Source organism: Pantoea sp. EKM103V (assembly GCF_011800365.1).
Classification (GTDB): domain Bacteria; phylum Pseudomonadota; class Gammaproteobacteria; order Enterobacterales; family Enterobacteriaceae; genus Pantoea; species Pantoea anthophila.
Genome location: NZ_JAALFQ010000010.1, coordinates 56,624 through 112,923 on the forward strand (window position 1 = coordinate 56,624; position 56,300 = coordinate 112,923).

A 56,300-nucleotide genomic window follows, 5' to 3' on the forward strand; every position below is an offset into this window, starting at 1 on the left:
CAGCGTGATGAGGTGGCCACTGGTTTACTCCTGACGCCCTGGCCGCTGGCCACCATGGTGTTTGCGCCGATTGCCGGTCGGCTGATTGGCCGGGTGCACGCCGGGCTGCTGGGGGGCATCGGTCTGGCGATGTTCGCGCTGGGGCTGTTTCTGCTTGCCTGGCTGCCGGCCAATCCCGGCGATGTCGATATCATCTGGCGCATGATGCTGTGCGGTGCCGGTTTCGGGCTGTTTCAGTCGCCCAACAACCATACCATTGTCACCTCAGCGCCCCGTCATCGCAGCGGCGGTGCCAGCGGCATGCTGGGTACTGCGCGTCTGCTGGGTCAGAGTGCGGGTGCCGCGCTGGTCGCGCTGATGTTTAATCTGTTTGATGAGCAAGGCACGCACGCCTCGCTGCTGCTGGCGGGCAGTTTTGCCGCGGTGGCGGCGCTGGTCAGCGTGTCACGCATGACGCAGAATCGCGCCTGAGGGCCGAAAAAGAAAAGGCGACCCGGGGGTCGCCTTTTTTATGCCGCTCAGGGCTATTTCAGATACTGGCCGCTGCGCAGGGCTTCAATACGTTTGTCCAGCGGGGGATGCGACATAAACAGCTCGCTGAACGACTTGCCTTTGCCGTTGATGCAGAACGCCATCATGCTGCTCGGCTCCTGCGGTTCGTAGCTGGTTTTCAGACGCTGCAGCGCCGCAATCATCTTCTCACGGCCGACCAGCTTCGCTGAACCGGCATCGGCGTGGAACTCGCGGTGACGGGAGAACCACATGGTGATGATGCTGGCAAGAATACCGAATACCAGCTCCAGCACCATCGACACCGCAAAATAGACCAGCGGGTTGCCGTTGCTGCTCTCTTCGCCATCATCACGGTTGCCGGACATGAAGCCCGCCGCGATCTGCGCCAGAATACGGGACACGAAAATCACGAAGGTGTTCACCACACCCTGAATCAGGGTCATGGTGATCATGTCGCCGTTCGCGATATGCGACACTTCGTGCGCCAGGACCGCTTCAGCCTCATCGCGGCTCATGTTCTGCAGCAGACCGGTTGAAACCGCCACCAGCGAGGCGTTACGACGTGCACCCGTGGCAAAGGCGTTGATGTCAGGCGCGTGATAGATCGCGACCTGTGGCATCGCAATGCCCGCCTGTTGAGCCTGACGGCCAATCGTCTCCATCAGCCAGCGCTCCGTTTCATTGCGCGGCTGTTCAATCACTTCACCACCCACCGATCGCAGTGCCATCCACTTCGACATCAGCAGTGAAACAAACGCACCGCCGAAGCCAAACAGGCCTGCCATGATCATCAGGCCCTGGACACTGCTTGACTGGATCCCTGTCAGGCTGAGAATCAGCCCGAATACCAACATCACAGCCAGGTTGGTCATCAGGAAAAGAGCAATACGCATCATAATCGTTAATCTTCCTCAGTAGTTCACGCGCCTATACGCGGATAGATATCCTATGTGCATTGGGCCGCTTTTCAAGCGACCTTAACGTTTAAGTGCCTAAAAAGACATAACTTTACATTTTGTCACGCCTGCTGCGCCGACCGTCACGCTGGCACGATTACAGCGGCTAATGATTACGGCGGAATGTCCCTCCCGCAGGCAAAAAAAAGCACCGCCTGGCGGTGCTTTTTCTCATAGCCGCGGGTTATTTCGCCGCGGGCGCTTCCGGCTGGGATTTCTCCAGCTGCGCCAGATCGTTCGCAATCTTCACCGTCTCATCGAGGTAAGGATCGGGCTCTTTATAATCTTTCGGCAGCTCGTCCAGGTTTTTCAGCGGTTTTTTGCCTTCGGCCTGATAACGCGCGTTGATACGCTCCAGACGTAACGCATCATCTTCGTGATTCTCTTTCTCGCGCTGAGCGAGGTTGAGCGACACAATGTTGCGTTTATCTTTCAGGGCATTGAAACGCGCAATGTCCTTCATGATGTACTGGAACTCACGATCCTGAGCAATACGTTCAGCGTGCTGCTTCGTCAGCTGCGCCACCAGCGGTTTGACGTCGCCGGTTTTGACGTAGGTCGCCGCTTTGATGCTGTCCCACGGCAGTGCGTTATCTTCGAACTTCTCACCGGTTTCAGCCGCTTCCACCCCGGTTGGCATCAGCAGATCGGGCGTGACGCCTTTACGCTGGGTACTGCCACCGTTAATCCGGTAGAACTTCTGAATGGTATAGGAAACGGAGCCTAACGCCGGCCACTCCGGACGCAGCATCTGATCGTAAATGCGGTTCAGAGAGCGATACTGCTGCACAGTGCCCTTCCCGAAGGTCGGCTCGCCGACGATCACTGCACGTCCGTAATCCTGCATCGCCGCAGCGAAGATCTCAGAGGCGGAGGCACTGAAGCGGTCAACCAGCACCACCAGCGGTCCTTTGTAATAGACCACGCCGTCGTTGTCGCTGTCTTCACGCACCCGACCATTGTTGTCGCGCACCTGAACAACCGGACCACTCGGAATAAACAGACCGGAGAGCGATACCGCTTCGGTCAGCGCACCGCCGCCGTTGGTCCGCAGATCGATCACGACGCTGTCAACGTTCTGCTTCTGCAGCTTCTGCAGCTGAACCTTCACGTCATCGGTGAGACCGACGTAGAAACCGGGAATGTCGAGCACGCCCACTTTCTGTTTACCGACATTCTTGATGCTCATTTTGACGGCGCGATCTTCCAGACGGATTTTCTCACGCGTCAGCGTCACGGTGCGGGTTTTGGTGCCCTTACCGGCTGGCAGGATCTCAAGGCGCACTTTGCTGCCTTTCGGTCCTTTGATTTTCGCCACCACGTCATCCAGACGCCAGCCAATCACATCTTCCATCGGCTTGCCGGGCTGACCGACGCCGACGATGCGATCCCCCACCGTGATGGATTTACTTTTCGCGGCCGGTCCACCCGCAACCATCGAGTTGATGACGGTGTAGTCGTCATCCATCTGCAGCACGGCACCGATCCCTTCCAGAGACAGGCTCATCTCGGTGTTGAACTGTTCGGTGTTACGTGGCGACAGGTAGCTGGTGTGCGGATCGATTTCCCGGGCAAAGGCGTTCATCACCAGCTGGAAAACATCCTCACCGTTGCTCTGGGCGAGACGGCGAATCGCGAAGTTATAACGCTTGGTCAGAACGTCGCGAATCTCCTGGTCGGTTTTACCCGCCAGCTTCAGGCTCAGCTGGTCATATTTGACTTTGGCATCCCACAGAGCATTCAGCTCGGCTTCATCTTTCGGCCAGGGAGCCTTGCCGCGGTCAATGTCGATGGTGTCATTGCCGCTGAAGTTCATCGGACGCGCCAGCACCGTCAGCGCATACTGATAGCGCTCAAAACGGCGTTTCTGCGCCAGATTATAGAGATCGTAAAAGAGATCCAGCTTGCCACTGCGCAGCTCATCGCCGACGGTGGTTTTTTTGCTGGCAAACTGCGCCACATCCGACGCCAGCAGCACGTTGTGGCTGTAGTCGAGCATGTTCAGATAGCGATCGAAAATCTTCGCTGAAAAGTTCTGATCCAGGTCGAACTGGCGGTAGTGGGAACGGGTGAAGCGTGAGGTGACGCGCTCACTGACCGTCGGGTCCTGCGGGTCTTCGTGAAGCTGGGGGATCTGATCGGCGCGGGTGATATTCTCCGCGCCGAACGTTGGGCCTGCTAACAGCAGGCCCGCAATAAGTCCAACTTTGAAAAGGGTGTTCATGCCGGGGTTAGCCTCCGTTTCAGAACTGCAAGTGTTCTGCGCGCACAATCATTGCCATGCCGGAAGCGAGCTGGACCCGAACGCCGTCTTTCGATACTTCAAGAACGGTAGCGTCCATCGCACTTTTGCCTGCTTTAACTTTAATACTCTGGCCGGGTTGCAAAGTTGAGGTATCAGTGATGGGTCGGGCTTCCTGCTCCGGACGTGGGGCTGGTTTGCGATGCTGTGAGGCGGTCGCACGCGGTGCAGCAGTCTGCGGACGCGGTTTGCGTGCGGCGTCGCCCTCGGCAGGCTTACGTGCAGCAGGCTTGCGCGCGCGACGCGGTGCCGCGCCCTCTTCGCTTTCACCCGCTTCACGACGGGCGGCACGCTGCTGATCGCGCTGTGCCTGCACACGCGCTTTCGCTTCTTCAAGCTGCTTACGCGCATGCTCGACATGCTGCTCATCCAGCACGCCACAGGCGTTACCGTCGAGATCGACACGAATAGCACCGGCTTTGATGCCGTAGAGATAACGCCAGCTCGACGTATAAAGACGCAGCGCGGAACGCAGCTGTGTTTTGCTCAGGCTCATTTCGCCCTGAACACGCTCGACCAGATCCTGAAAGATACCGATTTTGAGCGGACGCGCTTCACCTTCAGCGCTAAAGCAGTGCGGAAAGCGCTCCGCCAGAAAAGTGATGACTTCTTTACTGCTATTCAACTTAGGTTGATTTTCCATGAAATTTCCTGATTACAACGGGTTTGCCGACCAGCGCAGGCATGAACAGGCGACATTATAATGACAACATCGCTAAATGCCATGTGATCCAGTCGATTAGCTGCGCGTCAGCTGCAGATATTTTTCTAAATCGCTGTTCGCAAGCACTTCACAAAGCCCATCAGTCAGTGTGACCAGCCCTGATTCGTCATCGCTGTCAAAACGATTGTAATCCACGCTGTCGATGTCCAGCACCCCAACCACAGTGCCATTCACTTTCAGAGGAATCACAATCTCAGCGTTGCTGGCAGCGTCGCAGGCGATGTGGCCCGGGAAGGCATGCACATCATCCACGCGTTGCACTTTCTCTTCTGCCAGCGCCGTGCCACACACACCTTTACCGACCGGAATGCGCACACAGGCGATTTTGCCCTGGAACGGGCCCAGCACCAGCGTATCGGCTTCCGTCAGCAGGTAGAAACCTGCCCAGTTCACGCCATCGAGACGTTCATACAGCAGCGCGCTAAAGTTTCCCATCGCGGCGAGAAACGCCGTTTCGCCCGCCAGCAGGGCTCGCATATCGCGATTTAGATCGGCGTAAAAGGCAGTTTTGTTCATTATTCAACCGTTACCAATGACATCTGAACGGGTTTATTGAGACCGTTCGTTAAAAATAAGTTTTAATTATCCAGAGCGACAAGGTGAATCATAGCGTTAGTTACTATAACCTTAGCATTCTGTGGATCGAAGCGTGATGCCCGAGACAGGCACACAGACAATGTCTTAATGACCGATATCTGTTACTTCTGACGAGCGAAAATTGCACCACCCTATGAAAATTCACGCTATCAGCCAGACATTGCCTCACGCACGTTATCAGCGTTGCCCGCAATGCGATACCCTTTTTTCCTTACCGGATGTGAAATCGCATCAGGCGGCCTACTGTCCGCGCTGCAACGCCCGGATAGTCAGCGGTCACGACTGGTCGATGACACGTCTGATGGCCATGGCCGCCACCATGATGGTGCTGATGCCGTTCGCGTTTTCCCTGCCGCTGGTGGATATCCGTCTGCTGGGGATGCGCATCAATGCCAGCGTGCTGGAGGGCGTGATTCAGATGACGCAGCAGGGGGATGTCCTGACGGCGTCTATGGTGGCCTTCTGCACCCTGGGCGCGCCGATCACCCTGGTGGCCGGCATCTGCTATCTCGGTATCGGTCACCGGCTGGGCATGAACCTGCGGCCCGTGCTGCTGATGCTGGAGAAGCTGAAAGAGTGGGTGATGCTCGATATCTACCTGATCGGCATTGCCGTGGCGTCGATTAAGGTGCAGGACTATGCTTCGCTGGAGATTGGGTATGGGCTGGCGGCTTACATCGCCCTGACGGTGCTGAGCGTGCTGACGCTGATCCATCTCAACATGGAGCAGCTGTGGGAGCATTTCTACCCGCAGCAGCCCGGCAATATGGCGCGTGACGAGATGCAGGTCTGTCTGAACTGTCACCATACCGGCCTGCCGGACGAACGGGGGCGCTGCCCGCGCTGTCACACACCGCTGGACTTCCGTCGCCGCCACAGCCTGCAAAAATCCTGGGCGGCGCTGATTGCCTCGATTGTGCTGCTGATCCCGGCGAACCTGCTGCCAATTTCCGTGGTGTACCTCAACGGATCACGGCGTGAAGACACTATCTTCTCGGGCATTCTGTCGCTGGGTGAAGGCAATGTGCCGGTCGCCGCGATTGTGTTTATCGCCAGTATTCTGGTGCCCTTTACCAAAGTGCTGGTGATGCTGACCCTGCTGCTCAGCATCCATTTCCGCTGTGAACAGGGGCTGCGCACCCGCATCCGGTTACTGCGGTTTGTCACCTGGGTTGGCCGCTGGTCAATGCTGGATCTGTTTGTCATTTCGTTAACCATGTCGCTGGTCAATCGCGATCAGCTGCTGGCTTTTACCATGGGACCGGCGGCGCTCTTTTTTGGCGCCGCCGTTATCCTGACCATTATGTCTGTTGAGTGGCTGGACAGCCGCCTGCTCTGGGATGCACATGCAACAGGAAACGCCGACTACACCGACTAACGCCACGCTGCGCAATAAGCGTAAAGTTTCGCCCTTCTGGCTGCTGCCGATTATTGCGATGCTGATCGCCTGCTGGCTGCTCTGGACCAACTACCAGGAGCGCGGCACCACCATCACCATCAATTTCCAGACGGCGGATGGGATTGTGCCGGGCCGTACCCCGATCCGTTATCAGGGTGTGGAAGTGGGCACCGTGCAGGGCATTAATCTCAGCGACGACTATCGCCGCATTCAGATCAAAGCCAGTATCAAGAGCGATATGCGCGACGCGCTGCGCGAAGACACCCAGTTCTGGCTGGTGACGCCGAAAGCCTCACTGGCTGGCGTGTCGGGACTGGATGCGCTGGTCGGCGGTAACTATATCGGGATGATGCCCGGCAAAGGGAAACCCAGCGAGGCCTTTACCGCGCTCGATACCCAGCCCAAATATCGGGTGAACACCGGCGAACTGCTGATCCATCTGCATGCCCCCGATCTCGGCTCGCTTAACACCGGTTCGCTGGTCTACTACCGCAAGATTCCGGTTGGCCGGGTCTATGACTACAACATCAACAGCAAATCCGACGGGGTGGCGATTGATGTGCTGATTGACCGTCGCTTCACCCATTTGGTGAAAACCAACAGTCGCTTCTGGAACGTCTCCGGCGTCAATGCTGATGTCAGCCTGAGCGGTGCCAAAGTGCAGCTGGAGAGCCTGGCGGCGCTGGTGAATGGCGCGATTGCCTTTGACTCCCCGGAAAATGCCGGAGAGGCCAAAGCGGAGCAGAACTACCGGCTCTACCCTGACCTGGCGCACAGTCAGCGCGGCGTGCTGATTACCCTGGATCTGCCCAACGGCAATAACCTTAAAGCGGGCAGCACGCCGCTGATCTATCAGGGACTGGAGGTCGGCACGCTGACTAAGCTCAACCTGCAGGATGGCGGCAAGGTGACCGGCGAGCTGACGATTGATCCGTCGGTGGTCGGTCTGATGCGCAGCGGCACCCGCATTGAGATGCACAGCCCGAAAATCAGCCTGACCGATACCAGCCTCAGTGCGCTGCTGACCGGTAACACGCTGGAACTGGTTCCCGGCGAAGGTGAGCCGCAGCAGCACTACACCGTGCTGGCGTCAAATGAGACGCTGCTGCAGAAACCCAACGTGCTGACGGTCAGGCTGAGTGCGCCGGAGAGCTACGGTATCGATCAGGGGCAGCCGCTGATGCTGCACGGCATGCAGATTGGTCAGGTGATGTCGCGCTCTCTGGATGAGAATGGCGTCAATTTCGTGGTCGCGGTGAATCCTGAGAATCGCAGCCTGGTGCACGGGGACAGCAAATTTATCGTCAACAGCCGGCTCGATGTGAAATTTGGTCTCGACGGAATGCAGGTGTTAGGTGCCAGCGCCCGTGAATGGGTCGATGGCGGCATACGGCTGGAACCGGGCAGGAAAGGCGAGCCGAAAACCGCCTATCCGCTGTTTGCCGATGCGGAAAAAGCGGAAGAAGGCATTACCGGTGATGGCCCCTCCACCACCCTGACGCTGACCGCAAACAGTCTGCCTGACGTGCAGGCGGGTTCGGTGGTGCTGTACCGCAAGTTTCAGGTCGGTGAGATTGTGAAAGTCACGCCGCGCGCTGACGCCTTTGATATTGCGGTGCACATCCAGCCGGAGTATCGCAAGCTGCTGACCAGCGAAAGCGTCTTCTGGGCCGAGGGCGGCGCCCGCGTCAGTCTTAACGGCAGCGGCCTGACAGTTCAGGCATCGCCGCTAAACCGGGCGCTGAAAGGTGCAATCAGCTTCGACAACATGACCGGTGCGAAGTCGGCCAAAGGGGTCAAGCGTGTGCTCTACCCGTCTGAAACCGCCGCCCGCGCGGTGGGCAGTCAGATTACCCTGCACACCTATGACGCCAGCAAGCTTTCAGCCGGGATGCCGATTCGTTACCTGGGCATCAATGTCGGCCAGGTGGAGTCGCTTTCGCTCAGTAAAGATAACAATCAGGTCGTCGCCAAAGCGGTGCTCTATCCCGAATATGTGGATGATTTTGCCCGCCTCGGCAGCCGTTTCTCGGTGGTCTCTCCAGAGATTTCCGCAACGGGGGTGAATCATCTGGAAACGCTATTGCAGCCTTACGTTAACGTGGACCCGGGCAAAGGCGGTGCCGTGCGCACCTTTGAGCTGCAGGAGAGCACCATTACCGATTCGCGCTACCTGAATGGCCTGAATATTTACGTTGATGCCACCGAAGCCGGTTCGCTGTCGCTGGGCACCCCGGTGCTGTTCCGCGGCGTGGAAGTGGGCACCGTGACCGGCACATCGCTGGGCAATATGGCGGATCGCGTGCAGATTGCTCTGCGTATCAGCAAGAAGTATCAGCATCTGGTGCGGAATAACTCGGTGTTCTGGCTGGCGTCCGGCTACAACCTCGACTTCGGTCTGATTGGCGGCGTGGTGAAAACCGGCACCTTCCAGCAGTTTATTCGCGGCGGCATCCAGTTTGCCACCCCGCCAACGGTGCCGCTGGCGCCGCAGGCGACGCCGGATAAACACTTCCTGCTGCAGGATGAAGCGCCGAAGGATTGGCGCAACTGGGGAACGGCAATTCCGTCTCCGCGCTAATTCAGGCTATGCGGGCAGTCTGTGCTGCCCGCATAGCTGCTTTGTACCGCAGGCTCAGGGAGCAAACGCCCTCCGCAAAGACGCAAAAACCGCCATCCCTGGCGGGCTCAGCGCGGACCATCCCTGGCCCGCTATGCTTTACTCCGGGCGTATGCTCCCATCGCTTCATCTTTCCGCGGGCTGTATGCCTGAGCAATCTCATCTGCGCAAAACCGCGCCAGACTTATTCCTCCTGAGACGGGCAGCCTGGCTGCCCGTTTCCTTTCTGCATGGTACACTGCCGCCTTTGCCTTAACTGGAATGTGCCCGTGTCAGATGCTGCTTCGCTTTTCCCCGCCGATTTTCTCTCTTTAATGCGCCAGAGCCTGCCCGATGAGGCCAGCTTCGCGCAGTTCCTCGCCATCAGTCAGCAGCCGCTGCGCCGCACGCTGCGGGTGAATACCCTGAAGATCAGCGTGGCTGACTTCCTGCGTCTCACCGCTGACTATGAGTGGCAGCTTACGCCGGTGCCGTGGTGCGAAGAGGGATTCTGGATCAGCCGGGAAGATGAGAGCCTGCCGCTGGGCAGCGTCGCGGAACACCTCAGCGGCCTGTTCTATATTCAGGAAGCCAGCTCCATGCTGCCGGTCACCGCCCTGTTCGACGCGCAGACCGCGGTCAGCGCCGTGATGGATATGGCGGCGGCACCAGGTTCAAAAACCACCCAGATTGCGGCCCGGATGGGCAATCAGGGGATCATTCTGGCCAATGAGTTCTCCTCCAGCCGGGTGAAAGTCCTGCACGCCAACATTACCCGCTGCGGCGTCACCAACAGTGCGCTGACACATTTCGACGCCCGGGTATTCGGTCCTGCGCTGCCGGAACAGTTTGACGCCATCCTGCTTGACGCCCCCTGCTCAGGCGAAGGGGTGATGCGGAAAGATCCCGATGCCCTGAGAAACTGGTCGCTGGCCAGTACAGAAGAGATTGCCGCCACCCAGCGCGACCTGCTCGACAGCGCCTTCCATGCCCTTAAACCGGGCGGCACGCTGGTCTACTCGACCTGCACCCTGAATCAGATTGAGAATCAGCAGGTCATCGCCTGGCTGCTGCAGCGTTACCCCGACGCCGTGGAGATCCTGCCGCTCAACGAACTGTTTGCGGGGGCGGAGCAGGCCGCGACGCCAGAGGGTTATCTGCACGTTTTCCCGCAGATGTTCGACAGCGAAGGCTTTTTTGTGGCCCGGTTGCGCAAAACCGCGTCGGTCGATCCGCTGCCTGCGCCGGGCTATAAAGTCGGCAAGCTGCCCTTCTCGCACGTCAGCCGCAAGCTGGAGAGCGACATCATTCAGGCCGCCGCCGCCGTCTCACTCCGCTGGGACGATTCGCTGGTGCTGTGGCAGCGTGATAAAGAGATCTGGCTGTTCCCGGCGGCCGTCACCCCGCTGCTGGGCAGAGTGCGTTTCTCAAGAATTGGCCTGAAGCTGGCTGAAACCTTCGCGAAAGGCTATCGCTGGCAGCATGAGGCGGTCATCGCGCTGGCGCAACCGGATGCGAAGCACGCCTTCGAACTGACGGCAGCCGAGGCAGAAGAGTGGTATCGCGGGCGGGATATCTATCCGGAAAGCGACCCCGCCGGTAATGAGATGATTGTCACGTATCAGCAGCAGCCGCTGGGACTGGCAAAGAAAGTCGGCAGCCGTATCAAGAACAGCTACCCCCGCGAGCTGGTGCGGGACGGGCGTCTGTTCCGCTGAAATTACTGTAGCTGAACCATCGTCAGATGATGGCCAAACACCGCACCGGTGTCGATATAGTGCAGGTTGGCCACCGTCAGCGGCTCCTTCAGCGGCGTATGACCAAAATAAAAGGCATCTGCCCCGCGGATGCCGCTTTCTGCGCCGGCCTGAAGCGCCTCCAGCCGCTGACGGCTCCAGACCACCTGCTCCCAGTCCAGCGGTTTCTCCAGGGCGTACTCCGCGGCGGGGTAATCCGCATGGGCAATCACCACGGTGCGCGCCCCCAACTGTAAATGCACGATCAGCGGCAGATCGCGACAGCGCAGCAACGCGTGACGCGCCGAAATGATGGCACTGCCGCGCAGCCGCCAGAACCAGCCGCCGCCGTTCATCTGCCAGCGCTGCTTTTCGTGACCCTGTAACGCCGACAGGGCCATCTCCTCATGGTTGCCCTTCACGCTGCGAAACCAGGGCTGCTTCAGCAGCGCCAGGCACCCCAGGCTGTCGGGCCCGCGATCGATGAGGTCACCCACGGCAATCAGCAGGTCCTGCTGCGGATCAAACTGATGCTGCTGTAACCGCGCATCCAGTTCAGCGCGACAGCCGTGCAGATCGCCCACGACCCAGATATGTCGCCACGCTGACCCCTCGAGAAACTGGTAAGACATCGATCCTCCGCCTGCGTCGCTTAAGCCTCTGCACAGTATAGCCAGATCCTCCTCTGCACCGACACAAGCAACGGCAGCGCAGTGGGAAAGCGGGCAGGCCCCGTGGCAGATCAGGGGCGCGTTTTCGCCGGATACGCCTCCAGCTTCTCCGCCGGACGCACCGGGCGGCGCACCATCTCTCCGCCGCAGTTGGGGCAACGGTGCTGCAGGTGTTCGGCACACTCCGCGCAGAAGGTGCATTCAAATGAGCAGATCCGTGCCGCCAGGGAAGATGGCGGCAGGTCACAGTCACAGCGTTCACAGCGGGGGCGAAGTTCAAGCATGGCGGCACTCCTGTCAGGATGATGCGTCAGCTTCGCGCGTGGCGTCACGGCTGTCGAGTCAGCGGAGAGACAAAGCGGGGTCAGATCGGGACATTCTGCCTCAAGGGTGCAGACCGTGGCCCGGCGCTAGGGCTGCGTCTTATCCGTGGCGCGGTCGTCCGGCTCTTTCCCGGCTTCTGGCTGCTCTTCAGATTCATCGCTCTCCTCTTCCGGCTCCTGACCGCCCATTGACGCCTGAATAACCTCCTCTTCCAGCGTCGGGTTCAGGGCCGCACCCAGCGGTGAGGTTGCCAGGCTATCAGGCATTACCACATGCGGCAGCGGCACTTCGGTTGTCGGCAGCGGACGTGGCGTTCGCACATAGCTCAGCCCGCCCGTCACCAGCGCGCAGACGGCGAAGAAGAGATAGAGCATATTGCTGCCCAGCGGCTGCATCAGCGCCCCTACCACCAGCGGCCCGATGCTGGCACCAATCCCAAACGCCATCAGCAGACAGGCGGTTAACGACACCCGTCGCTCGGGGGCAACCTGATCGTTCGCCAGCGCAACCTGCAGCGGATAGAGCGCGAACTGCATCATACTGGCCACAAAGGCGATGCCTATCATCCAGTGGAAGGTAAGATGCGGCAGCATAATCAGCGGCACGCAGGAGACGGCAAACAGCAGCGCGATGATAAATAACAGCCGCTGACGGTCGTAGCGGTCGGAAAGCCAGCTCAGCGGGAACTGTGAAACCAGACCGGCAAAAATCGTCAGGCTCATAAAGTAGCCGGTCTGACTGGTGGTGAAGCCTTTGCTGCTGCCGTAAACCGGCGCCAGCCCGTAAAACGCCCCGATCACCATGCCGGTTACCAGCGTGGTGCCGAGCAGTTTGGGAATGGTGCGGATAAAGTAGCCCAGCTCCATCGGCGCGGGGGTCATGGGCCTGACGTGGGTACGGGTAGTCAGCGCAATCGGCACCAGACAGAGCGCGAAGCAGAGCGCCACGATCAGCAGCGTACTCACGCCAAAGCCACTCTGCAGGCTCAGCACCACCTGACCGCCGCTCAGCCCCAGATAGGCCGCGACCATATACAAGCCAAAGATCATGCCGCGCTGAGAGGATTCCGCCTGGTCGTTGAGCCAGCTCTCCAGCACCATGTACTGGCACATCATGCAGAGCCCGATGATCAGACGCAGAAACACCCATAGCGGAATAAAGTCGGTCAGCCCGTGGCCAATCACCGAGGCGGTAATGATCCCGGCACAGGCGACATAGGCGCGGATATGGCCGACGCGGGCGATCAGGTTGTGCCCGACTTTGCCTCCAATCACCAGACCAATATAGTTTGCCGCGATGATGGCACCGATAAGCGCCCCGTTCACCTGCTCGCTCGCCAGCCGGAGTGAAACATAGGTGGTCAGCAGACCGGAGCCCAGCAGCATCAGCAGCGTGGTGGTGTAGAGCGGCAGAAACGTACTGAATATTTTTCCCATATGACTCCCTGTCTACACCTTCAGGCATCAGGCCAGTTAAGCCCTAAAGATAGTCGATATCCGCGTCCGGCGCGGCATTGCCTGCCGCTGACGGCAAAAAAAAGCCCGCCCGCAGTGTGCGGACGGGCCTGGCGTCAGGCGCTCGGGAAACTGATATTGCTGCCCGGTGCCTCACGGTTGAGATGGATAAAGTTCAGATGCCGCTCGTACTGATCCAGAATGTCGATGATCACCTGCTCTTTGCTGTAGTCCATCAGGTCGTTACCCTGGCTGCCCTCCATCAGGAAGGTTTCCAGCCGGTAGTAAGTCGATTTACCGCTGCGGGCGCGATAGGTAAAGCCCGGAATCGAGTACTGCTGCGGCCAGACCTGATAGATGAAGTCCTGCTCCTCGCCCAGATGCACGCGCAGATCCAGATAGCCGATCGGGTTGGCCGCATCCGGCGCGACGCTCTCCAGCGACACCCGGCCACCCCGCAGCTCCAGCTCTTTCGCAACCTCTTCCATCGCCGGATAGATGGTTTTTTCCATCATCTGCTGGGTATAACGCGACCCCGGATAGTTCATCAGCCGCGACAGGCGCTTTTTCCAGGTGCGGCGATCCGTAGCGTGGGCCAGATAGGGCGCGGTGTCACGCGTGGCGCTGGCGCGACGGTGATCTTCAATCTTCAGCGATTTATAGAGCCCCGCCATCACAAAGAAGATCACAAAGCTGAACGGCAGACCCATGATCACGGTGGTGTTCTGCAGGGCCGAGATGCCGTTCGCCATCAGCATACTCAGGGTCAGGACCCCGATCGCTACCGACCAGAAGATACGCAGCCAGTTGGGCGCATCGCTGTTGATGTCTTTGAGACGTGAGGTGAAGTTCCCCAGCACCAGCGAACCGGAGTCCGCAGAGGTGACGTAGAAGAGCATACCGGTGATCGTCGCGACAGAAGCGCTGAGTTTAAAGGCCGGATACTGCGCCAGCAGGCTGTAGAAGCCACGCTCCGCATGATTCATCACCTCCTGAGCGAAGCCCGCATTGCCATGAATAATCTGATAGAGCGCGGCGTTACCAAACACCGACAGCCACAGCAGCGTAAAGGTGAAGGGAATGATCAGGGTGCCGAGCACGAACTCGCGGATGGTACGACCGCGTGAAATACGCGCCAGGAAGAGGCCGACAAAAGGCGACCAGGCCACCCACCATGCCCAGAAGAAGAGCGTCCAGCTGTTCATCCATTGCGTCGGACGATCAAAGGCAAAGGTGTTGAGCGTCATGCCCATAAAGCGGTTGATGTAGTCCCCCACGTTCAGCACCAGCGCATTCAGCAGAAATTCGGTGTTGCCGAAGAAGAGCACGAAGAGGATCAGCCCCAGCGCCATCACCACGTTGAGCTCGGAGAGGATACGGATACCTTTATCCACGCCGGATGTCACCGAAATGGTGGCGATCACCACCGAGAGGATGATCAGCGCGGTCTGCGCGGTCAGTCCTTCCGGGATATCAAACAGCACCTTCAGGCCATAGTTAAGCTGCACCACCCCGATGCCGAGCGTGGTCGCAATTCCGAAGATGGTGCCCACCACGGCGGCGATATCGACGGTGTGACCAATCGGGCCATTGATGCGTTTGCCGAAGATGGGATAGAGCGCGGAACGGATGGTCAGCGGCAGATTATAGCGATAGCTGAAGTAGCCCAGCGCAATCCCCATCAGCGCATACATTGACCAGCCGGTCAGGCCATAGTGAAACAGCGTCCAGACCATCGCCTGACGGGCTGCCTCCAGCGTCTGCCCCGCCCCTTCCGGCGGCTGCATATATTGCGTCACCGGTTCAGCCACCGAGAAGAACATCAGGTCGATCCCGATCCCGGCGGCAAACAGCATGGCGGACCAGCTGAGGATGCTGAATTCGGGTTTAGCGTGCTCCGGCCCGAGCTTAATAGAGCCAAAGCGTGAGCAGGCCATATAGAGCACAAAGACGATGTAGAGCGTGGCAGCCAGCATGTAGTACCAGCCGAAGGTGGCGGAGACCCAGTTAACCGCCTTGAGGATCCAGCTCGCGGCCAGTTCACTGTAGAGAATCGTCACAAGTGAAAACGTCAGAATCAATCCGGCAGAGGTATAAAATACAACGGGATTGAGTCTGTCTTTTTCACCGGCAGGTGGATTATTCATCGATTACCTCTGGTTAATATCCTGAAAATACGCAATGGATAACATTTGCCGCTCACGGGGTTTTCAGGCCGTGCGGCCTCCTATCGTTCTGTCACTTCCTTTTTAAGCGTAACGGCTGACAGTGAGCTTAGCACTCATTGCCGTTTCGCTTACGCTACATTTAAAGAACACTACAGTAACAAAATTTCTTTTTATATTGAACGTGCAATCAAAAAAAGTTTAAATAGGGGTTCAATTTGAGGGCGGAGCCGGAGCGGAGCTATGCCAAAAGTAGGGATGCAGCCGATACGACGTCGGCAACTGATTGATGCGACCCTGAGTACGATTAACGAAGTCGGAATCAATGATGCCACTATCGCCCAGATCGCCCGGCGGGCGGGGGTTTCTACCGGCATCATCAGTCACTACTTCAAAGATAAGAACGGCCTGCTGGAAGCCACGATGCGTGATGTAACGCGGCAGCTGCGCGGAGCGGTTCTGACGCGGTTACGGCCGCTGGCCGATGCCCCGGCTGAACAGCGACTGTGTGCCATCGTTGACGGGAATTTTGATGAAACCCAGGTGCACAGCGCCGCGATGAAAGCCTGGCTCGACTTCTGGTCAAGCAGCATGCATCAGCCCCAGCTCAACCGCCTGGAGCGGGTCAGCAGCCGGCGGCTCTACTCCACCCTGGCGGTGGAGTTCCGGCGTCAGCTGCCGCTGGAAAAAGCGCGTCTTGCCGCGCATGGCCTGGCCGCCCTGATAGATGGTCTGTGGCTGCGCGCAGCGCTGAGCGGTAAGCCTTTTGACCCGGTCATCGCCCGCACACTGACTACCCAGTTCATCCGTCAGCAACTGGCTGGCGAGCACGAATAACGGAAGGAGAAAACATGTCCCGATTCAACGAGCAGAAACTCTACATCGATGGCGCTTATGTGGCCGCAGAGTCTGGCGAAACGTTCCAGACGATCAATCCGGTCAACGGCGACGTACTGGCAGAGGTTCATGCCGCCGGCCAGGAAGATGTCGATCGCGCCGTTGCTGCCGCCAGAAAAGGCCAGAAGGTCTGGGCCGCGATGACCGCGATGGAGCGTTCGCGCATTCTGCGCCGCGCCGTCGATATTCTGCGTCAGCGTAACGATGAGCTGGCAGAGCTGGAGATGCTCGACACCGGTAAACCTTACAGCGAAACCTCCGCTGTCGATATCGTCACCGGTGCAGACGTACTGGAATATTACGCCGGGCTGATTCCCGCCATCGAAGGCCAGCAGATCCCTCTGCGCGACACCTCTTTTGTCTACACCCGCCGCGAACCACTGGGCGTGGTGGCCGGGATTGGCGCCTGGAACTACCCGATTCAGATCGCCCTGTGGAAATCCGCGCCTGCACTGGCCGCGGGTAACGCGATGATTTTCAAACCGAGTGAAGTGACCCCGCTCACCGCCCTGAAACTGGCGGAAATCTACAGCGAAGCGGGCCTGCCGGATGGGGTCTTCAACGTGCTGCCAGGCCTCGGCGCGGTCACCGGTCAGCTGCTGACCGAACATCCGGGTATCGACAAAGTCTCCTTCACCGGTGGCGTCGTCAGCGGCAAAAAGGTGATGGCCAATGCCGCAGGATCAACCCTGAAAGAGGTCACCATGGAGCTGGGCGGTAAATCTCCGCTGATCGTCTTTGATGATGCCGACCTCGATCTGGCCGCCGACATCGCCATGATGGCGAATTTCTACAGCTCCGGTCAGGTCTGCACCAACGGCACCCGCGTCTTTGTTCCCGCGTCGCTGAAAGCAGCTTTCGAGGAAAAAATCAGCGAGCGTGTTGCCCGCATCAGGGCTGGCGATCTGCGCGACCCGGCCACCAATTTTGGTCCGCTGGTCAGCTTCACTCATCGCGACAACGTGATGCGTTATATCGAATCGGGCATCGCTGAAGGCGCACGTGTGCTGTGCGGCGGCAAACGCCTGACCGGCGGCGACTTCGATCAGGGGGCCTGGGTGGCACCCACTGTCTTCACCGACTGCCGTGATGAGATGAAGATTGTGCGTGAAGAGATCTTCGGACCGGTGATGTCGATCCTGAGCTATGACAGCGAAGAGGAAGTGATCCGCCGCGCCAATGACACCGAATATGGCCTGGCTGCCGGAGTGGTGACGCAGGATCTCAACCGTGCGCACCGCGTCATCCACCAGATTGAAGCCGGCATCTGCTGGATCAATACGTGGGGTGAATCGGCCGCAGAGATGCCGGTAGGAGGCTACAAGCATTCCGGTATTGGCCGTGAGAATGGCCTGATGACCTTACAGAGTTACACCCAGGTGAAGTCAGTGCAGGTTGAGCTGACGCGTTTTCAGTCAGTCTTTTAATCACCCTTAACCTGAGGAACGATGAATGGAATTTGATTACATTATTATCGGCGCCGGATCCGCAGGAAACGTTCTGGCTACCCGTCTGACCGAAGAGAGCAACGTCAGCGTCCTGCTACTGGAAGCGGGCGGCCCGGATTATCGTTTTGATTTCCGCACCCAGATGCCTGCGGCCCTCGCCTATCCGTTGCAGGGCAAACGTTACAACTGGGCCTATGAAACGGAACCTGAGCCTTACATGAACAATCGCCGCATGGAGTGTGGCCGTGGTAAAGGCCTGGGCGGCTCGTCGCTGATTAACGGGATGTGTTACATCCGTGGTAATGCCATGGACCTCGATAACTGGGCCAGCGCGCCGGGGCTGGAGGACTGGAGCTATCTGGACTGCCTGCCCTACTACCGCAAAGCGGAGACCCGCGATATCGGCCCGAACGATTTCCACGGCGGTGATGGCCCGGTCTGCGTCGCAACGCCAAAAGCGGGCAACAACGTGCTGTTTGAAGCGATGATTGAGGCGGGCGTGCAGGCGGGCTATCCGCGCACGGATGACCTCAATGGCTATCAGCAGGAAGGATTTGGCCCGATGGACCGCACCGTGACGCCGCAGGGACGCCGCTCCAGCACCGCGCGCGGCTATCTCGATCAGGCTAAAGGCCGCGCCAACCTGAAGATCATTACGCATGCCACCACCGACCGTATCCTGTTTGACGGTAAGCGTGCGGTGGGCGTGGAGTTTCTGCAGGGCGACAGCAACACCCTGAACAAAGCGACCGCACGCCGTGAAGTGCTGCTCTGTGCCGGGGCTATCGCCTCGCCGCAGATCCTGCAACGCTCTGGCGTCGGTTCGCCCGAACTGCTGAAGCAGTTTGATATTCCGCTGGTTCACGACCTGCCAGGCGTGGGTGAAAACCTGCAGGACCACCTGGAGATGTATCTGCAGTATGAGTGTAAAGAACCGGTCTCCCTCTATCCGGCGCTGAAGTGGTGGAATCAGCCTAAAATCGGCGCCGAGTGGATGTTCAATGGCACTGGTGTCGGCGCCAGTAACCAGTTTGAAGCCGGTGGCTTTATCCGCAGCCGTGAAGAGTTCAGCTGGCCGAACATTCAGTATCACTTCCTGCCGGTGGCGATTAACTACAACGGCTCCAATGCCGTTGATGCCCACGGCTTCCAGTGTCACGTCGGTTCGATGCGTTCGCCCAGCCGCGGTCATGTGCGCCTGAAATCACGCGACCCGCGCCGCCATCCTGCCATTCTGTTTAACTACATGTCGCATGAGCAGGACTGGCATGAATTCCGCGATGCGATTCGCATCACCCGCGAGATCATCAACCAGCCCGCGCTGGATAAGTATCGCGGCCGTGAAATCAGCCCGGGGATTGAATGTCAGACGGATGAGGAGCTGGACGAGTTCGTGCGTAACCACGGCGAAACCGCTTATCACCCGTGCGGCACCTGCAAAATGGGCAACGACCCGATGGCAGTCGTGGATGGCGAAGGTCGGGTGCATGGCCTGCAGGGATTACGCGTTGTGGATGCGTCCATCATGCCGCTGATCATCACCGGTAACCTGAATGCCACCACCATCATGATCGGTGAGAAGATTGCCGATAAGATCCGTGGACGCGAGCCGCTGCCGCGCAGCACCGCGGCCTACTACGTGGCCGAAGAGGCGCCTGTGCGCACCACCCCACAGCGCAGCGACTAAATCGTGACAGTGTCACTTTGAATCTCGCCGGACATCTTATTGTCCGGCTTTTTTTATCCCCCATCTCATCCCACACATTGTTTTCCGTTAGCCTGCATCTGCAAATCATCAAACCTTAATCAAAATCAAACAAAGCAGCATCTGCTGTTGATTTTACGATATGCCAGATGCTATAAATCCTGCGTGTAGATAACCGGAGGCACTTTCCGTCCACTGATGAGAAGCAACAATGTGGATGCGTTGTAAACTTTATGCGCAAACTTTTTGTGTTTTATTCCCTGATTTCCCCTGCTTTCCTTTCCGCCCGGAACGTCGCTGATAAGCACTGGCGTAACGCCCTGTAGTCCCCTTCCGCTTCGATATGGTTCTGAGTCTGCGCGCAATCACGCGTGGCAGGTCGTCATTAATTCGTTGCTGGAGATCCCCATGTACGCCTGGGTTTTATTATCACTTGCTATCGTGACTGAAATAATCGGTACGCTGTTTATGAAATGGTCCAGCCTCAGCGGCAGCCAGTATGGCTACCTGATGATGCTGGCTATGATTGCCTGTTCTTATATTCTGCTGAGTTTCGCCATCAAACATATCGCCCTGGGCGTGGCTTATGCCCTGTGGGAAGGTATCGGCATCCTGCTGATTACGCTGTTCAGCGTGCAGCTGTTTGGCGAGTCGCTGTCACCGCTGAAAATTGGCGGCCTGATGACACTAATTGCTGGAATCGTCCTGATCAAAACCGGCACCGAATCATCAGCGGAGGTTAACCATGGTCATCACTGATTTTGTCCATGCGGCCTGGCTGGCACTCGCCATCCTGCTGGAGATTGCCGCCAATATATTCCTTAAATATTCTGATGGATTTAAAAAGCGTCTATTCGGGCTGCTTTCGCTCTGCTGTGTGCTGCTTGCGTTCAGCGCGCTTGCTCAGGCGGTGAAAGGGATCGACCTGTCGATAGCCTATGCGGTCTGGGGTGGCTTTGGCATTATCGCCACCGTCGCGGCAGGCTGGGTACTGTTTGGTCAGCGGCTAAACCGCAAAGGCTGGGCTGGCCTGAGCCTGCTGCTGGCCGGTATGCTCCTGTTAAAACTGGCCTGACAGAGGTTCCGGGCTGTAATAATCGTTAAGGGTGTGCGGCTGCGCGCCCTTAACTTTCTGTGCGTTTTTACCCTTTTTAAGTTGATTTTTTCAGCATTCTCTTCTTCAGATTCCTCTTACTTTTGTAAAGGGCCGTTTACATATCTGTTGCCTTGAGGCTTAGTGAGCGCCGAAGGTCGGATAAAAACGAGGAAGAGTTATGTCTGCAACACGAGGTTGGTCAACTGAGCTTGAGGGATTACGCGGCATCGCCTCTCTCTGGGTACTGGTAGGTCATATCAGCCTGCTGATTCACTGCCATATCACACTGATTTCATCCCCTGGGATCGGTGTCGATCTGTTTATTCTGCTTTCGGGCTACCTGATGGCGAAAAACTATGTCGAGCGACAGCAGAAAGAGCCATGGCAAAGCGCCGCAACGATCAAAAAGTTCTGGATCCGTCGCTTTTTCCGCATCGCGCCGCTCTACTATCTGCTGTTAATCATCGCCCTGATTTACGGGCCGTGGTTTGGCGAGATGCGTGACACCATCGCGCATTTCTACTCCGGCACGGCAACCGAGTCGTCACGTTACACCGACCAGTCGCTGGCAAATGTGCTGACCCACTTCAGTTTCCTGTTCGGCATGCTGCCCGATTACGGCTTTAACACCGTACTGCCTGACTGGAGCATCGGACTGGAGATGCAGTTCTATCTGCTGTTCCCGTTCATCATGCTGGTGACGCTGCGGTTTGGCTATGCTGCCTCCCTGATCGGTATCATGGTGCTCTGCTGCGCAGGACGCTATCTGCTGGCCGATTATTATGAGGCGTTTGAGATGCCTTCAATGATCCTGATTAAGCTGAATATGTTCCTGTCGGGCATGCTGCTGGCAGAAGCCATCCGCCGCAAATCGCTGCTTTACGTCGCCTTTGCGCTGCTGGGACCGGTTGCCAGCGTGGCAATGGGTCTGGGGTTCATCAAGCTGCAGGTGATTATGGAAGCGCTGATGATCGTCGGTATGACAGCCATTCTCTGGCAGTATCCGCAGGGCAGCCGGATGGCGCAGCTGATTGCTCTGCCGCGTAAGCTGCTGAACAACCGTCTCAGCACCTGGCTGGGCGACGTCTCGTTCTCGGTCTACCTGCTGCACCTGCTGATTGTCATTCCATTGATCGCGCTGCTGCTGAATCACACGGATATCGAATTCAAAAGCGATCTGACGCGCTTTCTGATTGTCTGCGTCTCTGCCATCCCGGTGACCTATGCGCTGGCGTCGCTGCTCTACAAATATGTTGAGAAGCCCGGCATCCGCATGGGTAAACGCGTTCTGGCCCCGAAGCTGGCTGACCAGACCAGCTGAGTGACAGATGGATCCAGAAGCCCCGTTCGCGGGGCTTTTTTATGGCCTGCGATGTCGCGACCAGCAGGGAACCACGTCTTACGCCCTGCACACCTGCCGGAGTGAACTACACTTTCCCGGTCAGCAATCCGACGGAGAGGAAAATCTATGCGCATTCAGCATCTGCTGTTGTCCAGCGACGGTGGCGCGTTAATCATTGAAGCCGATCAACTTGAAAGTGAGCTGGTGATCCCGCCCCATCTGCAGACCGCCACCGGCGGCGAAGCGGACAGCGATACCGGCCACCGCGTCGCGGTGACCCGGCACTACTGTAAAGGACGCTACTACGCTGTCGCCCTCGATCGTCATGCGGCCAGTAACGAGATCGATGATGTGATCGACCTGCTCCATCCCGCACCGCTGGATTAAACCCTGTCATCAGCCCTGACAAGCGCGGCAGCACGCTGTTCGCCATGCCGGATGGCACGCGACCGATTGCCCGCTCTCAACGCGTTATAGCATCAGAAGGAGAAGCATCATGCAGAAGAAAAAGTGGTTTGTGTCTTACGTCATTAAGCCGGAAGGTGAACATCATGTCACCACGCACGCCTTTATCGAAGGGGATGATGTGGAAGAGGCGCTGGAACAGTTTATGTTCGAAACGAAAAAAAGTCTGTCACTGGACACGGAAGAGCTGACGCTGCTTTCGGTCAGTCTGGTGTAACCCGGTATTCCGCCTCACAGGTGTGGGCTGGGGGTTATCTGTTTATAATATTGATGATTTTCCCTGGTGCTGCATTCAGTTACTTAGTGGGGTAAGGCCAGGCGTGGTCCATACCTGTTGAGGACAAAATCCCGGTGATCGCCAGATACGCCAGTATCAGGACAAACAGCACAATGGCTGCAATTTCAATGGATTTGAGCAGATGATGTTTCGCCATAAATAACCCTCCTTCAGTTGTGTGTAATCCGACATCACCTCTTAAACTATAATGTTACCGGTAAAGTGCAAGCCAAAAAAAACATCATGAAACATAAAGCAGTGCTTATTAATGTTTTAACCCAGGCGGTAACTGCACAACCCGTGGCATTTAACACTTCAGTCACAAAAAAGCCCGCTCAGGGCGGGCTTCAGCATCAGGTCAGGCGCTTCTGATCAGGCAGAGTGACCGGTGAAGTCGATCACCATCCTGCCGCGAATTTTGCCGTGGATCATCTCATCGAAGATGTCGTTCACCTCGCCAATCTTCCTTTTGGTGACCTTAGGCACCACTTTTCCTTCCGCCGCAAACTGGAAGGCTTCCGCCAGATCGTTGCGGGTGCCGACCAGCGATCCCACCACCTGAATGCCATCGAGTACCAGACGTGGGATGTTCAGGCTCATCGCTTCCGGCGGAAGTCCGACTGCCACCACCCGTCCCCCGGCTCTGACCGCATCTACTGCCGAGTTAAAGGCCGCTTTGGCCACGGCGGTCACGACGGCCGCGTGCGCCCCGCCGGTTTTTTCCTGAATAAAGCGCGCCGCGTCTTCACTGGCGGAGTTCACCACCAGGTCGGCACCCATCTCTTTCGCCAGCGCCAGCTGACCGTCGCTCACATCAATGGCGATCACTTTGGCGTTAAAGACATTTTTAGCATACTGCAGGGCGAGATTGCCTAACCCGCCGAGACCATAAATCGCCAGCCACTGGCCCGGTTTGACCTCAGAGACTTTCACCGCTTTATAGGTGGTGACGCCGGCGCAGGTTACGCTGCTGGCTGCAAAAGGGTCCAGCCCCTCGGGAACCTTGACCGAGTAGTCTGCAACCACGATACACTCTTCAGCCATACCACCATCGGCGGTATAACCCGCATTAACCACCTCCCGGCAGAGCGTTTCATTACCGGAGTTACAGTATTCACAGTGACCGCAGCCCTTGAAGAACCAGGCCACGCTGGCGCGATCGCCCGGCTTGAGAGAGGTCACATCCGGCGCAACCTCCTCAACAATCCCGATACCTTCGTGACCCAGCGTGACACCGGTTTTATCGCCGAAGTCCCCGTTCTTCACATGCAAATCGGTATGGCATACACCACAGCATTCCATCCTGAGCCGTGCTTCGCCGGTTTTGAGAGGACGCAGTGTCTTCTCAACAACTTCAACCTGGTGTTCACTATTTGCTATTGCCGCTTTCATAAACGTTCCTCCATTTGATTGAACGTTCAGAATAAGCCAAACGGCCGTGATAACAAGCTAACCGTTGAGCTTTGGGTGCGAGCCAGTGAGGTTGTGTTGCATTCTGTGAAGGCAGTGCCACATGCGTGGCACTCATGCATGCCAGCGATGGATGCCGCTGTCAGACGACGGTGCCGGCGGCGGGCCCATATGCTTAGAGGGGTTCCGGACAGGCGGGGGGCCCATATGCCGGGATGCCGCTGGCGGCGGCCCCATGTGCTGCGACGCATCTGGCATAGCCGGTCGGCCATCATGATGCCAGTCAGAAGCGTGACCATAATGATGACGACCACCTTCCGCCATCACACAGCCGGACATAGCTGAACTTGCCAGCGCTAAAATCAGACAGGGTATAACTTTTTTCAAAAACATAACGCATCCTGGTTGAATATCACCGCCTCAGGGTACGTCTGCTTTTTTATACGCGGGATAAACGTATTTACGCGTTTGCGGAGGCTCGCAGAGTACATTGACTATGGTCAACGTGAAGCGATTACGGATGAGATTTTGCGGTGCTTCTGACCCTGTTACGTTACGACAGTGTGTCCTCTCCGGGTGGTTCCCGGGCTAAGAATCAGAGCGGATTACCCGCAGGACGTCATCACTATCCGCGGCTGTATCGGATATAGAGATAAGAAATGGTGACAACCCATGCAACACTGAGCAGCGTTGCATGCTGCGGCACAAAGCTAATGAAGAGATAGATGCCCGCCACAATAACGGCAATAGCAATCCAATCTGAAAAAGAGTGAAGCAGCCATAATAATGCACGTTTCATGGGTGTCTCTGATTGCGCTGCATAACGTTCCTTTGATAATGACTGAGCTTTTTTGCCCTGTCGCTTCATTTAACGCCCTGCCCTGCACGGAAATATCTCACCCTGGGTGACAGCCTGTCTGAAAGGGATCTGAGAACGTTGCTCAACGAGAAATGGAACTGAAAAGCCCGCGCGCGGCGGGCCAGAGGCAACGAATCAATTATCTTCCTGAAGAAGCTGTGCGGGTGAGGTCACCCCGGCCAGTTCATTGAGTGCCTCATGATTGATTTCTTCATCTGCGCCATCAACCGCGCGGGAGATAATCAGTAAATCCTGAAGTTCGCTTAAAAGAAGCGCCGCATCAGACTTGAGCATTTCATCCGAGTCTGCGGAGTCAATAACCGTGTTAATCGCCTTGTTCGCGCCCTCGATCATCTCCGTTACGCCGCCCTGCTTACTTACCGCGAGCACCAGCGCACTGATCAACAGAGACTGCGCCTCAACGCGCGCGGTGAGTTGTTTGGTGCTTGCATCTATTTGTGAAATCTTGGCAAGCATACTTAGCACAACATTCTTCATGGTATATCTCCCTGTTAAAGCAGCATTTTATGATTCTGCGAGCAGGCTGAAAATATCATTATTCTGAAAGTTGGTGATTTTAACAGCGGTAATGCCTGTGAGTTAACGGTGTTTCTGGTCTGCCGTGCGCACATTGAAAACTGAAATCCACGTGCAGCAGGACGGGGCTGGCTGGAAAAAACGCATGACAGGCAGACTGACTAGCGTAACCTTCTGATCAGCGCGATTACTTTTGCAGAGGATGATATGGAGAGAGCTGATTGCTTAAAAAGATCGACAGGACAGGATTAGCTACGCCGTAATTCAGATCGACTATCGTAAATGACCTAAAACCCGTCCGCCACATACCAACATTTTTTTGCAGCATCTGGTCCTCTTCTCAGCGGCACCCGCTTTGATGCCCTTCCGAGGCCTCTGACCACATGGATTACAAACATTGTGCAACGCTGGCAGGCGTGGCGGGGATAGCATTACGCGCGATGGGTACAAACATGTATTCGGAGGCCGTGTCAGCGGCCTACCCACGCGTGCAGTTGTTTAGTGAGGTATCAACACAGCAGGGCTTAAGAACTTCGTAAAATGGGTCTTAGAGCAGCAGATGATGTATGGCAATATGGTAAAGTTTTGACCAGTACGGTTAACCATGTAAGGGAATAATATGGATACAACTGAGCAGTTAAACGGGACTTACTTCTATGGCGGGCTTACCAACCTTTCCCCCGGAGAGCTTTATTTCTGGATTATGATTGATATGACCGCCGAGCACTTCATCGGTGCAAAAGATATCATCGCGATAGCTGCCATTTACTCGGGACAAAATACGATTGACGTATCAGGGAAGCTAAAAGGGGCGTGGAAAGGCACCTCTTATGCTTCGGTCTATTCGCGTAAACTGTTACGCGATTACCGTCTTCCTTTCAGATTACCCACATGGATACAAAATCCAAAAAAACCTCTTCAAATTAGAATGTTAATGACTCACAAATTGGGTACGTTCGTCGGTCGCACAATTCCGGTTTTGGGATGGGTTATTATGGCCGCTGATGTAGCAGAGATAGGCTGGAAAACTACGGTAAAATACAACCTTATTGCTCATAAGGACGACAGGATATGGTAGGTGAGGATATAGAGAAGGCTGTGTTTGCGCTGGTTGAAGATTATAACGGCAGAAGTTTGTTCACATTAAGACGTTATAAGCTTGAACTCGACACTGATCTGAACAATGACTTTCGCATGGATCCCATTGACGCTTATGAATTGCTTGAGCGATATGCTGACAGTTTTAGCATTGACCCCGGCACCATCACTTTTACCAACTATTTTCCGGAAGATTTCACCGCACCACATGATCCGCTTACTATCCGCCTGCTAGTTGAGTCTGCACAGGCCGGAAGATGGTTAGGTAAATAATTAACGCCTGCATATGCAGGCGTTATATCTTTAGTTTGTTGCTGCCGCTTCCAGCGAATAAGGGCGAAACGTGAACACCTCTTCTCCCGGCCAGTTATTAATTTCCTTCATTCGTTTCTGCAGTGGTTCATAAACACCTGCGCCGCCTTCACTGCATCCCTGAATCCACCTGAGTTGTCCGGAATAACTCCCATCATCTGAGGCGGCACGCGGTGCTCACTCAACAGGTCGTCGCGGCTGGTTTTCCTGATGTTAAAGAAATCGTTTCTCGTTGCGACTTCACTAAGCGGCAGAATCTTGATGCCGTTGGGTGCGTACATGAACAGGTTGCGGATGTTACCCAGCCTTTTAGTATCGCGCATCGCCTGACGCATCCGGTCGACATCGCTGCTGCTCTGCGCCGCTGAGGTCATGTAGATGATGTAACCGGCATGCGCGCAGTTCTGATAATACTTGCAGCGGAACAGCGTCGCCGCCTCATATTGCCAGGCAGAGTTAAGCGCGCTGAGATATTCTGGCATGTCGTACAGCTTCCGGTTAATATCCGGCTCCAGCAGTTGAAAAGCGGGCTGAAGATTTTTTGAGTGAATAACCTCGGAACATTTATAGGCAGGGCCGTGCCAGTTGTGGGATGGCTGATTCTGGCAAATGATGTGGCACAAATCAGTTTCCGCACCGTCCATCGCTATAACCTGATTGTGAGGCAGGAGGATAAAATCTGGTGAATAATATTACATCAACTCCTGATGCGGTGCGTGAATACATTCTGCGAGAGCTGCCGCTGGTGACAACGCTCTTCTTAAAAAATATTCAAATTGGTGACGACGACATTCTGCAGGAACTGTTTGAAGCAGACGATATAGCAGATATGGCAGAATCGTTTTTTCGCGTTTTTAATATTCAGCCAGCTGGTTTTACGCCCGCCGCTTATTTCCCCTGGAAAACCCGTCCTTTTTTCTCCCGCGCACCGGTAGAGCAGGATAAATCCCCGCTGACGATACGCATGTTTATGGAGTCGGCCGCTGCCGGGCGCTGGCTTTTTTAGTCCCTGCCAGCGGGCAGCAGATTTGCTCGTTGCGTCAGAGTCCACACAGTGACAGCGGCGTGATTTCCTTCCCAGGCACCTGACTGTAGCTGCCCCCTCAAAGGAGAACCGCTTCATGGCATAGGATTACCATTACGGCGTTCGGATTGCCTGAGGAAATACCATCGTGTTGTAACGTATTCCCGGGCATTCCGGCATCAGAGTGACGATTCGTTATACGCACTTTGCGCACGACCATCTTGAAGATGCAATTCGCTGCAATCCGCTGGCGTTAATGGCAAAAAATGGCGACACAGAGTGCAGCTGAGTAGAAGAGAATAAAACAGGATGGCGTTTAACTTTTTGGTTTTAATCCAGGTGACCTGCTCTCCGTTGATTAACACACCGCGATTTTACTATGCCCACTCCAAGAAAAAACCGCCCGTGGGCGGTCATTTGTCAGGGTGGGATTCGAACCCACGTTCATGCAGTATCGGCCACGTGCACCACTGCCTGATGTAGCTCATGTCACGCTTTGTCCCGTCAGAGCTTTCGCTCGGCCATCTCGCGCACCTGACTTACAAATCATAACCCAGCTCAGTGAGTTATCAAAGCACGGTAAGCCAACTTAATGGCCCACCAATCTGGTATCGCCATATTTACTCCAATAAAAAATCGCCCGTAGGCGGCTTGCTAAAACGTGCTGTACTCATCTATGTGGTAAAGATCGATAAATTTCTCGTCTGTACCACCAAATATTTGTGTGATTGACTCGCCAACCTTATCAGCAACGATTACATAGTTTCCATTCTTTCCTGGCATGTAAGATGCTTTCACATCATGATTCAAATGGTGTCTGAAATGTGCGTGTAACTCTCTTTCTTATTCAGTAGGGATGTTTTCACTCTTTGCAAAATATCGATTAGACATAAGAGCCTCAAGGTAGCGCAAATAACTATCATTGAACGATTCCCACAATTTGGCAATACATCATCAGGCGCACTCGCAAATGCGCCTTGTGATGACTACGCCTTGAAATCGGCCAGTCCCTGACCTTTGCGCCACTCTCTCACTGTCGTAACAACCTTCTCGGGATTCAGGTCGTCGTCAAAATTGTAGTAAATCAGGTCTGAACCCTCTGGATGCTCACTGACAGCGATAAAATTCTCCAGCAATTCGTCTTGGTACTTTTCACCACCTTGGGCACTGAAAATTTCCGCTACTAACGCTGTAAACTCGACTTCCGTGTAATCCTCAAATCTTGTCCTTAACTTCATTGCGACCTACTCCTATGTGGTGGAGTTCATCTTACTCTTTTTGCTCTGGAACGTACTCTATCTTGAGCACGTCATCCGGCGCGAGGTATACCCAAGCCCTATTTTCCTGAGCAATACCGATAAAGCTATTCACCATCTCCGGCTGAGACCGGCTCATCAGGCCTTAATGCGTTTCACCGGATTTGGTGGTGACGGTGATGCGGTAGTTGTCTGACATTGAGAGCCTCTTTATCCCCTCGGATATATTGCTATCAAATAATACAGTCCATGGTGATGGCAATACTATGTTTACCTTGGCAAAACCAAGGAGGTGGTATGTTTTCCTTTCTCAACACATTCAAGCGGCTCATAAGCAATCAGCAGACGGCGCTGACCGTCGAGCCAGAGTATTCAGATGAACAGCTTTTGCAGTGGGCCAGTGGTTGCATGTTAGAAGGTTTGCCAAATGAATTTTATGAGGCGAGAATTTCTTGCTTCCGTAACATTATAAGCTGGCGGTTCCACTTAGCCTTGAGCTGAAAGAACCGGGGCTAACGCTTGAAGCAGTAATAGAAGAGTGCCGGAAGGGTAACCCATCAGACAGCCTGATTTACTCATCAGTCCGTCGCGGTGGCAGAAAGCCAGGAGCGGTTTCACCAGATGCGCTCACCGGTGCATTTGCAGAATCGCGTGAAATAAGCGGAATTAAATTTGGCCCTGACCCGCCGACATTGCATGAAATCAGAAGCCTTGCCAGCCGACTTTATGAATTGGAAAATGGAGAGGATTTTGCGCAACGGTTTCTCGATCATAAAAACCTTTCAATGACTAAAAAGTATCTCGATTTACGCGGTCAGGAATATGTGATGGTTTAGATTGGATATGGTGATTTAGGGAATTTTTCGGGAAATTTCGTTACCACCAACAAAAATACCATACAAACCAACACACCAAAAAAAGACCGAATACGATTCCTATATTCGGTCCAGGGAAATGGCTCTCAAGGAGCCGTGCGCTAAAAGTTGGCATTTATGAAGGCGATAACGCCTTGCAACTTAAGATTAGAACAGCGCGGAGGAATTGCCAGCTGAGGCACGGCACAGGGCCATAAACAGGATCAGTTTGTGATCGCAACGGCAAAAAACAGTCGGGCGCAGCGTGATGCTGCACCCGGCAGGCTTACTTACCGCACAGCGCCTGAGTGCGCTCAACAATCGGCTGCAGGCTCATCATCTGGCCCGGATGCGCTTTATCCTCGCTCTGGATCACGCTGATCGGCTGCGCTTTCACCTGGTTGCTTTTAAACAGCGCATCCGCTTTGTCGTTCAGCGGGTATTGCATCAGCGTGCTCGGGTTGATGGCAAACATGGCACCGTCTTTCTCGCAGGTCAGCATCACCTCTTCACGATTAAACGGCCACTTATCTTTACCGATCTCAAAGCGGCTGACGGTAATGATTTGTGCCGCCAGCGCCTGGCCGCATACAGATAATAACAGGATTGCGGGGACCACTTTCTTCAGCAACATAACTGCCCTTTTCTCTCTTAAATCACATTCAGGCTGGCGACAGCGTGGCAAACACGCTGACCAGCCCAACCACGCCACACGCCAGCAGCAGTTCGAGCTGTGTCATGCGGATAAATTTTTGCTGGGTGCCGCTACCCGCGACGCGGAAACGCGGCACCAGCCAGTAACGGTTAATCAGCGCCACTCCCACCATCAGGGCCACCAGCAGTACTTTCCCCAGCAACAACAGACTATAGCGGGATGCGTGCCATGTCAGCGGCCAGCCCAGGATCATCAGGCTGTTCACCCCGCCGGTCAGCAGCGTTAACGCGACCGCCAGATGACCGTAGCGCGAAAAGCGCATCATGGTGCGGATCGCATCGGTGCGGCGATCGATCTGGCGCGCTTCACGCATCAGCAGCAGAAGCGGAACAAGTCCCCCCACCCAGAACGCTGCCGCAATCAGGTGCAGCGCATGGTTGATCTGATGCAGCAGGCCAGGCCAGCCTTCCCGCATCGCGGCATGCCCCGTCAGGGCCATACAGGCCAGTTGCAGCACGCCTGCCAGCAGTAAGGCCTGCTGGCGTAGTTGCGCGGCCAGTAATAACGCCGACACGGCGAGCACGCTGAACACGATTTCCCACTGCCACACCGCACCGAAATGGGTGCCCAGCACCGCCAGCCAGATGTCAGGCTGAAGCAGATTGGCGCTGTCGCCACTCATCAGCACATTCTGGCAGGCCAGCATCGCCAGCGCGCTGAGCAGGGCCAGCCACGCACTTCCGTTTACCAGCGGATTAAGTCGCCGCGCCAGTTGTGGACGATAACGTTCTGGTGCCAGCAGCGCGCTGTAGCAGGCGCTGGCGGTCAGCAGCATCACGGCAGCAAAATGGAGCGCACGCAGCGCTGGCCAGAGGGTCATCACGACGCTTACTTCACGCTGAAGCGGTAGCTTCCTGCGGTTTTATGTCCATCCACCGACAGGACATGCCAGTTAACCTTATAGCGCCCCGCTTTCAGTGGCTGAGGCAGGCTGACAATCAGCCGATCTTTGTGGCCGGACGCTACGCGCGCCTTCTCCGTCGCAACAGGCTTCTGATGATCGTCAAGCAGCATAACGCCGCTGAACGCAGGTTCAATCTCTTCAGTGAAAGTCAGCGTCAGCGCATCGGTAGCGGTCGTTACTTCTGCTTTGGCCGCCGGCGTGGATGCGCGGAGATGGGCATGCGCAGCAGCCAGCGAGCTGAATGCCATTGCACCGGCTGCCACCAGCGTAATAACCATGCGGGAAATGTGTTTTTTCTGCATCAGATCATCCTTTTAGCCGCCGCCAGGGCGATAAACGAGGCAAAAGGATACGCTGCTGCATTTGCACTGTCGAGGCCAGCAATGCGATCCTTAATCCTTGATTCAGACCGGCGAAAACATTACTTTTGCCCCCTGTCATCAGGAGAATATTATGAGCCATAACCTTGCCCTGCTGTCCCAGGACGAGAAAGATAAGTTAAACGTCGATTTAGCGGCTGCAGGCGTGGCGTTTAAAGAGCGCTATAACATGCCGGTGGTTGCCGAGATGGTGGCCCAGGAGCAGCCCGAAGCGCTGCGTGACTGGTTTCGTCAGCGTCTGATGCATTACCGCCAGGCGTCACTGAGCCTGTCACGCCTCCCTTATGAACCGAAGATGAAGCAATGATGTTTCGCGTAATTGATACCGAAACCTGCGGCCTGCAGGGTGGCGTGGTGGAAGTGGCCTCAGTCGATGTGGTTGATGGTCAGATTGTGAATCCGATGAGCGATCTCATCCTGCCTGACCGCCCCATCAGCCGTCAGGCGATGGCCGTGCACCGCATCACCGAAGCGATGGTCGCCGGAAAACCGACCATCGAAGAGGCGATCCCGCGCTACTACGGCAGTGCATTCTATGTGGCACATAACGCCAGCTTTGACCGCCGGATGCTGCCGGAGATGTTTGGCGAATGGATCTGCACCATGCAGCTGGCGCGTCAGCTCTGGCCGGGCATCAAATATGGCAACCAGGCCCTGCGTCATTCCCTGAAGCTGGATGTTACCCCGCCAGCCGATCTGCATGCGCACCGCGCGCTCTATGACTGCTATGTGACGGCGGCCCTGCTGATCCGCATTATGGAGACTTCGGGCTGGAACGCCTCCGAGATGATTGTGCGCTCACAACCGGCGGCCCAGCGCGACGACATTCTGCCGTTCGGCAAATACCGTGGTCAGGCGATTGCGGTGGTGGCGCGCAAGGATCCGGGCTATCTGAAGTGGATGCTGGATAACGTCAGCGATCTGCGCCCGCCACTGCGGCAGGCGCTGCGTAAATACCTGACCGAGCCTCAGTAATCCTCTGCCGGGGGCAGGGTGCCCTGCGCCAGCCCCAGCAGGAAGGCATACTCCATCGCGATCCCTTCATAGGCTTTAAAGCGCCCCGATTTGCCGCCGTGTCCGGCATCCATATCGGTGCAGAGCAGCAGCAGATTATTATCGGTTTTCATCGACCTCAGTTTCGCTACCCATTTGGCCGGTTCCCAGTACTGAACCTGCGAATCGTGCAGGCCGGTGGTGACCAGCAGATGCGGATAGGCTTTTGCCTCAATGTTGTCATAGGGGCTGTACTGGCGGATGTAGCGGTAGTACTCCGGATCGCCGGGATTGCCCCACTCATCATATTCGCCGGTCGTCAGCGGGATCGACTCATCGAGCATGGTGGTGACAACATCTACAAAAGGAACCTGCGCCACAACGCCATGGAAGCGCTGCGGTGCCATGTTGATCACCCCGCCCATCAGTAAGCCGCCTGCGCTGCCGCCCATGGCGTAGAGACGTTCCGGATGCCCTATCCCGCGCGCCACCAGCGCATTGGTCACGTCGATGAAATCCGTGAAGCTGTTCATTTTGTTCAGCAGGCGACCGCCGTCATACCACTGCTGCCCCAGCTCCCCGCCGCCGCGCACCTGAATCAGGGCAAAAACAAAGCCGCGATCCAGCAGGCTCAGACGGCTGACGCTGAAATCGGCATCCATGCTGCTGCCATAGGCGCCGTAGCCATAGACCAGCATTGGATTCTGGCCGGGCTGATAGTGTCTGCGATGATAGACCAGCGACACCGGCACTTCGGTGCCATCACTGACTTTTATCCAGTGGTGCTCGCTTTTGTAATCATCGGCGTTGAACCCTTTCACCGCACTCTGCTTCAGGATACGGCGCTCGCCCGTGTCCATATCCAGCTCAAACAGCGTGGTTGGTGTGGTCATTGAGGAGTAGCCGTAGCGCAGTTTGCTGGTGCGCGGCGTCGGATTGTAAGCCAGCCAGGTGACGTAAGTGGGATCGTCAAAGGCGATGCCACTGGTTTCGCCGCTGGCCCAGTTAATCTGGCGCAGGCTGGTCAGGCCGCGCTGCCGCTCTTCAACCACCAGCCAGTCGCGGAACAGCTGGAAATCTTCCATCACTACGTTTTCACGCGCCGGGATGAGGGTCTCCCAGCGGGATTCATCCAGATAACGGCTGCGATAGAGCCCGAAGTTTTCGCCTTCCCGGTTAGACCGGATAAAGAACTGATGCTCGTAGTGATCGATGCTGTATTCATGATCGCGGCGGCGCGGCAGAAACACATGCGGCTGCGCATCGGGGAAATCAGCATCGATCAGCTGAATCTCGCTGGTGTTAGTGCTGTAGAGCGCAATCATGATGAACTGCTTTGAGGTGGTCTTGTGGACGCTCAGATGATAGGTGTCATCCTGCTCTTCATAAACCAGCTGATCATCAGACTGCGGCGATCCCAGCTCGTGTCGCCAGACCTGATAAGAGAGCAGCGTCTGCGGGTGTTTCCGCACGTAGTAGAGCGTGCGGGAGTCGTTACCCCAGGCGAAGCTGGAGGAGGCGTTGCTCAGCACTTCAGGATACCAGCTGCCGCTCTCAAGGTTGCGGAAGCGGATGCCATACTGGCGGCGCGAGAGAAAGTCCTCGGCCAGCGCCATCACGCGGTTGTCGGGGCTGATATGCAGCGCGCCCATGGTGTAAAAGTCGCTGTGTGACGCGCGCTGGTTGGCATCCAGCAGCAGGGTCCACTCCGCCGACTCCTCGCTCGCCGCAGGCTGACGGTAATAGGCCGGATACTCATTGCCGCTCTGATAGCGACTCTGATAGCGGTAGCCGTTTTTGACATAGGGCACTGAGTGATCTTCCGGTGGCAGCCGGTCGATGATCTCTTTTAATACCCGGTCCTGCAGCGGCTGCTGCGACGACATGACTTTTTTGCCGTAATTATTTTCGGCACGCAGGTAATCAAGCACTTCGCTGTTTTCGCGCTTATCGTCGCGCAGCCAGTAATAGTTGTCGACGCGCGTCTCGCCATGCAGCGCCATTTCATGAGGAATTTTTTTTGCAATGGGAGCTTTCATCCATCCGTCTCCGTGAACGTCATGATCTGTAAGCGTAACACTTAAGTGGCGGGAAGCCAGGGGGCAGCGAGGAAGCGGCGGCAGGCGGGGCCTCTTCTGAGGCCCGCCAGGAGAAGTTAACTGGCCGGAAGACGGGCTTTTTCGGCCTGGATATCCTGCTGAATGCCGTCGCGGACATCCTGAGGGATTTTCAGCGCGTCACCCAGCGCAGAGAGGTAGCTGCGTTCCATGAAATGATCGACATCAATGGCGGCGCAGCTGAGGAAATAGAGCTCCAGCGCCTCTTCCTCGTTCTTCACGTCAGCGGCCAGCCACTGCGGGTCCAGCGGGCGATTCATCGCTTTCTGGATTAGCTTTTCCGCATCCTGACCGTAGCCGGACTGATGAATATTCTGCTCAATAGCGGCACGTTCCTGATCGTCGATGTGTCCGTCGCTTTTGGCGGCAAACACCAGCGCCGTGACCAGACGCTCAGCGCGCAGATCGACCGGTGTCTGCGATACGCCGAAGTCCGGTTCGCTCTGATGCGCGTCGCTGACCCGCTGTTTATATTTGTTCCACAGTACCGCACCCGCCGCCGCCCCGCCGCCGATAATCAGCGCCTGGCCGCCATATTTCGTCAGCAGTTTGCGGGAAGACTTACTGCTGATCAGCATTGCGGCCAGCCCCCCCAGCGCGCCCGGTGCCAGCATATCGCTCAGGCCTCCGCCCGATTTACCGTCACCGCCCTTCTTCGCCAGTACCGACTGAATCTGTTGCAACCAGTTGTTCATCATCCGCTCCTGTTCACGATGTCAGCCTGCTATCCTGGCGAAAGGGTTGTCAGGAAACGTCAGAGCGGGAAAAGTAAGGCAAATGGCGGCGTTATACGGACGAAGGGTGAGAACGCAAACGTTTTCGTTTATACTTGCGCGCGAATTTTGACTGCTTAGGTGAATGTATGACAACTCTCGGAACGGCGCTGCGTCCGGCGGCAACACGTGTGATGCTTTTGGGTTCGGGTGAACTGGGTAAAGAGGTGGCGCTGGAGTGTCAGCGTCTGGGTGTGGAAGTGATTGCGGTCGATCGCTACCCGGATGCCCCGGCCATGCACGTGGCGCATCGCAGCCATGTGATCAACATGCTGGATGGTGCGGCCCTGGCTGCGTTAATCGCGCAGGAGAAACCTGACTTTGTGGTGCCGGAAATTGAGGCTATCGCCACGGATACCCTGGTTGAGCTGGAGCAGCAGGGCCAGCGCGTGGTCCCGACAGCCCGTGCCGCACGGCTGACCATGAACCGTGAAGGGATTCGTCGCCTCGCTGCGGAAGAGTTATCCCTGCCGACCTCACGCTATCGCTTTGCCGACAGCAAAGCACGCTTTGACGAAGCCGCCGCAGAGATTGGCTTTCCGTGCATCGTAAAACCGGTCATGAGCTCCTCCGGCAAAGGCCAGAGCTTTATCCGTGACGCCAGCCAGCTCGACAGCGCCTGGGACTATGCGCAGCAGGGTGGCCGCGCCGGAGCCGGTCGCGTCATCGTAGAGGGCGTGGTTAACTTCGACTTTGAAATCACCCTGCTCACCATCAGTGCCGTTGACGGCATCCATTTCTGTGCGCCGATTGGTCATCGTCAGGAAGATGGCGACTACCGTGAATCCTGGCAGCCGCAGCAGATGAGTGATGTGGCGCTGCAGCGGGCCCAGGATGTCGCCGCGCAGGTGGTCAAGGCGCTGGGTGGCTATGGTCTGTTCGGCGTCGAGCTGTTTGTCTGTGGCGATGAGGTGGTGTTCAGTGAAGTGTCACCGCGTCCCCATGATACCGGCATGGTCACGCTGATTTCGCAGGATCTGTCAGAGTTTGCGCTGCACGTGCGGGCGTTCCTGGGTCTGCCGGTTGGCGCAATTCGTCAGTATGGTCCGTCCGCGTCGGCCGTTATCCTGCCGCAACTGACCAGCCAGAATGTGCAGTTCGTCAACGTCGAAGCGGCGCTGGGTGCCGGTCTGCAACTGCGCCTGTTCGGTAAGCCGGAGATTAGTGGTCAGCGTCGTTTAGGTGTGGCGCTGGCGAGCGGTGAGACGACGGATGAGGCCATTGCGCGTGCCGTTGCCAGCGCAGCAGCGGTGACCGTTCAGGGGTAACAGCGTGCGGTGAGCAGACGCTCACCGCTTCAGCTTACTTCGCGCCTTCAACGGCTTCACGCGCCAGGCGGGTGATGCGATCCCAGTCGCCCGCTTCCAGCGCATCATTCGGCACCAGCCAGGAACCGCCGATGCAGAGCACGCTTTTCAGCGCCAGATAGTCACGGTAGTTTGCCGGAGAGATCCCGCCAGTCGGGCAGAAACGGACCTGCGGGAAAGGCCCGCCAATGGCCTGCAGCGCTTTGACACCGCCATTCGCCTCGGCCGGGAAAAACTTAAATTCGCGCAGACCGTAGTCCATTCCGGTCATGAGTTCAGAGACGGTGCTGATACCCGGAATCAGGGGAACCGGCCCTTCCACCGCGGCCTTCAGCAGTGATTCCGTAATCCCCGGACTGATAACAAACTGCGCGCCGGCATCGGTCACCTGCTGAAGCTGCTGCGGATTGATGACGGTTCCCGCCCCCACAATCGCCTCCGGCACCTCTTTGATCATCGCACGCAACGCCTCCATCGCGACGGGCGTGCGCAGAGTCACTTCCAGCACCCGGACACCGCCCGCCACCAGCGCTTTTGCCATCGGCACGGCATGTTCCAGCTTATTCACGACGATGACCGGCACCACAGGCCCGGTGGTCAGAATCTGTTCAGCACTCATCTTCCAGTTTTTCATCAGTTCCCCTTGATTAATAACACCGGGATAGCAGCCCGGTCACGGAGCCTCGGCTCCTGCCCTGTAATGATGACACTACCATACATGATCGGCTTCCGAAGCGTCCATTACCCTGCTCTCATTTTGAAACAGCAGTTCAGTTTTATCTGCCTGCGCCAGTCGGATGACGGGCAAAAAAAAAGCCCGCGTTGCGGGCTTCTTCATCACTACCGTTACTCGAACTCGTTCCAGGAACGGCCATCGCGGGTGATCATCGCGACGGAGGCCACCGGCCCCCAGGTGCCAGCCTGATACGGTTTAGACGAGTCACCATCCGCAGCCCAGGCGTTGATGATGGAGTCGACATAGGTCCATGCCGCTTCAACTTCATCGCGACGCACAAACAGCGCCTGAATCCCGCGCATGCTCTCCAGCAGCAGACGCTCATAAGCATCGGCCAGGTGCGACTGGTTAAACGTCTCAGAGTAGCTCAGATCCAGCTTGGTGGTCTGCAGCTTATGCTTGTGGTCGAGACCTGGCACTTTGTTCAGGATTTCGATATCCACCCCTTCGTCCGGCTGCAGACGAATAGTCAGCTTGTTCTGCGGCAGCTCTGAGTAAGAGTCTTTAAACAGGTTCATCTCAGGGTTTTTGAAATAGACCACGACTTCAGAACATTTGGTTGGCAGACGCTTACCGGTTCGCAGGTAGAACGGAACACCCGCCCAGCGCCAGTTGTCGATATCGACGCGAATCGCCACGAAAGTCTCGGTCGCGCTCGATTTGTTGGCACCCTCTTCCTCCAGATAGCCGGGGACTTTTTTACCCTGTACAAAGCCGGAGGTGTACTGACCGCGCACGGTTTTCTCACGCACGTTGGTCTGGTCGATGCGGCGCAGCGAGCGCAGCACTTTAACTTTCTCATCGCGGATGCTGTCTGCGCTGAGATCGGACGGCGGCGACATAGCGATCATGGTCAGGATCTGCAACAGATGGTTCTGGATCATGTCACGCATCTGGCCCGCTTTGTCGAAGTAACCCCAGCGACCTTCAATACCCACTTCTTCGGCCACGGTGATCTGCACGTGGTCAATGGTGCGATTGTCCCAGTTGTTCACGAAGATGGAGTTCGCGAAGCGCAGCGCCAGCAGGTTAAGCACCGTCTCTTTGCCCAGATAGTGGTCAATACGGAACACCTGGCTCTCATCGAAGTATTCGCCAACGCTGTCGTTGATCTCCTGTGAGGTTTCCAGTGAGGTGCCGAGCGGCTTCTCCATCACAACACGCGCCGGTTTGGCGTTCAGTTTCGCCGTGCCCAGTCCCTGACAGATGGCACCGAAGGTGCTTGGCGGCATGGCGAAATAGTTGATGGTGGTGCGGTTTTTCTGATCGAGCATCTTGCCCAGTTTAGGGAAGTGCGTGGTGTCGTTGACATCGAGGTTGCAGAAATCGAGACGGTTGCTGAGTTTATCCCACAGCGCTTCGTCAACTTTCTCCTTCATGAAGGTTTCCAGCGCTTCACGTACCACTTTGGTGTATTCAGCTTTGTCCCACTCAGCACGTCCGACACCAATAATGCGGGTTTCCTCATGGATCTGACCCGCTTTCTCTAACTGGTACAGTGAAGGCAACAGTTTACGGCGTGCAAGATCGCCTTTGGCACCGAAAATCACCAGATCGCATGCCTGGGCTGTTTGTGTTACCGCCATTTTCCTCTCCTCGTTGCAGGATAGTCCGGTGGTGATGCATCCTCTGCCACCGGGTCCAGGTTATTATTTTCTTTCCGCACAATGTACTTTTTTCCCTGCGCCAGGTAAACCGACTCGCCGGGCTAACCGCATTAACTCTGTACCGGATAAGCAAAACCGGTGTGATGACGCGTGCGGATTGTCGGTTTTTTCTGTATCCGGGGGTGTCAGTGAAATTTGCCCGGGGTCAAAGTATCCCAAAAAAAACGCAAATCGGCTTGTCCGTCACTGCGCCCGCCCCCCGCTGACGCGATATAGTCTCTGTTAATCAGCTCTGACGACAGGGATTTCTGAAATTGCTAAAAATGATAATGGTCATCAGCTTATGAACATGCTGGAAAAAATTGAGGTGCAGCTCGCTTCGCTGAGTAAAGCGGAACAGAAAGTCGCCCGGCAGATTCTGGCGGCGCCGCAGGCGGCGATGCACGCCAGCATTGCCACTCTGGCACGCGAAGCCTGCGTCAGTGAGCCCACGGTAAACCGCTTCTGCCACCGTTTAGGCGCACGCGGTTTTCCCGACTTTAAACTGCAGCTGGCGCAAAGCCTGGTGCAGGGCAGCAACTGGGTGAGCCGGGGTGTGGAGGAGGATGACAGTGTGGAGAACTACAGCCACAAAATCTTTGACTCCGCGCTGGCAGGTCTGCAGCGGGTTCGGGATCAGTTGGAGAGTCCGCGGCTGCAGCAGGCGGTCACTCAGCTTGCGAAGGCCGATAAAGTCGCTTTCTTCGGTCTGGGCGCCTCCGCCGTGGTGGCCCATGACGCCTTTACCAAATTCATGCGCTTTAATATTCCTGTCATCTGGTCTGACGATATTGTGATCCAGCGCATGAGTTGCATAAATAGTCGAGCCGGTGACGTTTTTGTTCTCATTTCACATACTGGGCGCACAAAAAATATGGTAGAACTGGCTCGCCTGGCCCGTGTAAACGGTTCCACCGTTATTGCCATCACCTCTCCCGATTCACCCCTTGCCGATGAAGCCGCCATCGCTTTAGTGCTTGATGTCCCGGAAGATACTGATGTCTATTTGCCGATGGTGTCGCGCCTGGCGCAGTTGACCGTGATCGATGTGTTAGCGACCGGCTTTACCCTTGAACGGGGTGCGCCGTTCCGCGAAAACCTGAAGCGCGTGAAAGAGGCGCTGAAAGCGTCGCGTTACGAAAAGCAGTCTCCAGGGAAAGAGGATGCACCGCAAAAAAATTAACATCACATTTACAATGTGAGTCGTATCACACGCTGTCGATCATATAGAATAGATAACCATGCTGTGTCCACTGATCCGGACACGCTTAAATGTTTACGGAGTCCCCGATGTCAAGACGTCTCAGAAGAACCAAAATCGTTACTACCCTCGGTCCGGCCACCGATCGCGACAACAATCTTGAAAAAATCATCGCGGCGGGCGCGAACGTTGTACGACTCAATTTCTCTCACGGCACGCCAGAAGATCACCAGCTTCGTGCGGATAAAGTGCGTGAGATTGCCGCTAAACTGGGCCGCCATGTTGCGATCCTTGGCGACCTCCAGGGGCCAAAAATTCGTGTTTCGACCTTCAAAGAAGGCAAAGTTTTCCTGAATATCGGCGACCGCTTCCTGCTGGATGCCACCCTGGGTAAAGGCGAAGGCGACAAAGAGCGGGTGGGCATCGACTATAAAGGCCTGCCGGAAGATGTGGTGCCAGGCGATATCCTGCTGCTGGATGATGGCCGCGTGCAGCTCAAAGTGCTGGAAGTTCAGGGCATGAAAGTCTTCACTGAAGTCACCGTGGGTGGCCCGCTGTCGAACAATAAAGGCATCAACAAGCTGGGCGGCGGCCTGTCGGCGGAAGCCCTGACTGAAAAAGATAAGGCGGACATTATTACCGCCGCCAGAATCAAGGTCGATTATCTGGCCGTCTCCTTCCCGCGCTGTGGCGAGGATATGAACCTGGCGCGTCGTCTGGCGCGTGAAGCGGGTTGTGATGCCCGTCTGGTCGCGAAGGTGGAGCGTGCTGAGGCGGTCGCCAGCCAGGAAGCGATGGATGACATCATTCTCGCCTCTGACGTGGTGATGGTGGCCCGTGGCGACCTGGGCGTCGAAATTGGCGACCCGGAACTGGTCGGCATTCAGAAGGCGTTGATTCGCCGCGCCCGCCAGCTTAACCGCACCATCATCACCGCGACACAGATGATGGAGTCGATGATCACCAATCCGATGCCGACCCGTGCCGAAGTCATGGACGTGGCGAACGCCGTACTGGATGGCACCGACGCCGTGATGCTCTCCGCGGAGACCGCCGCAGGCCAGTATCCGGCTGAAACCGTCTCGGCGATGGCGAAAGTCTGCCTGGGCGCGGAAAAGATCCCGAGCGTTAACGTCTCCAAACACCGTCTGGACGTGCAGTTCGATAACATCGAAGAAGCGATTGCGATGTCATCCATGTACGCCGCGAACCATCTGCAGGGCGTTACCGCGATCATCACTATGACCGAGTCGGGCCGTACGCCGCTGATGACCTCGCGCATCACCTCAGGCCTGCCGATTTTTGCCATGTCGCGCCATGAGCGCACGCTGAACCTCACCGCGCTCTATCGCGGCGTCACCCCGGTCTACTTCGACAGCAACAACGACGGTGTGGCTGCGGCACACGATGCCGTCAATCTGCTGCGTGACAAAGGTTTCCTGGTATCAGGCGATCTGGTCATCGTGACGCAGGGTGATGTGATGGGTGCCACCGGCACGACCAATACCAGCCGCGTGCTGCGCGTGGATTAATTAAGCCCGGATTGACATTGTCAGTGTAGAATCAGTAACGCGACTGCCAGCCAGTCGCGTTTTCTTTTCTGACAAGGAGGCCAGATGGCCCGTTTTCACCCCATCAGCCAGCTGACCGGCCGGATTCTGCTTTTCCCTCTGGCATTAGTGCTGTTTGAGTTTGCCACCTATATTGCTCACGACATGATCCAGCCGGGCATGCTGATCGTCACCAGCGAATTTGCTGTCGGCCCGGAGTGGGTCTCCACCTCACTGACCGCCTACCTGATTGGCGGCGTGGTACTGCAATGGCTGCTTGGCCCGCTCTCTGATAAGTTTGGCCGCCGCCCGGTGATGCTCGCCGGCATCCTGTTTTTTGCCATCGCCTGTATCCTGACCAACTGGGTCAGCTCCATTGAGGAATTTGTAAGCCTGCGCTTTATTCAGGGCATCAGCCTCTGCTTTATTGGCGCAGTGGGTTATGCCGCGATTCAGGAAGCTTTTGATGAGGCGCTGGCGGTGCGCATGATGGCGCTGATGGCCAACGTGGCGCTGCTGGCTCCCCTGGCCGGCCCGCTGGCCGGTGCAGCCTGGCTGACCGTCGGCAGCTGGCGCAGCATGTTCTGGCTGTTTGCCGCCTGCAGCCTGGTGGCGTTTGCGGTGCTGTGGCGGGTCATGCCCGAAACCGCGGGCGACCGCAGTCACTCTGTCGCCCTGCCCAGTCTGGCGCGCAACTATGGCCGGCTGATGAAGGATCGGCTGGTGATGTCCGGCTCTTTTGCCATCGGCATGGTCTTTATCCCGATCCTCACCTGGGTTGCCCTCTCGCCGGTGATCCTGATGCATGACGAAGGCCTGTCGCGGATGCAGTATGCCCTGCTGCAGCTTCCGGTCTTTTTGGCGATGATCGCCGGTAACCTGACGCTGAGTAAGCTGGCGGGACGCGTGCCGATTGAGCAGCCGGTAAAGTTTGCTGCCTGGCCGATTCTGATCGGTCTGAGCCTGGCGCTGGTGGCGAGCCTGCTGAACAGCCATGGCTATCTGCTGATTACGGCCGGTCTCAGCCTCTACGCTTTTGGTGCAGGCATGGTGAACGCCGGGCTCTACCGCCTGACGCTGTACGCCAGCAATGAGGGTAAAGGCAGCGTGGCAGCGATGCTGGGGATGATTAGTATTCTGACACTGGCGGTGGGGATTGAGCTGGCGAAGAGTGGCTACTTCAGCGGTGGCACACTCTGGTTCTGCCTGATCAACTTTATCAGTGGCGTACTGTGGTTTGGTCTGGTGATCCTGTTTATGCGCGAGCGAAAGCGTCGCAGCAAACTGGAAGCGTTATAAAAAAAGGCCGCTTGCGCGGCCTTCAGACTATTTGCGTGGATAGAGCTCTTTGCGCGAGTAGGGTTCGATGTCACCCTCTTTGCGGGTCTTCAGCAGCTTGAGGATCCACGTGTACTGCTCAGGATGCGGGCGGACAAAAATTTCCACCTCTTCATTCATCCGGCGAGCCAGCTGATGATCATCCGCTTCAAGCAGATCATCCATCGGCGGACGCACATAGATTTCAAGAATATGCCGCTCACTGTTATAGACCGGGAACAGCGGCACCACGCGGGCCCGACACACTTTCATCAGCCGCCCGACTGCGGGCAGCGTTGCTTTGTAAGTCGCGAAGAAGTCAACAAACTCGCTGTGCTCTGCACCATGGTCCTGATCGGGCAGATAGTAGCCCCAGTAGCCCTGGCGCACCGAACTGATAAACGGCTTAATGCCATCATTTCGGGCATGCATCCGGCCACCGAAACGACGACGCGCGGTGTTCCAGGCATAATCGAGCAGCGGATCGCTCTGATTATGGAACATCGCCGCCATCTTCTGCCCTTCTGACGCCAGCAGCATGGCCGGAATATCCACCGCCCAGCCGTGCGGCACCAGGAAAATTACATTCTCCTGCGCGGCTTTCATCTGGTCGATGATTTCACGACCATGCCATTCGACACGCTGACGAATGCGGGCCGGATCGCGCAGCACCAGCTCGGTCATCATCGTCATTGCCTGCGGTGCTGTCGCAAACATTTCGTCCACCAGCGTGGCGCGTTGCGCTTCGCTGAGTTCCGGCAGGCAGTAATAGAGGTTAATCAGCGCACGACGACGCGCACCCTTTGCCAGCTTACCGGCGAACCGGCCTAAGCGGCTTAACAGCGGATCGCGCACCTTTGGCGGTAAATAAGCCAGGCCGGCCAGTGCGCCAATCGCCAGCCAGCTGCCCCAGTATTTCGGTTTGAGAAAAGATCGTTCAAAAACGGGAATGAATTCAGTGTTATTTTTTTTACGGGTTTCCATGCACTCGCCTCAAGCAATGACCGGCTAATGATAGTGGCGGCAAACAAATTTGCAATCATCACGGTCCGGATAACAAAAAACCGACGGGGAAACCGTCGGTTTTTGTGCAACCTGATGAAAATCGCTTACTTAAGGCCCAGCTGCGGCAGCCAGGATTTCACCTGCGCCAGGTACTCGCTGCGCTCTTTACCGGTCAGGCCTTCCATGCGCGGCAGTTTCGCCGTTAATGGATTGACCGCCTGATTATTGATCCAGATTTCAAAATGCAGGTGCGGCCCGGTTGAACGTCCGGTATTACCGGACAAGCCGATACGGTCACCGCGCTTCACTTTCTGACCCGGCTTCACCAGCACTTTCTTCATGTGCATATAGCGCGTCATATACTGACGGCCATGACGAATGGCAACATAGTTACCGGCGGCACCGCCATTTTTCGCCACGACGATCTCGCCATCTCCGACAGCCAGTACCGGCGTGCCGATCGGCAGTGCAAAGTCGACGCCCTTGTGCGGCGCAATACGTCCCGTCACAGGGTTCAGACGGCGCGGATTAAAGTTGGAGGAGACACGATACTGCTTAACCGTCGGGAAGCGCATAAAGCCGCGCGCCAGGCCGGAGCCGCTGCGATCGTAGAACTTGCCATCTTCGGCACGGAACGCGTAATAGTCTTTGCCCCCGCTGCGCAGGCGCACGCCCAGCAACTGGCTCTGTGCACTTTTACCGTCCAGCATTTCGCGCGACATGAGAACGCTGAACTGATCACCGGCACGCAGCTTGCGGAAGTCCATCTGCCACTGCATCGCTTTAATGACGGCGCTTGCTTCAGCGCCGCTCAGTCCGGCCCGCATGGCACTGGCAGCAAAACTGCCACGCACTTCGCCCTGCATGACACTGTTGCGCCATTCGCCCTTCTGCATCTCCGCTTCCATCTTAAAGCCACCCTTCGGGGTGCGCTCATAGGTGCGGGTTTCACGACGGGAGATTTCCCAGCTCAGGGTTTTCAGACCGCCATCATCATCCAGCGTCCAGCTCAGCTGCTGACCCACCTGCAGATTTCGCAGGTCGCGGTCGCTCACCACCAGCGCATTGATGTCAGCGATATCGATGCCATACTGATTCAGGGCGCTGCTCAGCGTATCGCCGGAAGAGACGGTGTAGTCATGCACGCCTGCCGTATCCGGCACGTCGGTGTCGACATCGTCTGCAGACAGCTCTTCGTCCGGTTCCGGTGTGCTCTGATCGATAGGCTCACTCGCTTCTGGCAGCAGCGTACGAAGTTCACTTTTGTCCAGCTCGATCGTTTTGACGATAGGCGTCACGTCATCGGTGGGATGGTAAACATAAGGCCGCCAGACAGCGACGGCCAGAGTGACTACAGTTAAAGAACCCAGCATTACGCGGTGGGGGCGCGGCAAATTATTAAATGCGAGGGCGACAGAGCGGGCTATCTGCTGCACTTTTACCTATTCCTCATGCTCCTTTCAGGCAGCTTTCATACTGGCCCGACAGCTGTGAGAGGAATTTCACATAGCTGTCTTTTGCCAGACTGATGTCTGTCCCCAGCGGGTCGAGCGTGCCTTTATGCACCTGCGTTCCGCGGGCAACAGCATCGATGACTGCTGGCCTGAATTGTGGCTCAGCAAAGACGCAGACCGCCTTTTGCTCAACCAACTGTGTTCGTATCTGGTGTAAACGCTGTGCGCCCGGCTGAATTTCAGGATTCACGGTAAAATGCCCGGCAGGCGAGAGACCGTAGTGCTTTTCAAAGTACGTGTAAGCGTCGTGAAAAACGAAATATCCTTTATTTCTGACCGGAGCAAGTTGTGCGCTAACGCGTTTGTCCGTGTCTGCCAACGCTACCTCAAACTGCTGGAGGTTGGCGTCAAGTTTGGCTTTATCTTGCGGCATAAGTTCCAATAATTTTCCATGGATTGCAACCGCGGTCTTGCGCGCGATCTCTGGCGACAACCAGAGGTGCATATTAAACTCACCGTGATGATGGTGATGTGCATCGGCATCCTGTTCTTCAGAATTTTCCGCTGCGTGTTCATCTTCATCTTCACCGCCGCTAATCAATAACGGTTTTACGCCGTCGATGTCGACCATAGCGAGATTTTTTTTGGCCGGAAGTTCAGATGCAGACTTCGCCATAAACGCTTCCATTTCAGGGCCAACCCAGACGACTAAGTCCGCGTTTTTTAAGCGTTTTGCATCAGAGGGGCGCAGGGCATAATCGTGTTCAGAGGCACCATCTGGCAGCAGAACATCAACCGGGGTAACACCATCGGCAATGGCTGCGGCGATAAAACCGACCGGTTTTAATGAGGCGACGACGTTTGCCTCTGCAGGAAGGGTTAACGAAGCTGAAACAGCGAGGGCCGATAAGGCGAAAATTGCGCCTTTTTTATTATGTAACATATTGCGTCATTCCATCGTGACCATGAAGTGGAGTGTGATATTATAACATTCGAAATTCTGTGCAACCTGTAAATACTATGACCTCACTTGTCACACTTGATAACGTTTCGATAAAATTTAACCAGCGCAACGTCTTATCGGGCGTCAGCCTGGCGTTGCAGCCTGGCCGTATTCTCACCCTGCTCGGGCCTAACGGCGCCGGTAAGTCTACGCTCGTCCGTGTGGTGCTGGGTTTGCTCGCCCCCACCAGCGGCACGGTTCAGCGCCATGCCGATCTGCGTATAGGCTATGTGCCACAGAAACTGCATATCGATCCAACGCTGCCGGTGACCGTCGAACGCTTTATGCGTCTGACCCGCGGCAGTAAACAGGCGGAGATCCTCCCCGCCCTGAAACGCGTGCAGGCGGGCCACTTACTCAACGCGCCGCTGCAAAAACTCTCGGGCGGCGAAACGCAGCGTGTGCTGCTGGCGCGCGCCCTGCTCAACCAGCCTCAGCTGCTGGTGCTGGACGAGCCGACGCAGGGGGTGGATGTCAACGGTCAGGTCGCCCTCTATGATCTGATCAATCAGCTGCGCGTTGAACTGAACTGCGGCGTGATGATGGTCTCTCACGACCTCCACCTGGTGATGGCCAAAACGGATGAAGTGCTCTGCCTGAATCACCACATCTGCTGTTCCGGTACCCCCGAAGCGGTGTCACAGCATCCTGAATTTATCGCCATGTTTGGTCCGCGCGGTGCGCAGGAGCTGGCGATATACCGTCACCATCATAATCACCGTCACGACCTTCAGGGACGTATCGTTTTACGCAAAGGACAGGGTTCATCATGATTGAGTTGTTATTACCGGGCTGGATAGGCGGCGTGATGTTAGCGCTGGCTGCCGGCCCACTGGGATCGTTTGTCGTCTGGCGCAAGATGTCCTACTTCGGTGACACTCTGGCACACGCCTCCCTGCTCGGCGTGGCGTTTGGCCTGCTGTTTAACGTTAATCCTTACTATGCGGTCATTCTGGTGACGGTCTGCCTGGCGCTGGGTCTGGTCTGGCTGGAACGGCGCCCCCATCTGGCAATCGACACGTTGCTGGGGATCATGGCGCACAGCGCGCTGTCACTGGGTCTGGTGGTCGTCAGCCTGATGAAGAATGTGCGCGTCGATCTGATGGCCTATCTGTTCGGCGATCTGCTGGCGGTGACGCCTGACGATCTCTGGATGATGGGCGGTGGCGTGGTGGTCGTGCTGCTGGTGATGGCATGGCAGTGGCGATCGCTGCTGTCGATGACCATCAGCCCGGAGCTGGCGCAGGTGGATGGCGTCAATATTCAGCGCACCCGGCTGATCCTGATGCTGATCACCGCACTGACCATCGGTGTCGCGATGAAGTTCGTGGGGGCGCTGATTATCACGTCGCTGCTGATCATACCGGCGGCGACCGCCCGGCGTTTTGTTCGTTCGCCGGAAGGCATGGCAGCCGTCGCGGTAGTGATCGGGGTCATCGCTGTAACCGGCGGGCTGACCTTCTCCGCGTTCTATGATACGCCAGCCGGCCCGTCAGTGGTGCTGTGCGCCGCCATCCTGTTTATCTTCAGCATGGTGCGCAAGCCCGCCGTTTAATCTTCGCGCGTAATGCCGAAGTGACGATAAGCATGCTGCGTGGCGAGACGGCCACGCGGTGTGCGCTGAATGAAGCCCTGCTGAATCAGGAAGGGTTCAATCACATCTTCGATGGTTTCGCGCTCTTCACCGATGGCCGCCGCCAGGTTGTCCAGTCCGACCGGCCCACCCATAAACTTATCGATAATGGCCAGCAGCAGCTTGCGGTCCATATAGTCGAAGCCTTCACTGTCCACATTGAGCATATCAAGCGCACTGCAGGAGACTTCACCGCTCATCTCACCGTTGGCCCGGACTTCGGCGAAGTCACGAACCCGGCGCAGCAGACGGTTGGCGATACGCGGCGTGCCGCGGGCGCGGCGGGCGATCTCTAACGCACCGTCGTCACTCAGCGCCAGACCGAGACAGGCGGCGCTGCGGCCCACGATGTGCTGCAGATCCTTAACCTGATAGAACTCCAGCCGCTGCACAATGCCAAAGCGGTCGCGCAGTGGCGAAGTCAGTGAGCCGGCACGGGTGGTGGCACCAATCAGGGTAAACGGCGGCAGGTCGAGCTTAATCGAACGGGCTGCCGGGCCTTCACCAATCATGATATCCAGCTGATAATCTTCCATCGCCGGATAGAGCACCTCTTCCACGACCGGCGAGAGGCGGTGGATTTCATCAATGAACAGCACGTCGTGCGGCTCAAGGTTGGTCAGCATCGCCGCCAGATCCCCGGCTTTTTCCAGTACCGGGCCCGAGGTGGTGCGCAGGTTAACGCCCATCTCGTTAGCGACGATGTTCGCCAGGGTGGTTTTACCCAGCCCCGGCGGACCGAAGATCAGCAGATGATCAAGCGCATCACCGCGCAGCTGCGCGGCCTTGATGAAAATCTCCATCTGCTCACGCACCTGTGGCTGTCCGACATACTCATTCAGCAGCTTTGGCCGGATGGCGCGATCGATAATCTCTTCTTCGTTAACGCTGGCAGCGGAGACCAGACGGTCGGCTTCTATCATCACTTACCTCAAATGGCGGCGCGTAGCGCTTCGCGGATCAGGGTTTCACAATCCGCATCCGGTCGACCGACTTTACTGATCATACGGCTCGCTTCCTGCGGTTTATAACCCAGTGATACCAGCGCTGCAACCGCTTCCGCTTCCGCATCGTTAGTTTCCGCTTCCGGCCCTGGCGTGGTGAGTGTAAAGGCTGAATCACCGCCAAACAGGTCGCCGTGCATCCCTTTAAAGCGGTCCTTCATCTCCACCACCAGACGCTCGGCGGTCTTTTTACCCACGCCGGGCAGTTTCACCAGCGACGCGATCTCCTCTTTTTCCACCGCGGTCACAAACTGCTGCGCCGACATGCCGGAGAGGATCGCCAGCGCCAGTTTTGGCCCGACGCCATTCACTTTGATCAGTTCGCGGAACAGCGTGCGCTCCTGCTTGCTGTTAAAACCAAACAGCAGCTGGGCATCTTCGCGCACCACAAAGTGGGTAAAAATCACCGCTTCGTGCTGAAGTTCAGGCAGCTCATAAAAACAGGTCATAGGCATGTAAATTTCATAGCCGACGCCGTGTGCCTCAAGCAGCACCAGTGGCGGCTGCTTTTCCAGAATGTTGCCCCGTAAACGACCTATCACCTGAATGCTTCCTTAACTTACGAATGTGGCGGATTTTATAACATAAAAAAGGCTGGATGAATATCCAGCCTGAGAGTGAGACGGTGCCGCGACCCTTAACCGGATCGCAATCGTCCGCGCGTGAGTACCAGCTTGCTGTCACTCATCCGCGTCGCATTCTGTGCCACGTGACAGTGCGTAATCGCAATGGCCAGGGCATCCGCGGCATCCGCCTGCGGGTTTGCCGGTAACTTCAGCAGGGTCCGCACCATGTGCTGCACCTGGCTTTTCTCGGCGCTGCCGATGCCTACCACCGTCTGCTTAACCTGACGGGCAGCATATTCAAACACCGGCAGGTCGTGGTTGACCGCAGCAACAATCGCCGCACCGCGAGCCTGACCCAGCTTCAGCGCCGAGTCAGCATTCTTTGCCATAAACACCTGTTCAATGGCGAAGTAATCGGGTGCGAACTGCGTGATGATTTCGCAGACGCCCGCATAAATCAGCTTCAGGCGGGCGGGAAGCTCGGCGGTGTTGGTGCGGATACAGCCGCTGCCCAGGTAGGTGAGCTGGCGGCCAGTCTGACGAATAACCCCATAACCGGTGATGCGTGAGCCGGGATCGATACCCAGGATAATCGACATTACGCCTCTCCGGTTGAAGCGGTGATGGTCAACGCCATTACAGCGTTTCCGCCACCTCGTCGGAGATTTCACCGTTGTGATAAACCTCCTGCACATCGTCGCAGTCTTCCAGCATGTCGATCAGACGCAGCAGTTTCGGTGCGGTTTCCGCATCCATTTCCGCTTTGGTGGTCGGGATCATCGACACTTCTGCGGTATCCGCTTTCAGGCCGACGGCTTCCAGTGCATCACGCACGCTGCCCATCTCTTCCCATGCGGTGAAGACATCAATCGCGCCATCGTCGTAGCTGACCACATCTTCAGCACCCGCTTCCAGCGCCGCTTCCATGACCGCATCTTCATCCTGGCCTGGCGCATAGGAGATGACGCCTTTTTTGTTAAACAGGTAGGCCACGGAGCCGTCAGTTCCCAGGTTGCCGCCGGTTTTGGTGAAGGCGTGACGCACTTCGCCAACGGTACGGTTGCGGTTGTCACTGAGGCATTCAATCATAATGGCGGAGCCACCCGGACCGTAACCTTCATAGATGATGGTTTCCATGTTGGCGTTGTCATCGCCGCCCACACCGCGCGCGATGGCGCGATCCATGGTGTCACGCGTCATGTTGTTAGACAGTGCTTTATCCATCGCCGCACGCAGACGGGGGTTAGACCCCGGATCGCCGCCGCCCAGCTTGGCTGCCGTCACCAGTTCACGAATGATTTTGGTGAAGATTTTGCCGCGCTTCGCGTCCTGCGCCGCCTTACGGTGTTTGGTGTTAGCCCACTTACTGTGTCCTGCCATTTTCTCTTCTCTCCGATCTTTTACAGGGTGCGGGCGATCTGGCTGCGATCCTGTCCTCCGGCGTAGCTCAGACAGGTCGTAACCTGTCAGCCCGTGACGGGCGAGCCTGCGCGTCATCCTCGCGGTCAACCTGCCGCGGGTGCCCTCTTGCTGGCGGGGAACATTGTCGCGGCGGCGATGACGCCCGACTGTTTAATAGTGTGGTGTCGTTGTGTTAACACTCACCCGATTCAACTTATCATCTCTCCGTCGCCGGAATAGCGGGCGGCGACAGGTTTTCAGGCGAACTCTTCGATTGCCTGGCGGTTACTCCATGAACGGGTCAATGCTGCCGCCTCCGCCGCTGTCAGCCAGCGAAAGGCCAGATGTTCGGTCAGCCTCACATCGCGCTCCGCTGGCAGTTGCAGGCGAAACCAGTGCTCGTGATTATGGGTGACATCCGGTGCATAGCGATGGCGGAAATGAGGAAAGATTTCAAAGTCGATTTGACGCTGACAATCTTCCATCTCCAGACGCTCAGCCAGCACATCAATACCGACCTCTTCATTCACTTCGCGACAGGCGGTCGCCAGCGGAGACTCACCCGGCTCCAGGCTGCCGGTGACCGACTGCCAGAACGCGGGATCGTCACGCCGCTGCAGCATCAACACCCGGCCAGTATCACGCGCCGAAATCACTACCAGCACTGAAACCGGGTGTTTATAGCCCATTATTTATTCTCAGGCTTTTCTTTTTTAACCACCTGAATGCCCAGCTCCAGCAGGGAAGCCGGGTTCGCTTCGCTTGGCGCTTCGGTCATCATACAGGCGGCTGCCGTGGTTTTCGGGAAGGCGATCACGTCACGGATGTTGTCGGTGCCGGTCAGCAGCATGGTCAGACGGTCCAGACCAAACGCCAGGCCCGCATGCGGCGGCGTACCGAACTTCAGCGCGTCCAGCAGGAAGCCAAATTTCTCACGCTGCTCGTGCTCTTCAATACCCAGAATGCTGAACACCGTCTGCTGCATGTTGCCGTTGTGGATACGCACAGAACCGCCGCCCACTTCGTAACCGTTGATCACCATGTCGTAGGCGTTCGCCACGGCACGGGTCGGATCGGTCGCCAGCTCTTCGGCGCTCATCTCTTTTGGCGCCGTGAATGGATGGTGCATTGCGGCCAGACCGCCCTCTTCGTCCTCTTCGAACATCGGGAAGTCGATTACCCACAGCGGTGCCCAGGCGTTCTCGTCGGTGAGGTTCAGCTCGCGACCTACCTTCAGGCGCAGGGCACCCAGTGCGTCAGCCACCACTCTGGCGCGGTCAGCACCAAAGAAGATGATGTCGCCATCCTGCGCGCCGGTACGGCTCAGGATGCCCTCAACGATCTCCGCATTCAGGAATTTGGCAACCGGGCTCTGCACGCCCTCCAGTCCATCGGCACGGACATTGACCTTCATCCACGCCAGGCCTTTCGCGCCGTATATTTCGACAAACTTGCCATACTCATCAATCTGCTTACGGCTCAGCTGTGCACCGGTCGGCACGCGCAGCGCGGCGACGCGGCCTTTTTCATCGTTGGCCGGGCCAGAGAAGACCTGGAATTCGACGTTTTTCAGCAGGTCGCCTACGTCCACCAGCTCCATCGGGTTACGCAGGTCCGGCTTGTCGGAGCCGTAGCGGTGCATCGCTTCCGCAAAAGTCATCTGCGGAAACTCACCGAGATCCACACCCTTGACGTCCAGCCACAGGTTGCGAATCAGACGCTCCATGGTTTCACGCACCTGTGGCGCGGTCATGAATGAGGTTTCAACATCGATCTGGGTAAATTCAGGCTGACGATCGGCACGTAAATCTTCATCGCGGAAGCATTTCACGATCTGATAGTAGCGATCAAAACCGGACATCATCAGCAGCTGTTTGAACAGCTGAGGTGACTGCGGCAGCGCATAGAATTTACCTTTGTGAACCCGGCTTGGCACCAGATAATCACGCGCACCTTCCGGTGTCGCTTTGGTCAGCATCGGGGTTTCAATATCCAGGAAGCCTTCGTCATCCATAAAGCGACGCACAAAGCTGGTGATGCGGGCGCGGGTTTTCAGACGAGCCACCATCTCCGGGCGACGCAGATCCAGATAGCGATACTTCAGGCGCGCTTCTTCGCTGTTGGTCTGATTAGAGTCCAGCGGCAGGGGTTCAGAGCGGTTGATGATGGTCAGTTCCTGGGCGAACACTTCCACTTCACCGGTTGCCATGTCGCTGTTTTTGTTCTTCTCATCACGCGCACGCACGGTACCGGTAATCTGGATGCAGAATTCGTTACGCAGTTCAGAAGCCAGCTTAAATGCGTCCTGACGATCGGGATCGAAGAACACCTGTACGATGCCTTCACGGTCGCGCATGTCGATAAAAATCAGACTGCCCAGATCGCGACGGCGGTTTACCCAGCCGCAAAGCGTGACTTGCTGACCCACATGAGACAGATTGAGCTGTCCGCAATATTCTGTACGCATAACACTATCCTTTTAACTTCGCCGCTGCAGCTGACAGCATCCGGCCGCGTTACCTGATGCGATGCTGTCGCAAAAATGGCGGCCATTATAATGGAAAAAGCCAGGCAGGATAAACATATCCGCGCCAAAGCACCGATTTCCTCTGTGCATTTGCCCCCCTGCCTGAGCCTGACAGATAATAGGGTATCTTAACCGGCCGCGAGGAGCGCGCGTGACACTGCGTATTGGCCTGCCCCAGTGGCAGCACTCACACTGGAAACGCTGGGGCATTGAAAGCCTGGCGGACTATGCACGCTATTTCCATTGTGTGGAGGGAAACACCACGCTGTATGCGCTGCCAAATGCCGAAACGGTGATGCGCTGGCGCGACATGACGCATGAGGCATTTCGCTTCTGCTTTAAGTTTCCCAACACCATCAGCCATCAGGCGGCGCTGCAGCACAGCGACGATCTGCTGACCGATTTTCTGCGCCTGATGGAGCCGCTGGCCGATCGCATCGGTCAGTACTGGCTGCAGCTGCCTGCCAGCTTCTCCCCGCCGCAGCTCGATGACCTGTGGCGTTTTCTCGACAGCCTGCCACGCCGTTTTCACTACGGGGTGGAGGTGCGCCATCCCGCGTTCTTTGCTAAAGGCGAGGCGGAGCGGGCGCTGAACCGCGGCCTGCTGGCACGCGGCATCAATCGCGTGATGCTCGACAGCCGTCCGGTGCATGCTTCCACGTCACAGAGTCCGGCCGCGCTGGCCGCCCGCGCGCAGAAACCGCGGGTGCCGCCCCACGCGCTGCGCACCGGTTCACAGCCGATGGTGCGCTTTATCGGCAGCGACAGTGTGGAAGAGAGCGTGCCGCTGTTTCAGATCTGGCGCAGCAAACTGGCCGAGTGGCAGCAGCAGGGTGACGCCATGCTGTTTCTGCACACGCCCGATATGGGCCAGGTTTTTCCACTGGTGCAGGCGCTGTGGCCGCAGCTGCAAGAGATCGATCCGGCCATCGGTGACGGGCCAGACTGGCCGCAGCAGGCATCACTGTTTTGAACGCCATACGGGACAGCGTGCCGAACGCTGGATAGAATAGTCCCTCTTCTGAATGCGTACCGGAGTGACAATGATAAGCGCGTTATACGTGGTACTGGGTGCCTTACTGATCATGAAATTCACGCTGGACGTCGTGCGTTTCCGCCGTTTTTATCGCGTGGCGTATGGCGACGGCGGCTATCACGACCTGAAAATGGCGATTCGCATTCACGGTAACGCCATCGAAACCATTCCCCTGGCGCTGCTGCTGCTGGTCGTGATGGAGATGAACGGCGCGGATATCTGGATGGTGCACCTCACCGCGCTGCTGTTTTTCATCGGCCGGTTTCTGCACGCCTGGGGATTACGCAACAGCGCAATGACCGGTCGCAAATATGGCATGATGCTGACGCTGTTTTCCCTCTGCGGCATGGTTATTTTTAACCTGATCTATCTCCCCTGGGATCTGGTGCTGTCGCTCCATTAAGCGGGGCGGGGTTAAGGGGTGCAGCCTGCCCCACTTTCTGCCAGAATAGCGCCCTTTCCGTCGTCTCTTCGGATTTTCGATATGTCTGACCGCGATCAACTCTTCTCAGCGCCCATTGCAAAACTGGGCGACTGGACTTTTGACGAGCGCGTGGCTGAAGTCTTTCCTGACATGATTCAGCGCTCGGTGCCTGGCTACTCCAACATCATTTCGATGATTGGCATGCTGGCAGAACGTTTTGTTACCCCGCAGAGCCGGGTGTATGACCTGGGCTGCTCACTGGGCGCAGCCACCCTGTCGGTGCGGCGCAATATTCATGTGCCGGGTTGTGAGATCATCGCGGTGGATAACTCGCCCGCGATGGTGGAGCGCTGCCGTCGTCATCTGGATGCCTTCCGCGCCGATACGCCGGTGACGGTGCTGGAAGCGGATATCCGCGATATTGAGATTGAGAACGCCTCGCTGGTGGTGCTCAACTTCACGTTACAGTTTCTGGAGCCGCCTGCACGCCTGGCGCTGCTGACGAAAATCTGGCAGGGACTGAAACCGGGTGGCGCGCTGGTGCTGTCTGAGAAGTTCAGTTTTGAAGATGCGGAAGTCGGTGAGCTG

At 56.7% G+C, this 56,300-nt stretch carries 57 protein-coding genes and 2 pseudogenes (2 of these 59 running past the window's edge); 29 read left to right on the plus strand and 30 right to left on the minus strand.

Translation table 11 applies throughout. The annotated features are described in order from the left end of the window. Positions 1–471, plus strand: partial view of an MFS transporter gene (locus HFD97_RS17710; RefSeq protein ID WP_167430754.1) — the 3' end only. It extends 900 nt beyond the left edge of the window; the window shows 471 of its 1,371 coding nt (coding positions 901–1,371); the start codon falls outside the window, past its left edge; it ends in the stop codon at positions 469–471. A 53-nt stretch (positions 472–524) separates the two neighbouring features. On the opposite strand, the gene htpX is transcribed toward HFD97_RS17710, so the two are convergent. The 4 genes from htpX to HFD97_RS17730 form a co-directional block, all read right to left on the minus strand. Next, positions 525–1,409: a protease HtpX gene (gene htpX / locus HFD97_RS17715; RefSeq protein ID WP_009089804.1), complete on the minus strand. Its 885-nt coding sequence runs from the start codon at positions 1,407–1,409 to the stop codon at positions 525–527. A gap of 244 nt (positions 1,410–1,653) precedes the next feature. After that, positions 1,654–3,693, minus strand: a complete 2,040-nt coding sequence (gene prc, locus HFD97_RS17720; RefSeq protein WP_009089803.1) for a carboxy terminal-processing peptidase — start codon at positions 3,691–3,693, stop codon at positions 1,654–1,656. A 19-nt stretch (positions 3,694–3,712) separates the two neighbouring features. Next, complete coding sequence (gene proQ, locus HFD97_RS17725) at positions 3,713–4,414, minus strand: RNA chaperone ProQ (RefSeq protein WP_009089801.1); 702 nt, start codon at positions 4,412–4,414, stop codon at positions 3,713–3,715. A 96-nt stretch (positions 4,415–4,510) separates the two neighbouring features. Further along, on the minus strand, positions 4,511–5,011 hold the full coding sequence (locus HFD97_RS17730; protein WP_009089799.1) for a GAF domain-containing protein: 501 nt from the start codon (positions 5,009–5,011) through the stop codon (positions 4,511–4,513). Between the two features lie 214 nt (positions 5,012–5,225). Between HFD97_RS17730 and yebS the strand changes: the two genes are divergently transcribed. The 3 genes from yebS to rsmF all read left to right on the plus strand — a co-directional run bounded on the left by yebS (position 5,226) and on the right by rsmF (position 10,808). Next, positions 5,226–6,470, plus strand: coding sequence for a membrane integrity lipid transport subunit YebS (gene yebS, locus HFD97_RS17735; protein WP_009089797.1), 1,245 nt, complete (start codon positions 5,226–5,228; stop codon positions 6,468–6,470). Next, on the plus strand, positions 6,439–9,072 hold the full coding sequence (locus HFD97_RS17740) for a PqiB family protein (RefSeq protein ID WP_009089795.1): 2,634 nt from the start codon (positions 6,439–6,441) through the stop codon (positions 9,070–9,072). The genes yebS and HFD97_RS17740 overlap by 32 nt, the downstream gene beginning before the upstream one ends. A 302-nt stretch (positions 9,073–9,374) precedes the next feature. Beyond that, positions 9,375–10,808, plus strand: coding sequence for a 16S rRNA (cytosine(1407)-C(5))-methyltransferase RsmF (gene rsmF, locus HFD97_RS17745; RefSeq protein WP_167430753.1), 1,434 nt, complete (start codon positions 9,375–9,377; stop codon positions 10,806–10,808). Between the two features lie 2 nt (positions 10,809–10,810). On the opposite strand, the gene HFD97_RS17750 is transcribed toward rsmF, so the two are convergent. The 4 genes from HFD97_RS17750 to HFD97_RS17765 form a co-directional block, all read right to left on the minus strand. Beyond that, positions 10,811–11,458 carry a metallophosphoesterase gene (locus tag HFD97_RS17750; protein WP_167430752.1) on the minus strand — a complete coding sequence of 216 codons (648 nt, stop codon included), beginning with the start codon at positions 11,456–11,458 and terminating at the stop codon, positions 10,811–10,813. A gap of 110 nt (positions 11,459–11,568) precedes the next feature. Beyond that, the gene (locus tag HFD97_RS17755; protein ID WP_167430751.1) at positions 11,569–11,781 is read right to left on the minus strand and encodes a DUF1272 domain-containing protein; all 213 of its coding nucleotides are present in this window, start codon (positions 11,779–11,781) and stop codon (positions 11,569–11,571) included. Between the two features lie 126 nt (positions 11,782–11,907). Further along, the gene (locus tag HFD97_RS17760; RefSeq protein ID WP_167430750.1) at positions 11,908–13,257 is read right to left on the minus strand and encodes an MFS transporter; all 1,350 of its coding nucleotides are present in this window, start codon (positions 13,255–13,257) and stop codon (positions 11,908–11,910) included. A 134-nt stretch (positions 13,258–13,391) separates the two neighbouring features. Further along, positions 13,392–15,422, minus strand: a complete 2,031-nt coding sequence (locus HFD97_RS17765; RefSeq protein ID WP_009089785.1) for a choline transporter — start codon at positions 15,420–15,422, stop codon at positions 13,392–13,394. A 261-nt stretch (positions 15,423–15,683) separates the two neighbouring features. Here HFD97_RS17765 and betI point away from each other — a divergent pair, with 261 nt between their 5' ends. The 8 genes from betI (at position 15,684) to HFD97_RS17805 (ending at position 22,610) form a co-directional block, all read left to right on the plus strand. Further along, on the plus strand, positions 15,684–16,277 hold the full coding sequence (betI, locus tag HFD97_RS17770; RefSeq protein WP_167430749.1) for a transcriptional regulator BetI: 594 nt from the start codon (positions 15,684–15,686) through the stop codon (positions 16,275–16,277). A 14-nt stretch (positions 16,278–16,291) separates the two neighbouring features. Further along, a complete protein-coding gene (betB, locus tag HFD97_RS17775) occupies positions 16,292–17,764 on the plus strand; it encodes a betaine-aldehyde dehydrogenase (RefSeq protein ID WP_167430748.1) in 1,473 nt (490 codons plus the stop codon). A gap of 25 nt (positions 17,765–17,789) precedes the next feature. After that, on the plus strand, positions 17,790–19,472 hold the full coding sequence (gene betA / locus HFD97_RS17780; protein WP_167430747.1) for a choline dehydrogenase: 1,683 nt from the start codon (positions 17,790–17,792) through the stop codon (positions 19,470–19,472). A 426-nt stretch (positions 19,473–19,898) separates the two neighbouring features. Next, entirely contained in the window at positions 19,899–20,249 is a 351-nt protein-coding gene (gene mdtJ, locus HFD97_RS17785) for a multidrug/spermidine efflux SMR transporter subunit MdtJ (protein WP_009089777.1), read from the plus strand. Further along, positions 20,236–20,565, plus strand: a complete 330-nt coding sequence (gene mdtI / locus HFD97_RS17790) for a multidrug/spermidine efflux SMR transporter subunit MdtI (RefSeq protein ID WP_009089775.1) — start codon at positions 20,236–20,238, stop codon at positions 20,563–20,565. Before mdtJ ends, mdtI begins: the two co-directional genes overlap by 14 nt. Before the next feature lie 199 nt (positions 20,566–20,764). Further along, positions 20,765–21,907 carry an acyltransferase gene (locus tag HFD97_RS17795; RefSeq protein ID WP_167430746.1) on the plus strand — a complete coding sequence of 381 codons (1,143 nt, stop codon included), beginning with the start codon at positions 20,765–20,767 and terminating at the stop codon, positions 21,905–21,907. Between the two features lie 147 nt (positions 21,908–22,054). Continuing rightward, positions 22,055–22,315, plus strand: coding sequence for a hypothetical protein (locus HFD97_RS17800; RefSeq protein ID WP_009089772.1), 261 nt, complete (start codon positions 22,055–22,057; stop codon positions 22,313–22,315). 109 nt (positions 22,316–22,424) lie between these two features. Further along, entirely contained in the window at positions 22,425–22,610 is a 186-nt protein-coding gene (locus HFD97_RS17805) for a hypothetical protein (RefSeq protein ID WP_009089771.1), read from the plus strand. Positions 22,611–22,689: 79 nt separating this feature from the next. Here the strand turns inward: HFD97_RS17805 and HFD97_RS17810 are convergent, their stop codons facing one another. From HFD97_RS17810 to iraP, 4 genes are all read right to left on the minus strand, one after another. Beyond that, positions 22,690–22,827, minus strand: coding sequence for a hypothetical protein (locus HFD97_RS17810; protein ID WP_009089769.1), 138 nt, complete (start codon positions 22,825–22,827; stop codon positions 22,690–22,692). A 215-nt stretch (positions 22,828–23,042) separates the two neighbouring features. Beyond that, a complete protein-coding gene (gene adhP / locus HFD97_RS17815) occupies positions 23,043–24,062 on the minus strand; it encodes an alcohol dehydrogenase AdhP (RefSeq protein WP_009089768.1) in 1,020 nt (339 codons plus the stop codon). Between the two features lie 643 nt (positions 24,063–24,705). After that, positions 24,706–24,948: a hypothetical protein gene (locus HFD97_RS17820; RefSeq protein ID WP_167430745.1), complete on the minus strand. Its 243-nt coding sequence runs from the start codon at positions 24,946–24,948 to the stop codon at positions 24,706–24,708. A 126-nt stretch (positions 24,949–25,074) separates the two neighbouring features. Continuing rightward, on the minus strand, positions 25,075–25,437 hold the full coding sequence (iraP, locus tag HFD97_RS17825) for an anti-adapter protein IraP (protein ID WP_033736214.1): 363 nt from the start codon (positions 25,435–25,437) through the stop codon (positions 25,075–25,077). Positions 25,438–26,095: 658 nt separating this feature from the next. Here iraP and HFD97_RS17830 point away from each other — a divergent pair. Further along, positions 26,096–26,554: an STM2901 family protein gene (locus HFD97_RS17830; RefSeq protein WP_167430744.1), complete on the plus strand. Its 459-nt coding sequence runs from the start codon at positions 26,096–26,098 to the stop codon at positions 26,552–26,554. Then, a complete protein-coding gene (locus tag HFD97_RS17835) occupies positions 26,548–26,847 on the plus strand; it encodes a DUF1493 family protein (protein ID WP_167430743.1) in 300 nt (99 codons plus the stop codon). Before HFD97_RS17830 ends, HFD97_RS17835 begins: the two co-directional genes overlap by 7 nt. A gap of 30 nt (positions 26,848–26,877) precedes the next feature. On the opposite strand, the pseudogene HFD97_RS17840 reads toward HFD97_RS17835, so the two are convergent. Beyond that, positions 26,878–27,410 (minus strand): annotated as a pseudogene (locus tag HFD97_RS17840) (Presumed portal vertex protein); the annotation flags it as partial. 3 nt (positions 27,411–27,413) lie between these two features. On the opposite strand from HFD97_RS17840, the pseudogene HFD97_RS22515 reads away from it, so the two are divergent. Together HFD97_RS22515 and HFD97_RS17845 are read left to right on the plus strand one after the other, a co-directional pair. Beyond that, positions 27,414–27,572 (plus strand): annotated as a pseudogene (locus HFD97_RS22515) (STM2901 family protein); the annotation flags it as partial. After that, positions 27,569–27,892 (plus strand): DUF1493 family protein, encoded by a 324-nt coding sequence (locus HFD97_RS17845; RefSeq protein ID WP_167430742.1) that lies wholly within the window; start codon positions 27,569–27,571, stop codon positions 27,890–27,892. The pseudogene HFD97_RS22515 and the gene HFD97_RS17845, both read left to right, overlap by 4 nt. A gap of 1,004 nt (positions 27,893–28,896) precedes the next feature. Here the strand turns inward: HFD97_RS17845 and HFD97_RS17850 are convergent. After that, the gene (locus HFD97_RS17850; RefSeq protein ID WP_167430741.1) at positions 28,897–29,148 is read right to left on the minus strand and encodes a bacteriocin immunity protein; all 252 of its coding nucleotides are present in this window, start codon (positions 29,146–29,148) and stop codon (positions 28,897–28,899) included. Between the two features lie 315 nt (positions 29,149–29,463). Here HFD97_RS17850 and HFD97_RS17855 point away from each other — a divergent pair, with 315 nt between their 5' ends. Both HFD97_RS17855 and HFD97_RS17860 read left to right on the plus strand, forming a co-directional pair. After that, positions 29,464–29,667: a hypothetical protein gene (locus HFD97_RS17855; RefSeq protein WP_167430740.1), complete on the plus strand. Its 204-nt coding sequence runs from the start codon at positions 29,464–29,466 to the stop codon at positions 29,665–29,667. Between the two features lie 29 nt (positions 29,668–29,696). Then, on the plus strand, positions 29,697–30,002 hold the full coding sequence (locus HFD97_RS17860) for a tyrosine-type recombinase/integrase (RefSeq protein ID WP_244319729.1): 306 nt from the start codon (positions 29,697–29,699) through the stop codon (positions 30,000–30,002). Between the two features lie 304 nt (positions 30,003–30,306). Here HFD97_RS17860 and HFD97_RS17865 read toward each other — a convergent pair whose 3' ends face one another. From HFD97_RS17865 to copC, 3 genes are read right to left on the minus strand one after another with little or no spacing between them, the layout of a single operon-like run. Continuing rightward, on the minus strand, positions 30,307–30,654 hold the full coding sequence (locus HFD97_RS17865; RefSeq protein WP_009089760.1) for a YebY family protein: 348 nt from the start codon (positions 30,652–30,654) through the stop codon (positions 30,307–30,309). Positions 30,655–30,682: 28 nt separating this feature from the next. Then, the gene (gene copD, locus HFD97_RS17870) at positions 30,683–31,558 is read right to left on the minus strand and encodes a copper homeostasis membrane protein CopD (RefSeq protein ID WP_167430739.1); all 876 of its coding nucleotides are present in this window, start codon (positions 31,556–31,558) and stop codon (positions 30,683–30,685) included. Positions 31,559–31,563: 5 nt separating this feature from the next. After that, positions 31,564–31,941 carry a copper homeostasis periplasmic binding protein CopC gene (gene copC, locus HFD97_RS17875; RefSeq protein WP_167430738.1) on the minus strand — a complete coding sequence of 126 codons (378 nt, stop codon included), beginning with the start codon at positions 31,939–31,941 and terminating at the stop codon, positions 31,564–31,566. 151 nt (positions 31,942–32,092) lie between these two features. Between copC and HFD97_RS17880 the strand changes: the two genes are divergently transcribed. Beyond that, positions 32,093–32,326, plus strand: a complete 234-nt coding sequence (locus tag HFD97_RS17880) for a DNA polymerase III subunit theta (protein ID WP_046101977.1) — start codon at positions 32,093–32,095, stop codon at positions 32,324–32,326. Continuing rightward, positions 32,323–32,994, plus strand: coding sequence for an exodeoxyribonuclease X (gene exoX, locus HFD97_RS17885; RefSeq protein WP_181161900.1), 672 nt, complete (start codon positions 32,323–32,325; stop codon positions 32,992–32,994). Before HFD97_RS17880 ends, exoX begins: the two co-directional genes overlap by 4 nt. Here the strand turns inward: exoX and HFD97_RS17890 are convergent. Continuing rightward, positions 32,988–35,051, minus strand: a complete 2,064-nt coding sequence (locus HFD97_RS17890; RefSeq protein ID WP_167430737.1) for a prolyl oligopeptidase family serine peptidase — start codon at positions 35,049–35,051, stop codon at positions 32,988–32,990. The two genes, exoX and HFD97_RS17890, sit on opposite strands and share 7 nt — an antisense overlap. Positions 35,052–35,167: 116 nt before the next feature. Beyond that, positions 35,168–35,824, minus strand: coding sequence for a tellurite resistance TerB family protein (locus HFD97_RS17895; RefSeq protein ID WP_046101979.1), 657 nt, complete (start codon positions 35,822–35,824; stop codon positions 35,168–35,170). 167 nt (positions 35,825–35,991) lie between these two features. Here HFD97_RS17895 and purT point away from each other — a divergent pair, with 167 nt between their 5' ends. Continuing rightward, a complete protein-coding gene (purT, locus tag HFD97_RS17900; protein WP_009089749.1) occupies positions 35,992–37,170 on the plus strand; it encodes a formate-dependent phosphoribosylglycinamide formyltransferase in 1,179 nt (392 codons plus the stop codon). 34 nt (positions 37,171–37,204) lie between these two features. Here purT and HFD97_RS17905 read toward each other — a convergent pair whose 3' ends face one another. Further along, the gene (locus HFD97_RS17905) at positions 37,205–37,843 is read right to left on the minus strand and encodes a bifunctional 4-hydroxy-2-oxoglutarate aldolase/2-dehydro-3-deoxy-phosphogluconate aldolase (RefSeq protein ID WP_009089747.1); all 639 of its coding nucleotides are present in this window, start codon (positions 37,841–37,843) and stop codon (positions 37,205–37,207) included. A gap of 212 nt (positions 37,844–38,055) precedes the next feature. Then, on the minus strand, positions 38,056–39,531 hold the full coding sequence (gene zwf, locus HFD97_RS17910) for a glucose-6-phosphate dehydrogenase (RefSeq protein WP_009089746.1): 1,476 nt from the start codon (positions 39,529–39,531) through the stop codon (positions 38,056–38,058). Positions 39,532–39,895: 364 nt separating this feature from the next. Here zwf and HFD97_RS17915 point away from each other — a divergent pair, with 364 nt between their 5' ends. From HFD97_RS17915 to HFD97_RS17925, 3 genes are all read left to right on the plus strand, one after another. Next, positions 39,896–40,774 (plus strand): MurR/RpiR family transcriptional regulator, encoded by an 879-nt coding sequence (locus tag HFD97_RS17915; RefSeq protein WP_167430736.1) that lies wholly within the window; start codon positions 39,896–39,898, stop codon positions 40,772–40,774. 107 nt (positions 40,775–40,881) lie between these two features. Further along, positions 40,882–42,324, plus strand: a complete 1,443-nt coding sequence (gene pyk / locus HFD97_RS17920; protein WP_009089741.1) for a pyruvate kinase — start codon at positions 40,882–40,884, stop codon at positions 42,322–42,324. Between the two features lie 84 nt (positions 42,325–42,408). Next, positions 42,409–43,641: an MFS transporter gene (locus HFD97_RS17925; RefSeq protein ID WP_167430735.1), complete on the plus strand. Its 1,233-nt coding sequence runs from the start codon at positions 42,409–42,411 to the stop codon at positions 43,639–43,641. A 27-nt stretch (positions 43,642–43,668) separates the two neighbouring features. Here the strand turns inward: HFD97_RS17925 and lpxM are convergent, their stop codons facing one another. The 3 genes from lpxM to znuA all read right to left on the minus strand — a co-directional run bounded on the left by lpxM (position 43,669) and on the right by znuA (position 47,061). Next, positions 43,669–44,643, minus strand: coding sequence for a lauroyl-Kdo(2)-lipid IV(A) myristoyltransferase (lpxM, locus tag HFD97_RS17930; RefSeq protein WP_111207757.1), 975 nt, complete (start codon positions 44,641–44,643; stop codon positions 43,669–43,671). A gap of 125 nt (positions 44,644–44,768) precedes the next feature. Then, positions 44,769–46,100 carry a murein DD-endopeptidase MepM gene (mepM, locus tag HFD97_RS17935; protein ID WP_167430734.1) on the minus strand — a complete coding sequence of 444 codons (1,332 nt, stop codon included), beginning with the start codon at positions 46,098–46,100 and terminating at the stop codon, positions 44,769–44,771. 13 nt (positions 46,101–46,113) lie between these two features. Then, entirely contained in the window at positions 46,114–47,061 is a 948-nt protein-coding gene (znuA, locus tag HFD97_RS17940) for a zinc ABC transporter substrate-binding protein ZnuA (protein ID WP_111207756.1), read from the minus strand. A 77-nt stretch (positions 47,062–47,138) separates the two neighbouring features. Between znuA and znuC the strand changes: the two genes are divergently transcribed. Together znuC and znuB are read left to right on the plus strand one after the other, a co-directional pair. After that, on the plus strand, positions 47,139–47,894 hold the full coding sequence (znuC, locus tag HFD97_RS17945; protein ID WP_140923166.1) for a zinc ABC transporter ATP-binding protein ZnuC: 756 nt from the start codon (positions 47,139–47,141) through the stop codon (positions 47,892–47,894). Beyond that, entirely contained in the window at positions 47,891–48,676 is a 786-nt protein-coding gene (gene znuB, locus HFD97_RS17950) for a zinc ABC transporter permease subunit ZnuB (RefSeq protein ID WP_009089730.1), read from the plus strand. Before znuC ends, znuB begins: the two co-directional genes overlap by 4 nt. Here znuB and ruvB read toward each other — a convergent pair. From ruvB to aspS, 6 genes are all read right to left on the minus strand, one after another. Beyond that, positions 48,673–49,677, minus strand: a complete 1,005-nt coding sequence (gene ruvB / locus HFD97_RS17955; protein ID WP_009089728.1) for a Holliday junction branch migration DNA helicase RuvB — start codon at positions 49,675–49,677, stop codon at positions 48,673–48,675. The genes znuB and ruvB overlap by 4 nt on opposite strands. An 8-nt stretch (positions 49,678–49,685) precedes the next feature. Beyond that, the gene (gene ruvA, locus HFD97_RS17960; RefSeq protein WP_046101988.1) at positions 49,686–50,300 is read right to left on the minus strand and encodes a Holliday junction branch migration protein RuvA; all 615 of its coding nucleotides are present in this window, start codon (positions 50,298–50,300) and stop codon (positions 49,686–49,688) included. Between the two features lie 95 nt (positions 50,301–50,395). Continuing rightward, on the minus strand, positions 50,396–50,923 hold the full coding sequence (gene ruvC, locus HFD97_RS17965) for a crossover junction endodeoxyribonuclease RuvC (RefSeq protein ID WP_009089725.1): 528 nt from the start codon (positions 50,921–50,923) through the stop codon (positions 50,396–50,398). A 37-nt stretch (positions 50,924–50,960) separates the two neighbouring features. Then, entirely contained in the window at positions 50,961–51,704 is a 744-nt protein-coding gene (locus tag HFD97_RS17970) for a YebC/PmpR family DNA-binding transcriptional regulator (protein WP_009089723.1), read from the minus strand. 278 nt (positions 51,705–51,982) lie between these two features. Then, on the minus strand, positions 51,983–52,414 hold the full coding sequence (gene nudB / locus HFD97_RS17975; protein ID WP_140923168.1) for a dihydroneopterin triphosphate diphosphatase: 432 nt from the start codon (positions 52,412–52,414) through the stop codon (positions 51,983–51,985). After that, entirely contained in the window at positions 52,414–54,192 is a 1,779-nt protein-coding gene (gene aspS, locus HFD97_RS17980) for an aspartate--tRNA ligase (protein WP_167430733.1), read from the minus strand. The genes nudB and aspS overlap by 1 nt, the downstream gene beginning before the upstream one ends. A 211-nt stretch (positions 54,193–54,403) precedes the next feature. Between aspS and HFD97_RS17985 the strand changes: the two genes are divergently transcribed. The 3 genes from HFD97_RS17985 to cmoA form a co-directional block, all read left to right on the plus strand. After that, positions 54,404–55,225: a DUF72 domain-containing protein gene (locus HFD97_RS17985; RefSeq protein WP_167430732.1), complete on the plus strand. Its 822-nt coding sequence runs from the start codon at positions 54,404–54,406 to the stop codon at positions 55,223–55,225. Between the two features lie 70 nt (positions 55,226–55,295). Beyond that, the gene (locus HFD97_RS17990) at positions 55,296–55,691 is read left to right on the plus strand and encodes an MAPEG family protein (protein WP_009089714.1); all 396 of its coding nucleotides are present in this window, start codon (positions 55,296–55,298) and stop codon (positions 55,689–55,691) included. Between the two features lie 81 nt (positions 55,692–55,772). After that, positions 55,773–56,300, plus strand: partial view of a carboxy-S-adenosyl-L-methionine synthase CmoA gene (cmoA, locus tag HFD97_RS17995; RefSeq protein ID WP_009089712.1) — the 5' portion only. It continues 201 nt past the right edge of the window; only the first 528 of its 729 coding nucleotides appear in the window; it begins with the start codon at positions 55,773–55,775; its stop codon lies beyond the right edge, outside the window.

Coding starts and splice junctions, on each gene's coding strand:
- htpX (WP_009089804.1), bottom strand. CDS start 1,409: ATGATGCGTATTGCTCTTTTCCTGATGACCAACCTGGCTGTGATGTTG.
- prc (WP_009089803.1), bottom strand. CDS start 3,693: ATGAACACCCTTTTCAAAGTTGGACTTATTGCGGGCCTGCTGTTAGCA.
- proQ (WP_009089801.1), bottom strand. CDS start 4,414: ATGGAAAATCAACCTAAGTTGAATAGCAGTAAAGAAGTCATCACTTTT.
- HFD97_RS17730 (WP_009089799.1), bottom strand. CDS start 5,011: ATGAACAAAACTGCCTTTTACGCCGATCTAAATCGCGATATGCGAGCC.
- yebS (WP_009089797.1), top strand. CDS start 5,226: ATGAAAATTCACGCTATCAGCCAGACATTGCCTCACGCACGTTATCAG.
- HFD97_RS17740 (WP_009089795.1), top strand. CDS start 6,439: ATGCAACAGGAAACGCCGACTACACCGACTAACGCCACGCTGCGCAAT.
- HFD97_RS17750 (WP_167430752.1), bottom strand. CDS start 11,458: ATGTCTTACCAGTTTCTCGAGGGGTCAGCGTGGCGACATATCTGGGTC.
- HFD97_RS17755 (WP_167430751.1), bottom strand. CDS start 11,781: ATGCTTGAACTTCGCCCCCGCTGTGAACGCTGTGACTGTGACCTGCCG.
- HFD97_RS17760 (WP_167430750.1), bottom strand. CDS start 13,257: ATGGGAAAAATATTCAGTACGTTTCTGCCGCTCTACACCACCACGCTG.
- HFD97_RS17765 (WP_009089785.1), bottom strand. CDS start 15,422: ATGAATAATCCACCTGCCGGTGAAAAAGACAGACTCAATCCCGTTGTA.
- betI (WP_167430749.1), top strand. CDS start 15,684: ATGCCAAAAGTAGGGATGCAGCCGATACGACGTCGGCAACTGATTGAT.
- betB (WP_167430748.1), top strand. CDS start 16,292: ATGTCCCGATTCAACGAGCAGAAACTCTACATCGATGGCGCTTATGTG.
- betA (WP_167430747.1), top strand. CDS start 17,790: ATGGAATTTGATTACATTATTATCGGCGCCGGATCCGCAGGAAACGTT.
- mdtJ (WP_009089777.1), top strand. CDS start 19,899: ATGTACGCCTGGGTTTTATTATCACTTGCTATCGTGACTGAAATAATC.
- mdtI (WP_009089775.1), top strand. CDS start 20,236: ATGGTCATCACTGATTTTGTCCATGCGGCCTGGCTGGCACTCGCCATC.
- HFD97_RS17795 (WP_167430746.1), top strand. CDS start 20,765: ATGTCTGCAACACGAGGTTGGTCAACTGAGCTTGAGGGATTACGCGGC.
- HFD97_RS17800 (WP_009089772.1), top strand. CDS start 22,055: ATGCGCATTCAGCATCTGCTGTTGTCCAGCGACGGTGGCGCGTTAATC.
- HFD97_RS17805 (WP_009089771.1), top strand. CDS start 22,425: ATGCAGAAGAAAAAGTGGTTTGTGTCTTACGTCATTAAGCCGGAAGGT.
- HFD97_RS17810 (WP_009089769.1), bottom strand. CDS start 22,827: ATGGCGAAACATCATCTGCTCAAATCCATTGAAATTGCAGCCATTGTG.
- adhP (WP_009089768.1), bottom strand. CDS start 24,062: ATGAAAGCGGCAATAGCAAATAGTGAACACCAGGTTGAAGTTGTTGAG.
- HFD97_RS17820 (WP_167430745.1), bottom strand. CDS start 24,948: ATGAAGCGACAGGGCAAAAAAGCTCAGTCATTATCAAAGGAACGTTAT.
- iraP (WP_033736214.1), bottom strand. CDS start 25,437: ATGAAGAATGTTGTGCTAAGTATGCTTGCCAAGATTTCACAAATAGAT.
- HFD97_RS17830 (WP_167430744.1), top strand. CDS start 26,096: ATGGATACAACTGAGCAGTTAAACGGGACTTACTTCTATGGCGGGCTT.
- HFD97_RS17835 (WP_167430743.1), top strand. CDS start 26,548: ATGGTAGGTGAGGATATAGAGAAGGCTGTGTTTGCGCTGGTTGAAGAT.
- HFD97_RS17850 (WP_167430741.1), bottom strand. CDS start 29,148: ATGAAGTTAAGGACAAGATTTGAGGATTACACGGAAGTCGAGTTTACA.
- HFD97_RS17855 (WP_167430740.1), top strand. CDS start 29,464: ATGTTTTCCTTTCTCAACACATTCAAGCGGCTCATAAGCAATCAGCAG.
- HFD97_RS17865 (WP_009089760.1), bottom strand. CDS start 30,654: ATGTTGCTGAAGAAAGTGGTCCCCGCAATCCTGTTATTATCTGTATGC.
- copC (WP_167430738.1), bottom strand. CDS start 31,941: ATGCAGAAAAAACACATTTCCCGCATGGTTATTACGCTGGTGGCAGCC.
- HFD97_RS17880 (WP_046101977.1), top strand. CDS start 32,093: ATGAGCCATAACCTTGCCCTGCTGTCCCAGGACGAGAAAGATAAGTTA.
- exoX (WP_181161900.1), top strand. CDS start 32,323: ATGATGTTTCGCGTAATTGATACCGAAACCTGCGGCCTGCAGGGTGGC.
- HFD97_RS17890 (WP_167430737.1), bottom strand. CDS start 35,051: ATGAAAGCTCCCATTGCAAAAAAAATTCCTCATGAAATGGCGCTGCAT.
- HFD97_RS17895 (WP_046101979.1), bottom strand. CDS start 35,824: ATGAACAACTGGTTGCAACAGATTCAGTCGGTACTGGCGAAGAAGGGC.
- purT (WP_009089749.1), top strand. CDS start 35,992: ATGACAACTCTCGGAACGGCGCTGCGTCCGGCGGCAACACGTGTGATG.
- HFD97_RS17905 (WP_009089747.1), bottom strand. CDS start 37,843: ATGAAAAACTGGAAGATGAGTGCTGAACAGATTCTGACCACCGGGCCT.
- zwf (WP_009089746.1), bottom strand. CDS start 39,531: ATGGCGGTAACACAAACAGCCCAGGCATGCGATCTGGTGATTTTCGGT.
- HFD97_RS17915 (WP_167430736.1), top strand. CDS start 39,896: ATGAACATGCTGGAAAAAATTGAGGTGCAGCTCGCTTCGCTGAGTAAA.
- pyk (WP_009089741.1), top strand. CDS start 40,882: ATGTCAAGACGTCTCAGAAGAACCAAAATCGTTACTACCCTCGGTCCG.
- HFD97_RS17925 (WP_167430735.1), top strand. CDS start 42,409: ATGGCCCGTTTTCACCCCATCAGCCAGCTGACCGGCCGGATTCTGCTT.
- lpxM (WP_111207757.1), bottom strand. CDS start 44,643: ATGGAAACCCGTAAAAAAAATAACACTGAATTCATTCCCGTTTTTGAA.
- znuA (WP_111207756.1), bottom strand. CDS start 47,061: ATGTTACATAATAAAAAAGGCGCAATTTTCGCCTTATCGGCCCTCGCT.
- znuC (WP_140923166.1), top strand. CDS start 47,139: ATGACCTCACTTGTCACACTTGATAACGTTTCGATAAAATTTAACCAG.
- znuB (WP_009089730.1), top strand. CDS start 47,891: ATGATTGAGTTGTTATTACCGGGCTGGATAGGCGGCGTGATGTTAGCG.
- ruvB (WP_009089728.1), bottom strand. CDS start 49,677: ATGATAGAAGCCGACCGTCTGGTCTCCGCTGCCAGCGTTAACGAAGAA.
- ruvC (WP_009089725.1), bottom strand. CDS start 50,923: ATGTCGATTATCCTGGGTATCGATCCCGGCTCACGCATCACCGGTTAT.
- HFD97_RS17970 (WP_009089723.1), bottom strand. CDS start 51,704: ATGGCAGGACACAGTAAGTGGGCTAACACCAAACACCGTAAGGCGGCG.
- nudB (WP_140923168.1), bottom strand. CDS start 52,414: ATGGGCTATAAACACCCGGTTTCAGTGCTGGTAGTGATTTCGGCGCGT.
- aspS (WP_167430733.1), bottom strand. CDS start 54,192: ATGCGTACAGAATATTGCGGACAGCTCAATCTGTCTCATGTGGGTCAG.
- HFD97_RS17990 (WP_009089714.1), top strand. CDS start 55,296: ATGATAAGCGCGTTATACGTGGTACTGGGTGCCTTACTGATCATGAAA.